The 57,671-nt window shown below is 71.4% G+C and carries 41 protein-coding genes and 2 tRNA genes (1 of these 43 only partly in view); 34 read left to right on the forward strand and 9 right to left on the reverse strand.

Annotation, left to right across the window (positions count from 1 at the left end):
* The 3 genes from ACLB9X_RS18680 to ACLB9X_RS18690 form a co-directional block, all read left to right on the forward strand.
* Positions 1–582 carry the 3' end of a TIGR03960 family B12-binding radical SAM protein gene (locus ACLB9X_RS18680; protein ID WP_410361515.1) on the forward strand. The gene continues 1,344 nt to the left of window position 1, outside the view, so 582 of the gene's 1,926 nt are visible here — the last part of the coding sequence; the start codon falls outside the window, past its left edge; its stop codon occupies positions 580–582.
* Between the two features lie 355 nt (positions 583–937).
* On the forward strand, positions 938–1,717 hold the full coding sequence (locus ACLB9X_RS18685) for a TIGR03936 family radical SAM-associated protein (protein WP_410361516.1): 780 nt from the start codon (positions 938–940) through the stop codon (positions 1,715–1,717).
* Positions 1,718–1,950: 233 nt separating this feature from the next.
* A complete protein-coding gene (locus tag ACLB9X_RS18690) occupies positions 1,951–6,156 on the forward strand; it encodes a ribonuclease E/G (RefSeq protein ID WP_410361517.1) in 4,206 nt (1,401 codons plus the stop codon).
* Between the two features lie 152 nt (positions 6,157–6,308).
* Here ACLB9X_RS18690 and ACLB9X_RS18695 read toward each other — a convergent pair whose 3' ends face one another.
* The gene (locus ACLB9X_RS18695; protein ID WP_410361518.1) at positions 6,309–8,339 is read right to left on the reverse strand and encodes a glycosyltransferase; all 2,031 of its coding nucleotides are present in this window, start codon (positions 8,337–8,339) and stop codon (positions 6,309–6,311) included.
* 325 nt (positions 8,340–8,664) lie between these two features.
* On the opposite strand from ACLB9X_RS18695, the gene rplU reads away from it, so the two are divergent.
* The 4 genes from rplU to ACLB9X_RS18715 all read left to right on the forward strand — a co-directional run bounded on the left by rplU (position 8,665) and on the right by ACLB9X_RS18715 (position 12,691).
* Entirely contained in the window at positions 8,665–8,985 is a 321-nt protein-coding gene (gene rplU / locus ACLB9X_RS18700) for a 50S ribosomal protein L21 (protein ID WP_114036861.1), read from the forward strand.
* 14 nt (positions 8,986–8,999) lie between these two features.
* Entirely contained in the window at positions 9,000–9,254 is a 255-nt protein-coding gene (gene rpmA, locus ACLB9X_RS18705) for a 50S ribosomal protein L27 (RefSeq protein ID WP_030779398.1), read from the forward strand.
* A 144-nt stretch (positions 9,255–9,398) separates the two neighbouring features.
* Positions 9,399–10,835, forward strand: coding sequence for a GTPase ObgE (gene obgE / locus ACLB9X_RS18710; protein WP_410361519.1), 1,437 nt, complete (start codon positions 9,399–9,401; stop codon positions 10,833–10,835).
* Positions 10,836–10,951: 116 nt separating this feature from the next.
* The gene (locus ACLB9X_RS18715) at positions 10,952–12,691 is read left to right on the forward strand and encodes a stealth family protein (RefSeq protein WP_410361520.1); all 1,740 of its coding nucleotides are present in this window, start codon (positions 10,952–10,954) and stop codon (positions 12,689–12,691) included.
* A 78-nt stretch (positions 12,692–12,769) separates the two neighbouring features.
* On the opposite strand, the gene ACLB9X_RS18720 is transcribed toward ACLB9X_RS18715, so the two are convergent.
* Both ACLB9X_RS18720 and ACLB9X_RS18725 read right to left on the reverse strand, forming a co-directional pair.
* The gene (locus ACLB9X_RS18720; protein ID WP_410361521.1) at positions 12,770–15,580 is read right to left on the reverse strand and encodes a stealth conserved region 3 domain-containing protein; all 2,811 of its coding nucleotides are present in this window, start codon (positions 15,578–15,580) and stop codon (positions 12,770–12,772) included.
* On the reverse strand, positions 15,577–16,497 hold the full coding sequence (locus ACLB9X_RS18725) for a hypothetical protein (protein ID WP_410361522.1): 921 nt from the start codon (positions 16,495–16,497) through the stop codon (positions 15,577–15,579). Before ACLB9X_RS18725 ends, ACLB9X_RS18720 begins: the two co-directional genes overlap by 4 nt.
* Positions 16,498–16,997: 500 nt before the next feature.
* Between ACLB9X_RS18725 and ACLB9X_RS18730 the strand changes: the two genes are divergently transcribed.
* From ACLB9X_RS18730 to ACLB9X_RS18775, 10 genes are all read left to right on the forward strand, one after another.
* Entirely contained in the window at positions 16,998–18,938 is a 1,941-nt protein-coding gene (locus ACLB9X_RS18730) for a PIG-L family deacetylase (protein WP_410361523.1), read from the forward strand.
* Between the two features lie 45 nt (positions 18,939–18,983).
* Positions 18,984–19,964, forward strand: a complete 981-nt coding sequence (gene galE / locus ACLB9X_RS18735) for a UDP-glucose 4-epimerase GalE (protein WP_410361524.1) — start codon at positions 18,984–18,986, stop codon at positions 19,962–19,964.
* A 135-nt stretch (positions 19,965–20,099) separates the two neighbouring features.
* Positions 20,100–22,121, forward strand: coding sequence for a glycosyltransferase family 4 protein (locus ACLB9X_RS18740; protein ID WP_410361525.1), 2,022 nt, complete (start codon positions 20,100–20,102; stop codon positions 22,119–22,121).
* 230 nt (positions 22,122–22,351) lie between these two features.
* Positions 22,352–23,836: a D-ribitol-5-phosphate cytidylyltransferase gene (locus tag ACLB9X_RS18745; protein WP_410361526.1), complete on the forward strand. Its 1,485-nt coding sequence runs from the start codon at positions 22,352–22,354 to the stop codon at positions 23,834–23,836.
* Positions 23,837–23,993: 157 nt separating this feature from the next.
* Positions 23,994–26,045, forward strand: a complete 2,052-nt coding sequence (locus tag ACLB9X_RS18750; protein WP_410361527.1) for a hypothetical protein — start codon at positions 23,994–23,996, stop codon at positions 26,043–26,045.
* 147 nt (positions 26,046–26,192) lie between these two features.
* Positions 26,193–27,434: a glycosyltransferase family 2 protein gene (locus ACLB9X_RS18755; RefSeq protein ID WP_410361528.1), complete on the forward strand. Its 1,242-nt coding sequence runs from the start codon at positions 26,193–26,195 to the stop codon at positions 27,432–27,434.
* A gap of 62 nt (positions 27,435–27,496) precedes the next feature.
* The gene (locus tag ACLB9X_RS18760) at positions 27,497–28,564 is read left to right on the forward strand and encodes a glucose-1-phosphate thymidylyltransferase (protein WP_410361529.1); all 1,068 of its coding nucleotides are present in this window, start codon (positions 27,497–27,499) and stop codon (positions 28,562–28,564) included.
* Complete coding sequence (gene rfbB, locus ACLB9X_RS18765) at positions 28,561–29,547, forward strand: dTDP-glucose 4,6-dehydratase (RefSeq protein WP_410361530.1); 987 nt, start codon at positions 28,561–28,563, stop codon at positions 29,545–29,547. Before ACLB9X_RS18760 ends, rfbB begins: the two co-directional genes overlap by 4 nt.
* Before the next feature lie 29 nt (positions 29,548–29,576).
* On the forward strand, positions 29,577–30,443 hold the full coding sequence (gene rfbD, locus ACLB9X_RS18770; RefSeq protein WP_410361721.1) for a dTDP-4-dehydrorhamnose reductase: 867 nt from the start codon (positions 29,577–29,579) through the stop codon (positions 30,441–30,443).
* A gap of 77 nt (positions 30,444–30,520) precedes the next feature.
* Entirely contained in the window at positions 30,521–31,315 is a 795-nt protein-coding gene (locus ACLB9X_RS18775; protein ID WP_410361531.1) for a class I SAM-dependent methyltransferase, read from the forward strand.
* Positions 31,316–31,378: 63 nt separating this feature from the next.
* Here the strand turns inward: ACLB9X_RS18775 and rfbC are convergent, their stop codons facing one another.
* On the reverse strand, positions 31,379–31,990 hold the full coding sequence (rfbC, locus tag ACLB9X_RS18780; RefSeq protein ID WP_410361532.1) for a dTDP-4-dehydrorhamnose 3,5-epimerase: 612 nt from the start codon (positions 31,988–31,990) through the stop codon (positions 31,379–31,381).
* 115 nt (positions 31,991–32,105) lie between these two features.
* Entirely contained in the window at positions 32,106–34,163 is a 2,058-nt protein-coding gene (locus ACLB9X_RS18785) for a glycosyltransferase family 2 protein (RefSeq protein WP_410361533.1), read from the reverse strand.
* Between the two features lie 301 nt (positions 34,164–34,464).
* Between ACLB9X_RS18785 and proB the strand changes: the two genes are divergently transcribed.
* The 5 genes from proB to ACLB9X_RS18810 all read left to right on the forward strand — a co-directional run bounded on the left by proB (position 34,465) and on the right by ACLB9X_RS18810 (position 39,979).
* A complete protein-coding gene (gene proB, locus ACLB9X_RS18790) occupies positions 34,465–35,592 on the forward strand; it encodes a glutamate 5-kinase (protein ID WP_410361534.1) in 1,128 nt (375 codons plus the stop codon).
* 140 nt (positions 35,593–35,732) lie between these two features.
* A complete protein-coding gene (locus ACLB9X_RS18795; protein ID WP_410361535.1) occupies positions 35,733–36,356 on the forward strand; it encodes a hypothetical protein in 624 nt (207 codons plus the stop codon).
* Between the two features lie 64 nt (positions 36,357–36,420).
* Positions 36,421–37,713 (forward strand): glutamate-5-semialdehyde dehydrogenase, encoded by a 1,293-nt coding sequence (locus ACLB9X_RS18800; RefSeq protein ID WP_410361536.1) that lies wholly within the window; start codon positions 36,421–36,423, stop codon positions 37,711–37,713.
* A 90-nt stretch (positions 37,714–37,803) separates the two neighbouring features.
* On the forward strand, positions 37,804–38,409 hold the full coding sequence (locus ACLB9X_RS18805; RefSeq protein WP_410361537.1) for a hypothetical protein: 606 nt from the start codon (positions 37,804–37,806) through the stop codon (positions 38,407–38,409).
* 499 nt (positions 38,410–38,908) lie between these two features.
* Entirely contained in the window at positions 38,909–39,979 is a 1,071-nt protein-coding gene (locus ACLB9X_RS18810) for a hypothetical protein (RefSeq protein ID WP_410361538.1), read from the forward strand.
* A gap of 155 nt (positions 39,980–40,134) precedes the next feature.
* Here ACLB9X_RS18810 and ACLB9X_RS18815 read toward each other — a convergent pair whose 3' ends face one another.
* Positions 40,135–41,202 carry a M48 family metallopeptidase gene (locus tag ACLB9X_RS18815; RefSeq protein WP_410361539.1) on the reverse strand — a complete coding sequence of 356 codons (1,068 nt, stop codon included), beginning with the start codon at positions 41,200–41,202 and terminating at the stop codon, positions 40,135–40,137.
* Positions 41,203–41,417: 215 nt separating this feature from the next.
* Between ACLB9X_RS18815 and ACLB9X_RS18820 the strand changes: the two genes are divergently transcribed.
* The 6 genes from ACLB9X_RS18820 (at position 41,418) to ACLB9X_RS18845 (ending at position 45,484) form a co-directional block, all read left to right on the forward strand.
* On the forward strand, positions 41,418–41,582 hold the full coding sequence (locus ACLB9X_RS18820) for a hypothetical protein (protein ID WP_177153505.1): 165 nt from the start codon (positions 41,418–41,420) through the stop codon (positions 41,580–41,582).
* A 38-nt stretch (positions 41,583–41,620) separates the two neighbouring features.
* Positions 41,621–42,244, forward strand: a complete 624-nt coding sequence (gene nadD / locus ACLB9X_RS18825; RefSeq protein WP_410361540.1) for a nicotinate-nucleotide adenylyltransferase — start codon at positions 41,621–41,623, stop codon at positions 42,242–42,244.
* 19 nt (positions 42,245–42,263) lie between these two features.
* Entirely contained in the window at positions 42,264–44,003 is a 1,740-nt protein-coding gene (locus tag ACLB9X_RS18830; RefSeq protein WP_410361541.1) for a LytR C-terminal domain-containing protein, read from the forward strand.
* Between the two features lie 119 nt (positions 44,004–44,122).
* The gene (gene rsfS, locus ACLB9X_RS18835) at positions 44,123–44,557 is read left to right on the forward strand and encodes a ribosome silencing factor (RefSeq protein WP_215184459.1); all 435 of its coding nucleotides are present in this window, start codon (positions 44,123–44,125) and stop codon (positions 44,555–44,557) included.
* Positions 44,554–45,240, forward strand: coding sequence for a histidine phosphatase family protein (locus tag ACLB9X_RS18840; protein WP_410361722.1), 687 nt, complete (start codon positions 44,554–44,556; stop codon positions 45,238–45,240). Before rsfS ends, ACLB9X_RS18840 begins: the two co-directional genes overlap by 4 nt.
* Positions 45,241–45,411: 171 nt before the next feature.
* Positions 45,412–45,484, forward strand: a tRNA-Ala gene (locus ACLB9X_RS18845).
* Between the two features lie 104 nt (positions 45,485–45,588).
* Here ACLB9X_RS18845 and ACLB9X_RS18850 read toward each other — a convergent pair.
* Entirely contained in the window at positions 45,589–46,452 is an 864-nt protein-coding gene (locus ACLB9X_RS18850) for a helix-turn-helix transcriptional regulator (protein ID WP_410361542.1), read from the reverse strand.
* Between the two features lie 94 nt (positions 46,453–46,546).
* Here ACLB9X_RS18850 and ACLB9X_RS18855 point away from each other — a divergent pair, with 94 nt between their 5' ends.
* The 3 genes from ACLB9X_RS18855 to ACLB9X_RS18865 all read left to right on the forward strand — a co-directional run bounded on the left by ACLB9X_RS18855 (position 46,547) and on the right by ACLB9X_RS18865 (position 48,691).
* On the forward strand, positions 46,547–47,998 hold the full coding sequence (locus tag ACLB9X_RS18855) for an MFS transporter (protein ID WP_410361543.1): 1,452 nt from the start codon (positions 46,547–46,549) through the stop codon (positions 47,996–47,998).
* A 305-nt stretch (positions 47,999–48,303) separates the two neighbouring features.
* Positions 48,304–48,477: a hypothetical protein gene (locus tag ACLB9X_RS18860; RefSeq protein WP_018846673.1), complete on the forward strand. Its 174-nt coding sequence runs from the start codon at positions 48,304–48,306 to the stop codon at positions 48,475–48,477.
* A gap of 141 nt (positions 48,478–48,618) precedes the next feature.
* Positions 48,619–48,691: transfer RNA gene (locus ACLB9X_RS18865), tRNA-Ala, on the forward strand.
* 61 nt (positions 48,692–48,752) lie between these two features.
* On the opposite strand, the gene ACLB9X_RS18870 is transcribed toward ACLB9X_RS18865, so the two are convergent.
* Both ACLB9X_RS18870 and ACLB9X_RS18875 read right to left on the reverse strand, forming a co-directional pair.
* Positions 48,753–50,342, reverse strand: coding sequence for a ferredoxin (locus ACLB9X_RS18870; RefSeq protein ID WP_410361544.1), 1,590 nt, complete (start codon positions 50,340–50,342; stop codon positions 48,753–48,755).
* Positions 50,339–51,865 (reverse strand): hypothetical protein, encoded by a 1,527-nt coding sequence (locus ACLB9X_RS18875; protein ID WP_410361545.1) that lies wholly within the window; start codon positions 51,863–51,865, stop codon positions 50,339–50,341. The genes ACLB9X_RS18870 and ACLB9X_RS18875 overlap by 4 nt, the downstream gene beginning before the upstream one ends.
* Positions 51,866–52,282: 417 nt before the next feature.
* On the opposite strand from ACLB9X_RS18875, the gene leuS reads away from it, so the two are divergent.
* The 3 genes from leuS to ACLB9X_RS18890 all read left to right on the forward strand — a co-directional run bounded on the left by leuS (position 52,283) and on the right by ACLB9X_RS18890 (position 56,969).
* Positions 52,283–55,144 (forward strand): leucine--tRNA ligase, encoded by a 2,862-nt coding sequence (leuS, locus tag ACLB9X_RS18880; RefSeq protein ID WP_410361546.1) that lies wholly within the window; start codon positions 52,283–52,285, stop codon positions 55,142–55,144.
* A gap of 109 nt (positions 55,145–55,253) precedes the next feature.
* Positions 55,254–56,012, forward strand: coding sequence for a hypothetical protein (locus ACLB9X_RS18885; protein WP_410361547.1), 759 nt, complete (start codon positions 55,254–55,256; stop codon positions 56,010–56,012).
* A 111-nt stretch (positions 56,013–56,123) separates the two neighbouring features.
* Complete coding sequence (locus ACLB9X_RS18890) at positions 56,124–56,969, forward strand: DegV family protein (RefSeq protein WP_410361548.1); 846 nt, start codon at positions 56,124–56,126, stop codon at positions 56,967–56,969.
* The last annotated feature ends 702 nt before the right edge of the window (positions 56,970–57,671 follow it).

Genomic DNA, 57,671 nt, shown 5'->3' on the forward strand with positions numbered 1-57,671 from the left:
GACATCCGCTGCACGGTGTCGATCGGCGGCTTCGTGCCCAAGCCGCACACCCCCTTCCAGTGGGCGCCGCAGCTGTCCGCCGAGGAGACCGACGCGCGGCTGGAGAAGCTGCGCGACAAGATCCGCGGGGACAAGAAGTACGGCCGCTCGATCGGCTTCCGCTACCACGACGGCAAGCCGGGCATCGTCGAGGGCCTGCTCTCCCGCGGTGACCGCCGCGTCGGCGCCGTCATCCGCGCCGTCTACGAGGACGGCGGCCGCTTCGACGGCTGGCGCGAGCACTTCAGTTACGACCGCTGGATGGCCTGCGCCGACAAGACGCTGCCGGACTTCGGCGTCGACGTCGACTGGTACACGACGCGTGAGCGCACGTACGAGGAGGTCCTGCCCTGGGACCACCTGGACTCCGGTCTCGACAAGGACTGGCTCTGGGAGGACTGGCAGGACGCGCTCGACGAGACCGAGGTCGAGGACTGCCGCTGGACGCCGTGCTTCGACTGCGGTGTGTGCCCGCAGATGGACACGCACATCCAGATCGGTCCGACGGGCAAGAAGCTGCTGCCGTTGACCGTCGTCAAGTAGTGCTCGATCCCCCGGCTCGGGGGAGGGCCCGGCCACAGGGGGAGACCCCTGGCCGGGCCCTCGTCCGTTCCGGGGCCACGTGGTCGCCGGTGGAACGGATCCGGACGGGGCCGCTACGCCCGTACGGGCGCGCCGCGAGGGGCGCGTAACCTGGGGGATACGCAACAACCACAGACCGTCCCCGGCGTGGCGGCCCGGACCGAGATCTCCCTGCGCAGGCAGGGCTGAGGCGAGTCGGCCGGCCCCCAGGGACCCCCGCACGTCCGAGGGCGGCGCGCCACCCGCGCCCGCCCCGCACCGAGGAGAAGAACCACTGGGCAAGCGACAGCCCGAAGGCCCGCCGCCCGCACCTGCGGTGCAGCGCATCCGACTGCGCTACACCAAGCGCGGCCGCCTCCGGTTCACCAGCCACCGTGACTTCCAGCGCGCCTTCGAGCGCGCGCTGCGGCGCGCCGAGGTGCCCATGGCGTACTCGGCGGGCTTCACCCCGCACCCGAAGGTGTCGTACGCCAATGCCGCACCCACCGGCACGGGCAGCGAGGCCGAGTACCTGGAGATCGCCCTCACCGAGCGCCGCGACCCCGACAAGCTGCGCGAGCTGCTCGACGAGTCGCTGCCGGGCGGGCTCGACATCACCGACGCCGTCGAGGCCCGCACCTCTGGGCTCGCCGACCGGCTCACCGCCTCCGTGTGGGAGCTGCGGCTGGACGGCGTCGAGCCGGAGGTCGCAGAGCGTGCCGTGACCGCGTTCCTCGCCGCCGAGACGGTCGACGTCCAGCGGAGGACGAAGAACGGCATGCGGACCTTCGACGCGCGGGGTGCCGTCGCCGACCTGCAGGCGGGTCGTCCCCAGCCTGATAGGCCGGAAGAGGGCCCTTGTGCGATACTGCGGCTGGTTGTTCGGCACGTGACACCTGCCGTACGACCCGACGACGTCCTGTCCGGTCTCCGAGCTGTGGCCGACCTGGCGCCGCCGGTCCCCGCAGCGGTGACCAGGCTGGCGCAGGGGCTCTTCGACGAGGAGTCCGGCACGGTGACCGACCCGCTCGCGCCCGACCGCGCGGCAGCCCCGGCCGCTCCACCCACGGCCGCCGGGACAGCCCCTGCGACGGCGCCGGAAGGTCCCGCCGCGTAAGGACGGTCGTCGTAGCGCGGCTCTGGACACTCGGGAGCCACCTGAGCCGGGCCGCGCATTGACACAGGAGACTTTCGCCAGGCCGTACGCACATCGCGTAGGGAACCGGCGAGCCAGACATCAGCTCCCGTGCGGCGCCCGCGCCCCGGACGGCGGCACCGCGCACATCACGCGGGCCGCGGCCGGACCGGACCAGGCACGGCGCCCGGGAGCGCGACGGGAGAAACGCCCGCATGCTCGAGCCGATCGAATCCGGCACTGCCGGAGACAACCAAGAACACGCCACCCCCAGCGACACTCTGCCGCCGCGCCGCAGGCGCCGCGCAGCGTCGCGTCCCGCGGGTCCGCCGAGCGCGGCGGACACCGCCGCACTGAGCGAGGCCGCCGCGCCGGAAGCCGTTGCCACGACGGAGAGCGCCGAGGCCGTCGCCGCTGACCCCACCGCTGAGATCCCCGCCCCCGCCGCGGAGGCCGTCGAGGCGCCCGCGCCGCGTACGCGTCGCCGCGCGACGCGCAAGGCGACCGCTCCGGCGGGCGCGCCCGAGGCGGCGGAGCCGGCCGCGGACGAGTCCGAGGAGACGCCCGCGCCGCGTACGCGCCGCCGCGCCACCCGTAAGGCCACCGCGCCTGCCGGTGCCCCGGCGGAGGCCGCCTCGGCGGACGCCGTTACGGCCGAGGCCGAGGAGACCGCCGAGGCCGCCGCCATCCTTGAGGCCGCGGAGACCGCCGAGACGGTCGTCGCCGCCGAGACCGCCGCTCCCCGCCGTACGCGGCGCCGGGCGTCCGCTCCGGCCGGCGCGCCCAAGGCCGCCGAAGCGGAGGCCACGCAGGCGGAGGCCGCTGAGGCCGTCGTGCCCGCGGTGGCGGGAGTCTCCGCCGTGGTCGGCGAGAGCGCCGAGGCCGAGGCACCCGCTCCGCGCACCCGTCGTCGCGCGACGCGCAAGGCGACGGCCCCGGCCGGCGCGCCGCAGGGCACGGAGGCCGAGACGGAGACCGCGGAGGTCCCGCAGGCGGCCGCCGTGTCCGCGTCCGCCGACACCGAGGCGGAGGCGCCCGCGCCGCGTACGCGCCGTCGTGCGACGCGCAAGGCGACCGCTCCGGCCGGTGCACCGGCCGTCGCCGAGGCCGCCGACACCGCTGCCGCCGCCGCGTCGGAGGAGGCAGCCGTCGCGTCGGAGGAGGCCGTCGAGCCCCAGGCCGCTGAGGTCGAGGCCGCCGAGGTCGCCGCGCCGCGCCGCCGCCGTCGTGCGTCCGCCCCGGCCGGTGCGCCGAAGGCTGCGGCCGCCGAAGAGGCCCCGGCCGTGACGGAGGAGCCCGCCCCGCGTACGGGCCGCGCCGCCCGTCGGGCCACCGCGCCCGCCGGTGCCCCGGCCGTCGCCGAGGCCGACGAGCAGGCCGTCGAGACGGGCGAGAGCCTGCCCGAGAGCGCCGTCGAGCAGATCGCCGCCGACGAGGCGCAGGTCGCCGCTGCCGAGAAGGCCGCCGGCCGTGGCCGCACCCGTCGGCGTGCCGTGTCGCCCGAGTTCACCACCCCGCAGCCCCGGGCCGCCGCGCCGGCCGAGGAGGCCGAGGCGCCCGCGCGCGGCCGCCGGGCGCGCCCCGCGGTGCCCACCTTCCAGGCCCCGGTCTTCGCCGAGCCGATGTTCCAGACCCCGGAGACCGCCGCGGCCGCCGCTGCCGCTGCCGCGACCGCCGAGGAGGAAGACGAGTTCGCCGAGGCGGTCACCGAGACCGCGGCCCCCGAGCAGCCCGCCGGCCGCCGTCGCCGCCGTCGTCGGGGCGAGCCCGCCGAGCCCGTCGAGACCGCCGCCGAGGCCGTCGAGGCCGAGGAGGAGGCCGAGGCCGAGCAGGCGGAGGCCGCGCAGGGCGAGGAGGCCGACGAGTACGAGGACCGGCCGTCGCGCCGGCGCCGTCGCGGGGGCCGTCGTCGCCGCCGTGGCGAGGCCGCCGACGTGGACGAGTCCGCGGAGGAGACCGCCGAGGAGGCCGAGGCCGCCGCCGAGGAAGCGGAGGAGGAGGCCGAGGAGGAGGACGAGGCCGGCACGCCGTCCGCCGCCGGGACCAGCAGCAGCCGCCGTCGCCGTCGCCGTCGCCGTCGCAGCGGTGACGTGGCCGGCGAGCCCGAGGCCACCGACGAGGACGGCGTCCGTACGGTCGTCAAGGTCCGCGAGCCCCGCAAGAAGGAGGAGCCGAGCGACGAGGTCCAGTCCATCAAGGGCTCGACCCGTCTGGAGGCGAAGAAGCAGCGCCGCCGCGAGGGCCGCGAGCAGGGCCGCCGCCGGGTGCCGATCATCACCGAGGCGGAGTTCCTGGCCCGCCGCGAGGCCGTCGAGCGGGTGATGGTCGTCCGTCAGAGCGGCGAGCGCACCCAGATCGGCGTCCTCGAGGACAACGTGCTCGTGGAGCACTACGTCAACAAGGAGCAGGCCACCAGCTACGTCGGCAACGTCTACCTGGGCAAGGTGCAGAACGTCCTGCCGTCCATGGAGGCCGCGTTCGTCGACATCGGCAAGGGCCGCAACGCCGTCCTGTACGCGGGCGAGGTGAACTTCGAGGCGCTCGGCATGGCCAACGGCCCGCGCCGCATCGAGGCCGCCCTCAAGTCCGGCCAGTCGGTGCTGGTCCAGGTCACCAAGGACCCGATCGGCCACAAGGGTGCCCGCCTGACCAGCCAGGTGTCGCTGCCCGGCCGCTACCTGGTCTACGTGCCCGAGGGCTCGATGACCGGCATCAGCCGCAAGCTGCCCGACACCGAGCGGGCCCGGCTGAAGACGATCCTCAAGAAGATCGTTCCCGAGGACGCGGGCGTCATCGTGCGCACCGCCGCCGAGGGGGCGAGCGAGGACGAGCTGCGCCGCGACGTCGAGCGTCTGCAGGCGCAGTGGGAGGAGATCCAGAAGAAGGCGAAGAACGGCAACGCCCCGACGCTGCTCTACGGCGAGCCGGACATGACCGTCCGGGTCGTCCGCGACATCTTCAACGAGGACTTCACGAAGGTCGTCGTCAGCGGTGACGACGCGTGGGAGACCATCCACGGCTACGTGTCGCACGTGGCGCCCGACCTGGTCGACCGCCTGCAGCGGTGGACCAGCGAGGTCGACGTCTTCGCGGTCAACCGGATCGACGAGCAGCTGATGAAGGCGCTGGACCGCAAGGTCTGGCTGCCCAGCGGCGGCTCGCTGGTGATCGACAAGACCGAGGCCATGGTCGTCATCGACGTCAACACCGGCAAGTTCACGGGTCAGGGCGGCAACCTCGAGGAGACCGTCACACGGAACAACCTGGAGGCGGCCGAGGAGATCGTGCGCCAGCTGCGGCTGCGCGACCTGGGCGGCATCGTCGTCGTCGACTTCATCGACATGGTGCTGGAGTCCAACCGGGACCTGGTCATGCGCCGACTCCTGGAGTGCCTGGGCCGCGACCGCACCAAGCACCAGGTGGCCGAGGTGACGTCCCTGGGCCTGGTGCAGATGACCCGTAAGCGGGTCGGCCAGGGACTGCTGGAGTCGTTCTCGGAGACCTGCGTCCACTGCAACGGGCGCGGTGTGATCGTGCACATGGAGCAGCCGTCCGCCGCCGGTGGTGGCGGCAAGCGCGCCAAGAAGCGCGGCCGCGGTGGTGCGGTCGTGGAGCACGAGCACGTCGAGCCGCAGGCCGTGGCGGTTGCGGAGCCGGAGGTCGAGACGGAGGCGGAGCTCGCCGCCGAGGCGGCTGCGCCGGTCGCGCTCGAGGAGCCGGCCTTCGCGCCCGACGAGGAGCTGTACAGCAGCGTCGCCGAGGCGGAGGCCGCCGCGACGCGCGGCCGTGGCCGCCGGCGGGCGACCCGCAAGGTGTCGGCCCCGGCGGGTGCGCCGAAGGCGGCGGAGCCGGCGGTGGTGGCGGTGCCCGAGCCGACGCCGGAGCCCGAGCCCGCGGCTTCGCCCGAGGCGGAGGCTCCTGCCGAGCCGGCCCCCACGGGCCGTACGCGCCGCCGCGTCACGCGTCAGGTGTCGGCCCCGGCCGGGGCACCGGCTCCGGCCGAGGTGACGGTGGCCCCGGCGGTGAAGCCGGAGCCGGAGCCCGAGCCGGAGGCCCTGGCCGTGGTCACGGAGGAGGCGCCGGTCGCGGCTCCGCCGCGGGCCCGCCGCCGGGTGACGCGCAAGGTCACCGCCCCGGCCGGTTCGCCGTCGGGTGCCGAGGAGGCCGCGATCGTCGTGGTCGCCACGGAGCCGAAGGCTGCCGAGCCCGAGCCCGAGGCGGCGGAGCCGGAGGCTGCTCCGGTGGCCAAGAAGACGGCCCGCAAGACGGCCAAGAAGGCGACGGCGAAGAAGGCCGCGGCCAAGAAGACGGCCGCGAAGAAGACGACGGCCAAGAAGGCCACGGCGAAGAAGGCCACGAAGAAGGCGGTGGCGGCCGAACAGACGCCCCCGTCGGTCTCCGCGACGACGTCCGAGGACTAGCCCCCTCCCACCGCGGCCCGCCCCCGTTTCCACGGGGACGGGCCGCGTCGGCGTTTACGCACGCCGCCCGCCCGCCGAGGGACACCGGTCCGCAGGCGAGGCGAGGCCTCGGGCGTCACGGCCTCCGCGCGATGGGCGTCCCACGCGGCGAGTCAGCGCTTGCCGGGCGTCAGCGCCCTCACGCGCTTCAGGAGCGCCTTCACGATCGCCACCCGGCCCACCCGCAGCACCAGCTTGTTGCGCTTCTTCGCCACGGCCGCGCAGCGCGGGACGCCGCGGCTGGTCCAGCGCGTGTTCGTGAGGTCCGACTGCGGCGCCACCGGCTTGGACCAGCCCTTGCCGCGCTGCGACGGCAGCCACAGCGACACCGTCCAGGAGCCGGTGGCGAGTCCCTCCAACGGGACGTTGGCCGTGAAGGCGCTGTCACCCGTCGGGATGACCGGCACCGTCACGGACCTGCCGCCGTCGCCCTCGAGCCGTACGCCCAGCGCGCCCGCCGGCAGCCCCGCGAGCTTCCAGCTGCCGGTGACCTCCAGCTGCGAGGGGATCGTGGTCGACCAGCGGGTGCCCTCGATGCGGAACTTGTCCGCGACCTTGTGCTTGTTCTCGCCGACGTCGAGCGTCAGATTGCTGTACGGCTGCGTGTAGTACAGCGCGGCCGCGAAGTTCTCCTCGCCGTCCGCGACGACGTACGTCCGCGGCGCGGCGTCCACCGCGGGCAGGCGCCTGTGGCCGAAACGGATCTCCTTGACGACGTCGTGGACCCGGACGGCGACGAACACGTCCCACAGGCCCTTGGGGAGGCGACCGCCGTCGACCGCCGTCGTCAGCTCGATCTCGGCGGCGAAGCCGGCCTCCGGGTAGCGGTACCTCCCGGCGTCCTCCTTGCCCGCGCCGAGCTCCGGCGTGGCCACGACCGTCGTCGGGAAGCGGTGCTCGGCCTTGGTGTCGCGCTCGCGCAGCACCAGCTCCGTGCCGGTGGGCACGTCCTGCGCGACCCGCCGCAGATAGGCGTGACCCGTGATCCTCAGTACGCCGTCCTCGATGCCGACCGAGTCCAGCCGGTGGCGGTCCTGCAGCGCCGTCGTGACGTCGTAGATCTCGTCCGGGATGCCGCGCTCGGCGTCGCGGAAGAACGGCAGCAGGGTGTAGGCCCGGTCGCCCTCGACGAGAACCCCGGGCTGCTCGCCGCTCGAGCGGTGCCGCCGGTCGGCCTTCTCCAGCTCGATGGACTCCTGGAGCATCCCGCGCCGGATGAGCTCGCACCGCAGGCGCGTGATCGCGTTCACCCTGGCCTTGAGCGAATCCGGGTAGGACCGCTCCAGCAGGGCGCGCAGCTGCTCGTAGTTCTTCTTCTGCAGCTCCGGGTCCGACTCCCTGGCCAGGTGGATCAGGGCGTGGAACATGTCGATCGACAGGTGCCGGTTCATCAGGCCGTCACGGTCGGGACCGGCCGGGACGTGCTTCTCGACGAGATCGACCATCAGCTCCAGCACCTTGATGCGGCTGTCGGCGCCGCGCGTGGAGGTCGTGATGTTGCCGCCGTCGTCGCGCTTGACGATGTACAGGCAGTCGTAGTCGGCGACGACCGAGATGCCGTCGGCCTTGAAATAGAGCATGCCGGTGAAGAGCTGGTCCTCACAGGTCTTGTACCCGAGGGGGAAGCGCAGCCCGTGCTTCTCGATCAGCTCGCGCCGGATCAGCTTCAGCGGGTTGAGCGCCCAGTAGACGCGGGAGCTGAAGACGTCCGTACGGGGCTGGTTGCGTACGAACATCGACGCCGGCGCGCCTCGCCCGTTGACGCCCTTCATCTTGCCGAGCACCACGTCGGTCTTGTTCTTCTCGGCCATCGCGAGCATGCGCTCGAGGGCCTCCTCGCCGAGGTAGTCGTCGGCGTCGAGGAAGAAGACGAACCGGCCCCGCGCGTGGTCCAGGCCCTTGTTCCGGGGGGCCGAGGGGCCGCCGGAGTTCTCCTGGTGGAACACCCGGAACAGGCCGGGGTACTCCTCGGCGAAGCGTTCGAGCTCCTTGCCGGTACCGTCGGTGGAGCCGTCGTCGACGGTGATGATCTCCAGACGGTCGCGCCCGATCGACTGCTCGACCACGGAGGTCAGGGTCTTCGTGAGGTACGGCATGGCGTTGTAGGCGCCGATGATCACCGAGATGTCAGGCGAGGTGGTCAAAGCTCGTCGTCCGTTCCGCGTGCAGCCCGAGCGCTGGTCGCTGCAGCCGCAGCCCCTCCCGGTCGACTCGATGCCGTTATTGAGGTGTTCACAGGAAAGTCGGCACCGATTCTACAAAGCCCGCATGCCGGTGGAGGCCGAGTTTGACCCGCCGCGGGCGGGTCCGTAACCTTGTCCTTCGGCGTGTTTCCTTATGCGCCCACCCCTGAGCACCTTCCTCCCGGTCCGCCGGGAGAGGCCGCTCGTCCATTCCGGATCGTCTCGGGCCCGCGCCCGTGTGAGCGGCTGGCATCAGGGGTCCGTTCCGAGCGAGAGAGAGATCCGCGTGTACGCCATCGTGCGCAGCGGTGGTCGCCAGCACAAGGTTGCTGTCGGCGACATCGTTGAGGTTGACAAGATTTCCACCGCCAAGGTTGGCGACACGGTCGAGCTCTCGACCCTGCTCGTTGTCGACGGCGACGCCGTGACCAGCGACCCGTGGGTGCTGGCCGGTATCAAGGTCACGGCCGAGGTCGTGGACCACCACAAGGGCGCGAAGATCGACATCCTTCGCTACAAGAACAAGACCGGCTACCGCCGCCGCCAGGGTCACCGTCAGCAGTACACGGCGATCAAGGTCACCGGCATCCCCACGGCTGCGAAGTAAGGGACTGAGGAGAGATGGCACACAAGAAGGGCGCATCGTCCACCCGGAACGGTCGCGACTCCAACGCTCAGCGGCTCGGCGTGAAGCGCTTCGGCGGTCAGGTCGTGAACGCCGGTGAGATCCTGGTCCGCCAGCGTGGCACCCACTTCCACCCCGGTGCGGGCGTCGGTCGTGGTGGCGACGACACCCTGTTCGCGCTGCTGCCGGGCGCGGTGGAGTTCGGTACCCACCGTGGCCGCAAGGTCGTGAACATCGTTCCGGTCGCCTGACCGGTTCTCGTACGAGGGGCGGACCTCACTTCCCGGGCCGGGAAGCGGGTCCGCCTTTCGTGTGTTGAGAGACAGACATTTCCGTACGTACGTCACCGGCGTCACCGTCGCCGGCGGCATCCCGTCATCACTGGAGGCACTTCCATGACCACCTTCGTGGACCGCGTCGAGCTGCACGTCGCCGCGGGTAACGGAGGCCACGGCTGCGCCTCCGTGCACCGGGAGAAGTTCAAGCCGCTCGGCGGGCCCGACGGCGGCAACGGCGGCCGCGGCGGCGACGTCATCCTGGTCGTCGACCAGTCCGTGACCACGCTGCTCGACTACCACCACAGCCCGCACCGCAAGGCCACCAACGGCAAGCCCGGCGAGGGCGGCAACCGCTCCGGCAAGGACGGCCAGGACCTGGTCCTGCCCGTGCCCGACGGCACGGTCGTGCTCGACAAGAAGGGCAACGTGCTCGCCGACCTGGTCGGCCAGGGCACCACGTACGTCGCCGCCGAGGGCGGCCGCGGCGGTCTCGGCAACGCGGCGCTGGCCTCCGCGCGCCGCAAGGCCCCCGGCTTCGCGCTGCTCGGCGAGCCCGGCCGCTCGGGCGACGTCGTCCTGGAGCTGAAGACGGTCGCCGACGTCGCGCTCGTGGGGTACCCGAGCGCGGGCAAGTCCTCGCTGATCTCGGTGCTCAGCGCCGCCAAGCCGAAGATCGCGGACTACCCCTTCACCACGCTCGTCCCGAACCTGGGCGTCGTGACGGCCGGCTCGACCGTGTACACGATCGCCGACGTCCCCGGCCTGATCCCGGGCGCGAGCCAGGGCCGCGGCCTGGGGCTGGAGTTCCTGCGCCACGTCGAGCGCTGCTCGGTGCTGGTGCACGTGCTGGACACCGCGACGCTGGAGTCCGACCGCGACCCGGCCACCGACCTCGACGTCATCGAGGAGGAGCTGCGGCAGTACGGCGGCCTGGACGACCGGCCGCGCATCGTCGTCCTCAACAAGGTCGACATCCCCGACGGCCAGGACCTGGCCGACATGATCCGCCCGGACCTGGAGGAGCGCGGCTACCGCGTCTTCGAGGTGTCGGCGGTGGCGCACAAGGGCCTCAAGGAGCTGTCGTACGCGCTGGCCGAGATCGTGGCCGCGGCGCGGGCCGCCAAGCCGGTGGAGGAGGCGACGCGGATCGTCATCCGCCCGAAGGCGGTCGACGACGCGGGCTTCACGGTCACGCAGGAGGAGGACGGCCTGTTCCGCGTGCGCGGCGAGAAGCCGGAGCGCTGGGTGCGCCAGACCGACTTCAACAACGACGAGGCCGTGGGCTACCTCGCGGACCGGCTGAACCGCCTCGGTGTCGAGGAAGAGCTGATGAAGGCCGGTGCCCGCGCGGGCGACGGCGTGGCCATCGGCCCCGAGGACGACGCGGTCGTCTTCGACTGGGAGCCGACGGTGATGGCGGGCGCGGAGATGCTCGGCCGCCGCGGTGAGGACCACCGCTTCGAGGCCCCGCGGCCGGCGGCGCAGCGCCGCCGCGACCGCGAGGCGGAGCGCGACGAGGCGCTGAAGGAGTTCGAGGGCTTCGACCCGTTCTGACGGGTGCCGCGAACCCGCCTCGGCAGTGGCCGGATCCCGTCAGGAGGGGGTCCGGTCACACGTCATACTGGGTACGTTCACCATTCGTACCGATCAGGTTCAAGGAGTCGACCCCCGTGCGAAATCCCGAGGCACCCCGGCTGCTTGGGGTCTACCGCCGAGCCGTACCGGAACGCGTGCGGCGGGCCATCGTTTCGCAGGTCGACGCCGACGTGCGCCGTCGGCTGAAGATGCGTATCGCCCATGGCACGGCCATCGCCGAGCGGCTCCGCAGCGGCCGCGTCGCCAAGCGCTACGAGGCGCTCGCCTCCGGTCCGGACCGCGCCGTGGTCAACGTCGGCCGGGAGGCGAAGGTCGCCCTGGTCACGCCGGCGGTGACCCCGCTCCAGGCCCGGCGCGCGAACCTGGACGCCGTTCTGAGCGCACTGGCCGAGGCGCAGATCGACCACTTCTGCGTACGGGGCAAGTCGGACACCGCCGGTGCCGTGGCCGTGCACGAGCGGGATCGCGCCGCCGTCCTCGCGGCGCTCGCCGACGCCTGCCACCGGCTGCCCGGCTACGTCACGGTCGTCAAGGGAAACGCTCCCGCTTCGGCGATCTCTCATCCCGGCTTCGAGGCGTCCACCTGGCAGCGGCTGCGTGACGCCGGCATCCTGCGCGTCACCTGGTACCGCACCGACCCCACGCGCCTGCTGACGCTGGGGAATCCGTACGGCTGCGACATCGAGTTCTGGCACGAGGAGCAGGGCGAGTTGGTCCCGCCGAGGCCCGGCAAGGTCGCCGCGGCTCTGCCGGTCCGGGGCACGAGCGTCACCGCGCCGGAGTCGTATTTCACGAGCCTCGCGCCGCGGGATTCGGCTGATGCCGCACAGGTTCCCACGCGCCCGGAGATGGCCGTCGTCCACACCGACGAGGTCACCTTCCCCATCGATGTCGTCTACACCTGGGTGGACGGCGCCGATCCCGCCTGGCTGCGGCGCCGCGCCGAATTCTCCGGCGAGGGGTACCACGCCGAGGCGGCCAACGCCGCCCGCTACCTCAGCCGCGACGAGCTGCGCTACTCGCTGCGCTCCCTGCACATGTACGCCCCTTGGGTGCGCACCGTCCACCTCGTGACCGACGACCAGACGCCCGACTGGCTGGACACCGAGGTGCCGGGCCTGAAGGTGGTGAGCCACAAGGACATCTTCCGGTCCCCGCACCTGCTGCCCACCTTCAACTCACACGCCATCGAGAGCCAGCTGCACCACATCGACGGGCTGTCCGAGCACTTCCTCTACTTCAACGACGACGTGATGCTCGGCAGCGAGGTGACACCGCAGGACTTCTTCTTCTCCAGCGGCCTCACCAAGTTCTTTCCGTCCTCCGCCCTGGTGCCGCTCGGTGAGCGGACCGTCGACGACCCGCCGGTCGCGGCGGCCGGCAAGAACAACCGGCGCCTGATCGAGGAGCGTTACGGCGCCGTGCTCGTGCAGAAGATGAAGCACATGCCGCATCCGCTGCGCCGCAGTGTGCTGACGGAGATCGAGTCCGAGTTCGACGCCGAATACCGGCACACCGAGGCGAGCAGGTTCCGCAGCATCGACGACATATCGATCGCGTCGTCGCTGCACCACTACTACGCCTTCCACACGCAGCGTGCCGTGCCGTCCCAACTGCCCTACGCCTACCTCGACCTGACGCACCCGTGGACGGAGACCAGGCTCGGGCGGCTGCTCGCCAACCGCGACAAGACGGTCTTCTGCGTCAACGACACGGTCTCGACGGAGCAGGATGTGACGGAGCAGAAGGATCTGATCACGCCGTTCCTCGAGGCGTACTTCCCGGTGCCGAGCCCGTTCGAGAAGAAGCAGTAGGACACCGAGCGCACAAGAGAGAGGCCTTCCTCGTCCGGGCCGGACGAGGAAGGCCTCTCTCTTGTGCGCCGCCTGCCGTCAGTCGCGCTCGAAGCGCGAACGGACCGGGAAGTAGGCGTTCAGGAAGGCCTGCAGCACGCGGTCCTGCTCGTCGACCGGGACCTCGGCGTCGGCAGACTCTCCGATGCAGAAGACGTCGTGGCTGCGCGAGGCCAGAAGCCTGCTGAGCACCGAGTGGTGCTCGTAGTTGCCGACGTTGATGTAGCTGCAGGAGATGGCGGACGGCACCGAACGGCCGGTGAGGTAGCCGTAGTGGTGGTGCAGCGAGGAAGTGATCGACAGGTCCGTGTTCGCCCGGAACGGGTTGCGGGCCGTTGCCGAGACCTCCTCCGGGAACCGCTCGGCGATCTCCGTGAGCACGCTGCGGCGCAGCGGATGCGGGGCGTGCAGGAAGCCGTGTGTGGCGACCCGGCCGAACGCCCCTTCCAGAAGAGCCCGGTTGTTCTTGGCCGCCGCGAAGTAGCCTTCGTCGTCCGGCGACGGCTCGCTCGGCGGGACGGACGTCGGCGAACGGAAGAGCTTGGCGACGCCGTTGCTCAGGAAGAACGAGCCCGGAGAGAGCGGGCGGCCGATGAACACGTCGTCGTTGAAGTAGAGGAAGTGCTCGGACAGCCCGTCGATGCGGTGCAGCTGGCTCTCGATCGCGTGCGAGTTGAACGTGGGCAGCCAGGACTGGTCCGGGAAGATGTCCCGGTGGGCGACCACCTCGATGCCGGGCTGGTCGGTGTCCAGCCACTCCGGCGTCTGGTCGTCCGTCACCAGGTAGATGTTGCGCACCCAGGGCGCGAACATCGCCAGTGACCGTAGCGAGTACCGCAGTTCGTCCCGGTTGCGGAACCGGACGTCGCCGCTGTCGGCGTCGTCGACCGGCATGTCCAGGCTTCGGCGGACGTCGTCACGCCGCTTGCGCCACGCCGGGTCGGTGTCGTCGACCCAGGTGTAGACGACGTCGACGGGGAAGTCGACGTCCCACATCAGCTGCTTGGTGAACTGGGCCAGCGTCGGATAGGCGTGTCCGCCGACCTGGAGCTTGGCGGTGGGCTCCAGCGAGGGCAGGCGGCGGCCGAGGAGGGTGGTCGAACGCGGGCTGTTGCGCCAACCGTCCTCGTCCTCCTCCCAGAACTCGACGGTGCATCCGTACGCCGGTCCGTAGCGCAGCGTCCGGCTCGCGCTCGTCACCGGCTTGAAGACCCGCACGCCGGCGATCTCCCCGACACCGTCGAGCCGCTCGGCCAGTACGGCGCCGGGAGCGGCGCCCCGCGGAGTGATCAGCTCGCCGTACACGGGCTTGCCCTGCAACTCGGTCGCCAGCGCCTGGAGGGCGCGGGCACGCTGCTCGACCGGTACGGCCAGCAGGTGCGCGATTCCGTCGTTGCGGACAAGCACGAAGGGAACGCCGGAGTCCTCGAACGCCTTGGTGGTGATCTCCAGGTTGAGGTTGGCCATCGTGGGGCCGTCGATGTCGTCCCGCTCCTCGGCGAGGCGGCCGGCGGAGCGGATCAGGGACCGGTTCTGTGCCTGGATCAGTACCTCGCGCGCCTTCTGCTCGTCCGAGGAGTTCGCCAGGAGGGACACGGGCGCCGCGACGCTGAAACTCTTGGTGCCGCCCTGTGCGATGCGCAGGGCGGTGCGGTCGGCGCGGGCGGCCAGGCGCTCGGGAGTGTCACGACGGGCGACGAGGCGCTCGAACAGCTCCTCCCACTGTGCGGTGATCTTCTCGCCGGAGAAGCGCTCGTTGACGCCGGACCGCGCCGCCTTGCCGAAGGCGTGCCGCGTGTCGTCGTCCTTCATCAGACGGGACATGGCGTCGGCGAGGGAGTCGATGTCGCGCGGCGGGACCAGCAGTCCGTCCACGTCGTGCCGGATGATCTCGGCGGGCCCGGTGACGATGTCGTACGCGATGACCGGCACACCGGCTGCGAACACCTCGAGCAGCACCAGAGGGAACGCCTCGTTGCGTGAGGGCAGGAGGCACAGCGAGGCCTTGGCCCACTCCTGCTCCATCTGGTCGGAGCGGCCCATGAGTTCGACCTGCGAGTGCAGGCCGAGTCCCTCGACCAGGTGACGCAGGCGCACCTGCTGCGGGCCGTCGCCGAAGATGCGCAGCGTCCAGTCGGGGAAGTCGGCCGAGACTCGGTGGAAGGCGTGGATGGCGTGGTCCAGCTGCTTCTCCGGGGTCATCCGGGCGGCCAGGACGATGGTCCTGCTCTCCAGGTCGGCCCGCGGGCGGTAGCCGTCGGGGACCGCGTTCGGGATGGCGACCAGCTCGGGTGCGGCGTCCTGGAGCGAGTCCGCGAACCAGTCGTTCGTGCGCTCGGTGAGGGAGACGAGGGCGTCGATCCGAGGTGCGTACACGAGGAGCGGCTCACCGGAGACGCCGCGCAGCTGAGAGGCGCGGTGCTCCTGGTGCACGGTGATGACGCGGGCCGGGGCGAGCTCCGCGACGGCGGCCATGAGTGCCGGCGTCGTGGTGACGAGGACATCGGTGTCCAAGGAGCCCAGTGCCTGGGTCATCTCGATGTCGGAGAGCCGGTTGAAGGTGCTCTCCCAGGCCGGCTTGATGATCTCGCTGGGCAGGGACGCCAGCGTGCGGCACGCCTCGGCGTTCAGGGAGGATTCCCGCACGGGCCGCTCGTACGCACCGGTCCGGTCGACCAGGTAGCGCCGCCGGACCTTCCGTGCGGCGGCGAAGAACGGCTCCTGCCGCGTCTTGAAGACGCTGAGGACTTCGACGTCGTGGCGGGGTGCGAGATGAATGGCCTGCGTGTAGGCGGCCATCTCGGTGCCGCCCATCTCGTCGCCCCAGGTGAGCAGAAACGTGATCTTCATGCGATTTCCTCTGTGCTCTGGGGCGGGGCTATGACTTCTGCGCAGTTGACGGCGAGCGCTCCGGCCGCGGTGACATGGGCGTGCACCCGCATGAGGGTGCCGTTGTCGAGGACGACGATACGGAAGGGAGTGCGGTAGACCTGCCGGGGGTGACGGACGTCGGTCAGCTGCCGGGCGATCTTGAGCCGGGCGCCGCCGAGCCGCAGGTACAGGTCCCAGGTGCGAGCCGTTCCGCGATAGCCGCCCATCTTGTCGAGCGGCACGTCGAAGCTGAAACGGTCGCCCTGCCACGCGGGCTTCGCCGTGACGGTCTTGTGATTGCCGCGGCGCACCACGGCCTCGGCTGTTCCGGACGCCTCCGCGCGGGCGCAGCCGATGAGCCGGCCGTGCACAGTGATCCGGTCCCAGCGCAGGTCGAACGCGGTGAGTTCGGCGTGGGGGCGGGGGGCCCGGACCTTCAGCAGCGCGAACCCGTCGACAGAGCGGACGGGACGGAAGACCGCGCCGCTTGTCGGCGACGGCGAGGACGGCAGGGTCGGCCCGTCCGAGACCTCCCGGGCGGCGGCAGCGGTGACCTTCGTACGGTGCGTCTGCCCGGCGAGGTCCGTGATCAGCACGGCGAGTCGCCAGATGCCGCTGCTCAGGGCCGGCCCGCGGCCGGCGGGCTCCGGCTGGTCCCGGTGGCGCAGGGGCACGGTCGCGGTGAGCAGCAGGGTTCCGTCGGCCTGTGGTTCGAGCTCCAGGGGCACCCGCTCGCGGGCCGTGCCGTGGGAGAGCATCAGAACGGCGGAGGCGACGTCCCGGCGCGGAACGGCGACCGCGAAGTTGAGGGTCCGGCCGCCCGACACCGAGTAGTGGACGGGCCGGAGTTGTGGGCGCGGCCGGATGCCGCCGCCGATCGTCGGTACCGTGTGCAACTGCTCGACGCGACGGCGCATTCGTACAGCGGCCCGGCGAGCACGCTTCGCAGCGCCCACCGCATAGGGCAGCAGTGAGTCACTCACGGCGATCCCGGCTTCCACTCAAGGCTGATGGTCAGCGTCGCATGGTGCCAACAATGAGAGGCATCGGCAAGTTGACTCACAAATCGACCCTTATGTGATGACGATCACGTGATCCTGTGAAACCTGATTTCACGGTTTCCCTCTTTACGTGTGGCGATCTTGCTCGGTCGTCGCAGACGTCAAGGGGGGACATGGGTCGCCGGTTCGAAGCTCATTATCCTGCGCCGCCCCGGCGCGCCGTACTGATGTCCCTGGCCGGCGTCGCCGCGGTGGGCCTGGCGGGCAACCGCGCCCTGAGCCGCCCCTCTGCCGGTTCCGACGCAGCGGGCGGCGCGGCCGGTTCCGGTGTGCCGGTGCGACGACTGGGCGCAGAGCCGCGGAACGGATTCACGCAACCCGGTGCTGCGCGGGTCATGCAGATCGTGGCTCATCCGGACGACGACCTGTTCTTCATGAATCCCGACGTGGCCCACACGCTGGCCGGCGGAGTGCCGTTGATCTCCGTCTATGTCACGGACGGGGGCTCCTTCGGGATGAACGCGGTCCCGGGCCGGCCGAAGCCGGCGGCGGACGTTCCGGCGTATGTCTCCGCGCGCCAGCAGGGACTGCGGCAGGCGTACGCGCAGATGCTCGGTGCACCGCTGTTCACGGCCTGGGAGCGCACGGCTGTCCGGCTGCCGGGAGGGCGCGAGGCCGAACTCAACCGGCTCGAGCACGACGGAAGGCGGGTGGAGCTGATCTTCCTCAGCCTCCGGATGCACGCGAGGGACCGGGGCAGAGCCGTCAACCTGACGCACCTGTGGAGCAGTCCGGGTGTCCGTCTCCCGACCCAGCCCGCACCCGAGTCCTCGGTCCGGCGGACGTTCTCGTACACCCGTGAGGACCTGATCGACACCCTCGTCTTCCTGCTCCGGCGTCACCGGCCCACCCTGATACGGACGCTCGACCCGGACCCGGACGCCCAGGTGCACGATCAGCGGCATCCGCGCGGCAGCGATCAGCGCGGCTACTCGGATCACCCCGACCACACCGCTGCGGCACTCTTCGCCTGGCGCGCACTCGCCGAGTGGGCCGACGGAACCGGAGGCAACGCCAAGGCCCCCGCTTTCCAGACCGAGTCCTACCGTGGCTACTACAACCAGCGCTGGCCGCACAATCTGCCCTCGGAGACGGTCGCCCTCAAGGCCCGTTACCTCAACGCCTACGGCGGTGACCCGTCCTGGGAGTGCGGCAACGCGTCCGGCTGCGGCGACTACGCGATCGGTGGCGACCGGGTCCTGCTCTCGAAGCGTGGCTGGGTCCGCAGCACGCATCGGCGGTATCCGACCGCCGGCCCCAAGGCCGTGACCGGCGCCAACGGCGCCCTGTCGGTGTACGGAGTGCTCGGGACCCGGCTCGCGCGCTGGACCGGTACACTTGAGGGCGGCTTCGGCGCGCCCGAGGACCTCGGCGGCGGACCGCTGGCGCCGGCGATAGCCGTGACAACGGATGCGGACGGACGCCTCCTGATCTTCGCCCTGCGCTTCTCACGGATGGACGCGAGCGCCTCGCGCAACGTCCGCGAGATCGTCATGCTCCGGCAGGGCAGGCCAGGAGGCGATTTCGAGGCCGGCTGGCGCAGTCTCGGCAACCCCGAGACCGAGCCCCGGCGCAGCCGGCTGACCGGTCCACCGACGGCTGTGACCGGGGCCGACGGCCGTGTCCATGTCTTCGTGCGCAACGGAGGCAAGGGGGTGAGCACCCGCGTGCTCGACCGCCAGGGCAACTGGTCGCCCTGGCGGCGGCTGCCCGGCGGGTACATACAGGACGGCCTGGCCGCCACGGTGGACGGCGACGGGCGCATCCATCTGTTCGCCGCCTCCTCGGGATGGGTGGAGCACTGGACCCAGCGCACGCCGACCGCCGGACTGCGCAAGGGGCCACGGAGTTTCGTGGCGGAGCCGGGGGATGCCCCCGACGCCGTCACTGCCGCGGACGGTTCCGTGCTCGTCGGCTACCGGCGGGTCGCCAGCGACCGCGTGATGGTCGAGCGCCTGGCCGTGGGGCGGACACGCCGCTGGTCGACGGTGGCGGACGTGCCGGTGCCCGGGTACGGGCGCGTCAGTCTGGTCGGCGGCCGGAGGCCGGGGGCGGACGACCTGCGCATGGCCGTCGGCACCGGTACCGCTGAGGGGCTGGTGTACGACGGCGGCGACGGCACGGTGGCCAGGGCGAGAGTCCAGGGGCTCGGCTTCTCGGTGGGAACCCCGGCAGTCATGGGCGCCGCGGGCGGCGGCCCGGCGGCGGTGGTCACCCTCTCGATGGACGGCAGGCCCGTGGTCGCACCGCTGCGGGACATTCCGGGCCGGGCCTGAGGGGTCTCGGTGAAGCGCCGCTCGGCAGCCTTCTAGACTGACCGGATGACGTGGATGATCACAGGCGGTGCCGGCTACATCGGGTCTCATGTGGTGAAGGCCCTCACCGAAGGCGGTGAGCGGGTGGTCGTCCTCGACGACCTCAGCACCGGCGACCCGGCCAGGCTGCCGGCCGGCGTACCGCTGGAGCGCGGATCGGTACTGGACCGGGATCTGGTCGACCGGGTGCTGCGCGACCACGCGGTCGAGGGCATTGTCCACGTGGCGGCGAAGAAGCAGGTCGGCGAATCCGTCGAGCGTCCGCTCCACTACTACCGCGAGAACGTCACGGGACTCCAGACCCTGTTGGAGGCCGCCGCCGACGCGGGTGTCCGCCGTTTCCTGTTCTCCTCTTCGGCCGCGGTCTACGGGATGCCCGACGTCGACCTGGTCACGGAGCAGACCGAGTGCGCACCGATGAGTCCGTACGGGGAGACCAAGCTCGCGGGCGAGTGGCTGGTGCGGGCGGCCGGCCGCGCGCACGGCATGGCCACCGCCTCGCTCCGGTACTTCAACGTGGCCGGCGCCGCGTCCGCCGAACTCGGTGACCCCGGCATCTTCAACCTGGTGCCCATGGTGTTCGAGCGTCTCGACCAGGGCCTGCCGCCTCGGATCTTCGGCAACGACTACGCGACGCCGGACGGCACGTGCGTACGGGACTACATCCACGTCGAGGACATCGCGTCCGCGCATGTGGCGGCCGCGCGCCGGCTCGTCGAGGACTCCTCCGCCGAACTCGTCCTGAACATCGGCCGGGGTGAGGGCGTGTCCGTCGCCGAAATGGTGCGCCTCATCTGCGAGGTCAGCGGTTACTCGGACATCGAGGCCGAGATCGCGCCCCGCCGCGCCGGGGACCCGGCCAGGGTGGTGGCCGCGGCCGATCTGATCCACAAGGAGCTGGGCTGGAGCGCCCGCTACGACGTCCGGGAGATGGTCGCCTCGGCATGGCAGGGCTGGCGCCTGCGGCACCCCGTTCCGCACCGCTGAGACAGGCAGGCCAGTAGCCCCCACGCGGGCAACGGCCCGTTCCGGATGACTGTCACACATTCACCCGGAACGGGCCGAACCATGGCTGGCAGGGAGACACCGGGCATACCGTGAGCAGAAGCGAACGGAGTGCCGATGAAGATCTCCTTTCTCATCCACACCATTTACGGAATCGGCGGGACCATCCGCACGACGCTGAATCTGGCGGAGGAGCTGGCCGATCGCCACGAGGTCGAGATCGTCTCGGTCTTCCGGCACCGCGACGACTCCGCGTTCGCCCTGGATCCGCGCATCACCGTCGTGCCCCTTGTCGACACCCGTCAGGGCAGCGCCGACCGCCAGGAGTCCCTGTTCGCCGAGCCCGCCGTCGCCTTCCCGCGCGCCGAGGCCCGCTACAAGGAGTACAACCGCCTCGTCGACGAGCGCGTGCGCGCCCACTACGCCGCGTCCGACGCGGATGTCGTCGTCGGCACCCGCCCCGGCCTCGTCGCCTACGTCGCCCAGTTCGCCCCGGCCACCGCCGTCCGCGTCGGCCAGGAGCACATGACGCACAACCACCACAGGGCCGCGCTGCGCGAGGAGATGTACGAACACCTCGCCACCGTCGACGCGTTCGTCACCGTCTCCGAAGGCGACGCCACGGTGTGGCGCGAGAAGATGCCGCTGCCCACCACCCGCGTGCTGTCGATTCCCAACAGCGTCCCCGAGCCGTCCGTCCCGCCTTCCGACGGCACCGGCAGGACCGTCGTCGCGGCCGGGCGGCTCGCCGCCGAGAAGCAGTACCACGTCCTCGTCGACGCCTTCGCCGAGGTCGTCAGGCAGCGGCCCGACTGGTCCCTGCGCATCTACGGCTCCGGCGACCAGCGCGACCGGCTGCGCGCCCGTATCGATGAGCTCGGCCTGTACAACGCGATCCATCTGATGGGCCCTCACTCGCCCATCGAGCCCGAGTGGGCCAAAGGGGCTATCGCCGCGTCGACGTCCCGTCACGAGTCGTTCGGCATGACCCTCGTGGAGGCGATGCGCTGCGGCGTGCCGATGGTGAGCACCGACTGTGACTACGGGCCGCGCGAGATCATCGAGGACGGCGTCGACGGTCTGCTCGTGCCCGTCGGCGACGCGCACGCCGTCGCCCGGGCGCTGCTGCGGCTGATCGACGACGAGGACCTGCGCCGCCGCATGGGCGCCGCCGCCGTGCGCAACGCGCGCCGTTTCGACCCGGGCGTGGTCGCCAAGCAGTACGAGACCCTCTTCGACGAGCTCGCCGCCGAGGCGGCGCAGCGCACGCACATCCCCGGGACGACCCCGGTCGCCGACTGCGCGGTCGCCGTCGACGGCTCGGTGACAGTGCGTCTGGTCGCGCCGCTGCCGGAGGATATCGAGAACGGCGCGCGGCTGGTGTGCACCCGCACCGGGGACCGTACCGAGGTGCGGACCTTCGACTTCGACGCACGCGGTTCCGCGACCGTCCCGACCGGCGAGGTCTTCCCGGAGGGCGTGTGGAACGTGTTCGTGGAGCCGGCCGGGGCCGGCGCCCGCGGCCGGGTCACGGCCCGCGTGGTCGACCAGCGCGGCGCCCTGCACGCGGCCGAGCGGCTGAGCCCGGGCGGGCCGGTGCACAATCTCGTCCCGTACGAGGACAAGGCCAAGGGCGGTGCGCTGATGCTGCGCGCCTGGCACCGGCCGATCCACGCCGAGGCCGCGGACGTCCGGGTCGACGGCTCCCGGTTCACCCTGGCGGGCAGCATGCTCGGCACGGCGACGGTGGCCGGCCGTCCGACGCTGGTGCTGCGCCGCCGCGGCAGGCCCACGGACGAGCTGCTGTTCCGCGGCGAGCGCGTCGGCGAGGACGGCTTCCGCTTCTCCTTCTCCGCCACGGTGCCCGCCGCCTCGCAGACCACCTCCCACGACGTGTGGGACGCCTTCATCCGCTGTGCGTCGGACGCCGGACCGGTCAGGATCGGGCGGATTCTCGATGATGTGGTGACGAAGCATCGGATCTTTGTTTTTCCCCACACCGTGATGTGCAAGAAACGTGCAGGAAGCGCTGCGCGCGTCATTGCCGATCGAGTACGAGGAAGACCGCGAAAGAAGATCCGCGTGCGTGTTTTCTACACGCTCTCCAACGACCTCGCACTCAATGTGGTGGATCTGTAACCGCTCGTTTGTGCTTATTTGACCCGATTCATTCCGCCCGCATGTGTGGCGTCGATCACTCGTTCGTGTTGTGCCGCGTGGGGGTGAGGGCTCCGATCGCCCGTACGCCAGGGGGTTTACCTACTTGTGTGCGCGGCGTCACCTGTCTTGCGAGAAGGTAAATGAGAATGCAAGCATCGGTTTACCGCCCCAAGCCCTCGCACGATAGGTTCTCTTTTCCTGTGCAGCCCATGGCCAAATCTCGAACCACTGCTGTCCTGCTTGCCGGTGGGACCGGCCAGCGCGTGGGTCTGTCGATTCCCAAGCAGCTGCTGAAGATCGCCGGCAAGGCCGTCATCGAGCACACACTCACAATCTTCGAACAGGTGGACGTCATTGACGACGTCATCGTGCTGATGGCCCCCGGCTATGTGCCGGATGTCGAAAAAATCATTGCAAAGGCCGGGCTGACCAAGGTCGTCAAGGTCATCGAGGGCGGCGCCACGCGCAACGAGACCACCGAGCGCGCCATCGCGGCCCTCGGGGAGGACCTGGCCGAGAGCGAGGACCGCAACGTCCTGTTCCACGACGCCGTCCGCCCCCTGCTCTCCGAGCGCGTCATCAAGGACTGCGTCGACGCCCTGGACCGTTACCAGGCCGTCGACGTCGCCATCCCGTCCGCGGACACGATCATCGTGACCCGCACGCACGGCGAGGACGGCGAGTTCATCACCGACGTCCCGGACCGCTCCCGGCTGCGCCGCGGCCAGACCCCGCAGGCCTTCAAGCTGTCGACGATCCGCAGGGCGTACGAGATCGCGGCCGGCGACCCGAACTTCCAGGCGACCGACGACTGTTCGGTCGTGCTCAAGTACCTGCCGGACGTGCCGATCCACGTCGTCGCGGGCGACGAGTACAACATGAAGGTCACGCAGCCGGTCGACGTCTTCATCGCCGACAAGCTCTTCCAGCTCGCCTCCACGACCGCCCCGGCGCAGACCGACGAGGACGCCTACCGCGAGCTGCTGGCGGGCCGGACCATGGTCGTCTTCGGCGGCTCCTACGGCATCGGCGCGGACATCGCCAAGCTGGCGGAGTCCTACGGCGCCAAGGTTTACGCGCTGGGCCGCTCGACCACCGGCACGCACGTCGAGAACCCGGAGCACGTCGACGACGCGCTGTCCACGGCGTACGCCGAGACGGGTCGCATCGACTACGTCATCAACACCGCGGGCGTGCTGCGCATCGGCAAGCTGGCCGAGACGGACAACACGACCATTCAGGAGGCGCTGAACGTCAACTACCTGGCCCCCGTGCAGATCGCGCGCGCCTCGCACAAGTACCTGGCGGAGACCAAGGGCCAGTTGCTGCTGTACACCTCCAGCAGCTACACCCGCGGCCGCGCCGAGTACAGCCTCTACTCCTCCACCAAGGCCGCGATGGTGAATCTCACTCAGGCCCTGGCCGACGAGTGGGCCGCCGACGGCATCCGCGTCAACTGCGTGAACCCGGAGCGCACCGCCACCCCGATGCGCACCAAGGCGTTCGGCACCGAGCCGGCCGGTTCGCTGCTGTCGTCCGAGGCCGTGGCCCGTACCTCGCTCGACGTGCTGCTGTCCGCGCTGACCGGTCATGTGATCGACGTACGGCAGCAGGACCCGACCCATGGCGCCTGTGAGGCGTCGGGTTTCGAGCAGGCGCTCGCGGCTCTCCTGGACCGTCACGGAGACGCGTGATGCCGGGCGGCAGGGCCTCGGCAGCCGCCGCAAGGCGCGCCGCGGGGGCCCGTGTCCGTGAAGCCGGGCCTTCACATTTCCTTCGCGCCACGGTTTCAGAACGCAAACAGTCGGCACCATCTGGAGCAGGTTCTTCGTGATTTCGAAAGCCATTCGCATGGCTCGTGTGGGCAGCGGATCGGAGCTGGCCGCCGCAATTCTCCTGATGCTCGGATTCCCGAGCGTCATACTCGCGGCGATAATCCCCAGTCTCTGGTTCTTCACGGCTGCCGTCGCCGTGACCTACCTCGCCGACCAGTACCTGCACCAGCGGTCCAGCTACCTGGTCAACCGGCTGGCCAAGGTCCGTGCGGGCCTGTCGATCCGCTTCCTCGTGCGCCAGCTGCTGCTGGTGCTGCTGCTGGCCCGTATGGGGTACGCGGAGGAGGCCGTCTTCTACGTGACGGTCGCCTGCCTCCTCGGCTTCTACGGTCTCCAGGCGCCGCACGGCGCGATCGTCACGCTGATCAGGCTGCGCCGGAAGCTGCCGGTGGTCACCCGCAACATCGCCCTGGAGCACCTGCGCATTCCCGACGCCCCGAGGCCCGGTCTGATCAACCGTTCCGCCGAGAAGATGCTGCATCTCGACGTCTTCTCCTTCGTGGGCGTGCTCGTCGCGGTCGAGACCGGCGCGAGCGTGTTCGCGTACGCGGGTCTCGGTCTGACGCTGCTGCTCGCCGTCGGCTATCTCGCCGTACTGCTGCCCTATGTCCGCGGCGCGCGACTGCCCGCCTCGCCGGATGAGGTGCTCGCGGGCGTCGACGCCTGGCTGCGCGCGTACAAGCCGACCGTGATGCTGTACTTCTCCGGCTCCAAGGACTCCGCGTACCAGGTCAACATGTGGCTGGAGACGATGGCGCAGGTCGGCGGCCGGCCGCTGATCTTCCTGCGCGAGCGCAACATCGTGCCGCAGCTCGGCAACACCTCGGTCCCGGTGCTCTGCGTGCCGGGCGGTGTGCACCTGATGAACCTGGACCTGTCGTCCGTGCGCGTCGCGCTGTACGTGGCCAACGTCGGCAAGAACATCCACATGCTGCGCGTGCCGACCATGAAGCACGTCTTCATCGGTCACGGCGACAGCGACAAGCTCGCCAGCGTCAACCCGTTCAGCAAGGCGTACGACGAGGTGTGGACGGCGGGCCGCGCGGGCCGCGACCGGTACGCGCTGGCCGACGTCGGTGTGCTCAGCGAGGACATCGTCGAGGTCGGCCGTCCGCAGCTCGCCCCCATCGAGCCCTGGACGGGCAAGCCCCGCAACCCGATCCCGACCGTGCTCTACGCACCCACCTGGGAGGGCTGGGACGACAACCCCGGCAACACCTCCCTGCTGCTGGCCGGCGAGAACATCGTCAGGCGGTTGCTGAACTCCGAGCAGCCGGTCCGCCTGATCTACAAGCCGCACCCGTTCACCGGCACCCGCGACCCCAGGGCCAAGGCCGTGCACGAGCGGATCACCGCCATGGTCGAGAAGGCCGCGGCGGCCCGCGCGAGCGAACCGGGGTGGGCGGAGCAGGCCGCGGCGCACGCCGCGGACCAGGCCGCCGCGCGTGCGGAGCTCCAGCGCGTCGAGGCACGGCTCGCCGAGCTGTCGGGCTCGGCCCGCGTCGGCCGCGACGAGGCCGAGGAGTCGCGCGACTCCGTGGCGGACCCGGCGCGTGAGGCGGAGACCGCGAAGCTGGGTGACGAGTGGAACGCCGCGTACTGGCGCTCCTTCGGCTGGTGGGAGCACAAGGTCGTCACCGGCCCGCAGCCGCGCCTGTACGACTGCTTCAACCAGTCGGACGGCATGGTCTCGGACATCTCCAGCGTGGTCTCGGACTTCATCGCGAGCGGCAAGCCGTACGCGGTCACGGACTCCGCCGGGCTGGGCGAGGCCGAGTTCAAGCGGCAGAACACCGCGGTGCGCGCCGCGGTCGTCCTCTCCAACAGTGCGGTCGAGCTCGACGAGCTGCTCACCGCCGTCGCCGACCGGGACGCCGACCCGCGTGCCGCGGCACGGCACGAGCTCAAGGAGTACCTGCTCGGCCCGGACGAGCCGGCCTCCATCGAGCAGTTCGACGCGGCGGTGCAGGCCCTCGCGGCCAAGGCGGAGGCCCGCAACGCCGGTGTGCTGCAGCGTCTGGCGGAGCCGGAGCAGTCGCCCGGCATGGACGACACGCCGGTCGGCTGACACGCCGGCGTGAACGGCCCGGTGGCATCCCGCGAGGGACCACCGGGCCGTTCCGCGTGACGGCTCGCGCCCCTGGAACGAGGTACACCTTTTTGCCCGGTGGGTCACAAAAGGCAACCTATGGGTGTTTCCGGTTGTCTTGTGTGCGTGAAGGACAATCTCGTGCCCGACGTCACGGTTGTCGTCGGCGCCTACGAAGCCATGCCCTACCTCGTCCGCTGCCTGGACTCGGTGGAGTCCCAGACGCTGGGGGCCGACCGCATCGAGCTCGTCGCGGTCGACGACGGGTCGACCGACGGCACGGGGGAGTACCTGGAGGAGTTCGCCGCCCGGTCCAAGGTCCGCACCACGGTGATCAGGCAGCCCAACTCCGGCGGCCCGAGCGGTCCGCGGAACCTCGGCCTCTCCCTCGCCCGCGGCCGCTACGTCTTCTTCCTCGACGCCGACGACTTCTTCGGGGACGAGGCGCTGGAGCGCATGGTCGCCATGGCCGACCGGGCCGGGACGGACGTCGTGCTCGGCCGGATGGCGGGGTGCGGGCGGGGCGTGCCGCGCTCGATGTTCGAGCGGACGGAAGAGCGCGTGGACGTCCGCACGTCGCGCGTCATCTACGCGCTCAGCGCGCAGAAGCTGTTCCGCCGCGAGCTGCTGTGCCGGCTCGGCCTCCGCTTCGACGAGACCCTCCTGACCGGCGAGGACTCGCTGTTCACCATGGAGGCGTACCTCAGCGGCAACGGTGTCTCCGTCGTCGCCGACTACGACTGCTACTACCTGGTCGGCCGGGAGGACGGCAAGCACGCGACGAGGCGCGGCACTTACCAGCACCGCTTCGAGGCGCTGACCGCCCTGGCCCGGCTGATCGCCCGGCTCGAACGGCCGGGCCGCGGGCGGGACCTGCTGATGCTGCGGCCCTTCACCGTCGGGCTGCTGCAGCAGTTCGGGCCGGCCCTGCTGCGCGCGCCGGAGTCCGAGCAGCTGGACCGGCTGCGGCTGGCGGCGGCGATGACGGATCCGTACTGGACCAAGGGCGTCGCCCGGCGTGTCAAGGTGGGGGAGCGGCTGGTGCTGGAGTGCGTGGCCCGGAAGCGACTCGATCTGCTGAAGGACGTCCTCGAGTTCACCGCCGCCAAGAAGGTGCCGGAGGTGGTCCGCCGCGGCCGCGCGGGCCGGATCTACCTCGCGTACCCGCACTTCGAGGACCGCCGCAGCGGCCTGCCCCGGTCCGTGTACGAGGTGACCGTGCCCGACTGGTCGGGCAGCCGGCGCGTTCACCCGCCGAAAGTCCGGAGCCTTCCGCGCCGGATTCTCGGCAGGATTCGCAGGAGTGCGGCGCGCGTTCGTCGGGCAGGCGTATTGCGCTACGGGAAAGGGAGGGTGAGAGATAGGTAACATGCGAAGTGCCCGAGCGGATCCCCTGGGGGACGCTCTTCCGACTTCTTAGGGCAGGGACAGTGAAGGCACTCGTACTCGCAGGAGGAGCCGGGACACGACTCCGGCCCATTACGCACACGTCCGCCAAACAATTGGTGCCGGTCGCCAACAAACCGGTGCTCTTCTACGGCCTGGAGGCGATTGCGGAGGCCGGGATCACCGAGGTCGGCGTCATTGTCGGGGAAACGGCCGCGGAGATCGAGGAAGCGGTCGGCGACGGATCCCGGTTCGGCGTCAAGGTCACCTACATTCCGCAGGAGCGGCCGCTCGGGCTCGCGCATGCGGTGGTCATTTCCCGGGAGTTTCTGGGAGAAGACGATTTTGTCATGTATCTCGGTGACAACTTCATCGTCGGCGGCATCAGCGGACTCGTCGACGAATTCCGCGCCGAGCGACCCGACGCGCAGATCCTGCTCACCAGAGTCGAGGACCCGACCTCCTTCGGCGTCGCCGAACTCGACGGACAGGGCCGGGTCGTGGGCCTGGAGGAGAAGCCGCAGCAGCCCAAGAGCGACCTCGCGCTCGTCGGCGTCTATCTCTTCACCCCTGCCGTGCACGAGGCCGTGCGGGCCATCGAGCCCTCCTGGCGCGGCGAGTTGGAGATCACGCACGCCATCCAGTGGCTGATCGACAAGCACCGGGACGTGCGGTCCACGACGATCGCCGGCTACTGGAAGGACACCGGCAACGTCACCGACATGCTGGAGGTCAACCGCTCGGTGCTGGAGACCGTTGAGCCCCTGGTGGAGGGCGTGGTCGACGACGACTGCGAGCTGATCGGCCGGGTCCGCGTCGAGGCGGGCGCCCGGATCACCAACAGCCGCATCGTCGGCCCCGCTGTGATCGGCGGTGACACGGTGATCAGCGGCTCGTACGTCGGCCCCTTCACCTCCGTCGCCGAAGGCTGCCGGATCGAGGACAGCGAGATCGAGTACTCCATCGTCCTGCGCGGCGCCACCATCACCGGCGTCCGGCGCGTGGAGGCGTCCCTGATCGGCCGGGACGTCGAGGTCACCCCCGCGCCCCGCACCCCCTCCTCCCACCGACTCGTGCTCGGCGACCACAGCAAGGTGCAGATCTCCTCATGACCACCAAGATCCTGGTGACCGGCGGCGCCGGATTCATCGGCTCCCACTACGTGCGCACGCTGCTCGGCCCCGACGGGCCCGGCGGCGTGGCCGTCACCGTCCTCGACAAGCTCACCTACGCGGGCAACTCCGCGAACCTCGACGCGGTGCGGGACCGCCCCGGCTTCGACTTCGTGCACGGCGACATCTGCGACGCCGGACTCGTCGCCAAGCTGATGGCCGAGCACGACCAGGTCGTGCACTTCGCCGCCGAGTCGCACGTGGACCGCTCCATCGACGGCGGCGCCGAGTTCGTCCGTACGAACGTCGTCGGCACGCACACGCTCGTGGACGCCGCCCACCGGGCCGGCGTCGGGACGTTCGTGCACATCTCCACCGACGAGGTCTACGGCTCCATCGACGAGGGCTCCTGGCCCGAGACGCACCCCCTGCAGCCCAACTCGCCCTACTCGTCGGCCAAGGCGGCCGGCGACCTGATCGCCCTGTCGTACCACCGCACCCACGGCCTGGACGTACGGGTGACCCGCTGTTCCAACAACTACGGGCACCACCACTTCCCCGAGAAGGTCATCCCGCTGTTCATCACGAACCTGCTGGACGGCCGCAAGGTCCCGCTCTACGGCGACGGCGGCAACGTCCGCGACTGGCTCCACATCGACGACCACGTCCAGGGCATCGAACTGGTCCGCACCAAGGGCCGCCCCGGCGAGGTGTACAACATCGGCGGCGGGACCGAGCTGTCCAACAAGGAGCTCACCCGCCTGCTGCTCGACGCCTGCGGCGCCGACTGGGACACCAGCGTCGAGTACGTCACCGACCGCAAGGGCCACGACCGCCGCTACTCGGTCGACTGCACCAAGATCCGCGAGGAGCTCGGCTACGAGCCGCGCAAGGACTTCGCCACCGGACTCGCCGAGACCGTGCGGTGGTACCGCGACAACCGCGCCTGGTGGGAGCCGCTGAAGGAGCGTGCGGCGCTGTGAGCACCTGGCTCGTCACCGGCGCCGGCGGCATGCTGGGCCGCGACGTCCTCGGCCGGCTGGCGGCGGCCGGCGTCCCCGCGGCCGGGCTCGCCCGCCGCGACCTGGACATCACCGGCCCCGACGCGGTGCGCGCCGCCCTGGACACGCACCGGCCGGAGGTGGTGGTCAACTGCGCCGCATGGACGGACGTCGACGGCGCCGAGGAGCACGAGGAGGCCGCCCTCGCCGTCAACGGCACCGGCCCCCGGCTGCTCGCCGAGGCGTGCAAGGAGAGCGGCGCCGTCCTGCTGCACGTCTCCACCGACTACGTCTTCGCCGGTGACGCCCACGAGCCGTACGCCGAGGACGCCCCCGCGGGCCCGCGCAGCGCGTACGGGCGCACCAAGCTGGCCGGGGAGCGCGCCGTGCTGGACCTGCTGCCGGAGACCGGCCACGTCGTGCGCACGGCGTGGCTGTACGGCGCGGGCGGCCCGAACTTCGTGCGCACCATGATCCGGCTGGAGGCCGCCCGGGACACCGTGGATGTCGTGGACGACCAGCGCGGCCAGCCGACCTGGAGCGCCGACCTCGCGGACCTGCTGGTCCGGCTCGGGCGCGGCGCACGGGCCGGCACCGTGCCCGCCGGGATCCACCACGGCACCAGCGCGGGGGAGACGAGCTGGTACGGACTCACCCGCGAGATCTTCCGGCTGCTGGGCGCCGACCCGGAGCGCGTACGCCCCACGACCAGCGCCGCGTTCGTACGGCCCGCGCCTCGCCCCGCGTACAGCGTGCTGGGACATCAGGCGCTGCGGCGCAGCGGTGTCGAACCGATTCGCGACTGGCGAGAAGCGCTCGCAGAAGCGTTCCCGGAAGTCGTCGCGGCAGAGCGCGAATCGGGTGCTACCGGCGCGTAGACGTTTACGTCCGGTCCGCGTCCACGCTAACTTCACTGGGAATCAATCCATTTGATTCCCAGCGAAGGGCTCCGTCAGTGGACCGCCATGGCTTCCTGCGCCAGCTGCACCGCATCTGCAAACCGCGGAACTATCTGGAGATCGGGGTAAACGACGGACGCAGTCTGGCGCTTTCCCGGGTTCCCTCCGTGGCGATCGACCCGGCATTCCGGGTCGTGACGAGCATCAGCTGCGATGTGCACCTGGTCAGAGCCACGAGCGACGATTTCTTCGCCCGCGAGGACCCTTTGATCCATCTGCGCACCGGCCGCAATCCCTTTCGCGCGCTCGCCCGCAAGGACCCGATGAACGTCCTCGGCGGCGAACCGCGCATCGAGCTGTCGTTCATCGACGGTATGCACCTGTTCGAGTACGCGCTGCGCGATTTCATGAACGTCGAACGGCACTCCCGTTGGTCCAGCGTGATCGTTCTCGACGACATGCTCCCGAGGAACGTGGACGAGGCCGCCCGCGACCGGCACACGAAGTTCTGGGCGGGCGACGTCTACAAGGTCGTCCAGGTGCTGCGGAAGTACCGCCCGGACCTGGTCGTCGTCGAGGTGGACACCGCGCCCACCGGTGTCGTCGCCGTCTTCGGCGCCGATCCGCAGAGCACCGTCCTCAAGGACGCGTACGACAAGATCATCGAGGAGTACGTCGTCCCCGACCCCCAGGACGTCCCGGAAGAGGTGCTGGTCCGGAAGAACGCCGTGCAGCCCGAGGCCCTGCTCGGTGCCGACTTCTGGCCGGGGCTGATCCGGGCCCGCACGCTGCGCAGGTCGCGCGCCTCGTTCGCGCCCGTGCGCCGCGGCATCGAGAAGATCACCGGCTGAGCTCTGCCGGCCGCGCGGAAAGGCCCCGGGTCCGCCGACCCGGGGCCTTGTCCGTCCGTGGGCTCAGCCGACGGGCGCGTCCGCTGCGCTCAGCCGCAGGTAGTACGCCTCGCACTCCTCGTACGACGGCAGCAGCCCCTGCCGCTCGGCCTCGGCCAGCGTCGGCGCGGCGGCGTCCTTCTCGGACAGCAGCGGAGTGACACCCTCGGGCCACTCGATGCCGAGGTCCGGGTCGAGCGGGTGGATGCCGTGCTCGCGCTCGGGGGCGTATCCCTCGGAGCACAGGTAGACGACCGTCGCGTCGTCGGTGAGGGCCATGAAGGCGTGGCCGAGGCCCTCGGCGAGGTAGACGGCGTGGTGGTCGGCGTCGTCGAGGCGTACGGCCTCCCAGCGGCGGTACGTCGGCGAGCCGACGCGGATGTCCACGATCACGTCGACGACCGCGCCGCGTACGCACGTCACGTACTTGGCCTGGCTCGGCGGGACATCGGCGAAGTGGATGCCGCGCAGCGTGCCACGGGCCGAGACCGAACAGTTGGCCTGCTCCAGGCGGAGCCGGTGCCCCGCCGCCTCGGCGAGGTCCGGTGCTCTGAACCACTCGTGGAAGCTCCCGCGGCTGTCGGGGAAGACCTTCGGCTCGTGCACCCATGCTCCGCCGATCGAGAGCTGCCGCATCTGTTCCGCTCCTCGCTGTGTGATCGTCGCTGTCGTGCTCGGGGCTGTCCTCATCGCTTCCGAAAGCCGCGTGCCCGCCGGGCACGTCCGGCCGCGTACCCGCCGGGCGCTTCCGTCAGCCCAGCAGACGGGCCGCCAGCCGCCGCGCCTTCTTGCGGCCCGCCGGCGGCAGTTTGCGCACCACCGGACCGGCCACGGCCCGGGCCGCACGCCGCAGCGCCGCGCGTCGGCGGCGGGCGGCCAGCTTCCGCAGCAGCGCGGGGTCGACCACAGGGAGGCCGTCGTCGATCTGGAGCCGTCCGGCGCGGTCCACACCCACATCGCAGAGCGGCAGCAGCGGTCCCTTCGCCCCGTCCAGCCGGACCGACAGCTGCCAGTCCCCCTCCGGAGCACCGGGGACGCGCCGCGGAACGCTCAGGTGCGCCCGTCCCACCTCGGGCCGCAGCGTCCCGGGGAACGTGTGCACGGGGTCCGGCGTCTCCTCGGACTGCGAGGGCTTGGTGAGCACGAGCTCCGGCTCACCCGTGCCCACGCCCGTCCCGGGGCCCGTGCCGTCGGTCGTGAACAGGTCGAGCCGCAGCTGAATCCCGGCCCCCGGCATGCGCAGCACCGGGCGCCCCGCGAGGTGGGGGGCCACCTTCTTGCCGCGGCGCGCCACGTCGAGCGTGAGGTTGCTGTGCGGGTTGGTGAAGTACGGGATCACCGAGCGCGGCGGGGACGACAGCAGCCCGGGCAGGCAGTGGTCGTCGACCTCCGGGTCGCGGTCGGCGCCCAGGCGCGCCTTGCGGACCAGCCCCAGGCCGCGCACGCTCACCCAGGCGTCCCAGAAGCCACGGGGGAGGCCGCCCCGGCCCTTCTTCCCGTCCTCGGGGGCCAGCCGGCCCTTGCCGCGCAGCACGACCTCGCAGCTGCCGTCGTCGCGGTCCTCGACGTGCGCCGTGAACGTGGCGGGGCACAGCCACTCGACGGCCGTCTCGCGGTCGCGCAGCGAGAGCTCGGCCGAGAAGCCGTCCAGGTCGCCGGTGATGTCGACGAATTCGCCTGCGGGCAGGAAGCGGCCGGTGACGTCCGGGTGCAGATACAGGCGGCCGTCACGGCGCAGCAGGGGCAGCGGCTCGCGGTCGTCGCCGTGCACCAGACGTGCGGTGATGCCGATCGCGATGCGGCCGTCGTCCTCCCAGGCGAGGTCCTCCAGCCGCACCGCGCCCTTGACGGTGGACGCGAACCGGGCCAGCCGTACGAGGCCCTCCGCGTCGTCGTTGCGCAGCAGGGCCGAGCGCAGCCGCAGCAGCGGGCCGAGGCCGTTGTGCACGGCGTCGGTCATGAAGTCGAGCGCGAGGGGGCGCACCGCCTCGGTCATCTCGCGCAGGTACGTCTCGTCGTACTTCAGGACGGCGGGTTCGCTGAGCCTGCCGAGCATCTCGACCCGGTAGAAGCGGCGCAGCACCCGCTCCCGCAGCGGCCCGGGCTCGGTGCCCGCCACGACCACGTCCAGGACCTCGCGGAGATTGCCGTAGTAGCCGGCCGGCACGAGCTTCGCGGATCCGGCGTTCTTGCCGTCGTCGCGCTTCGAGTAGTGGTAGCAGGTGTAGGTGCCGAGGATCGAGACGACTTTGGCGGGGATGTACGCCCTCATCATGTACAGCTGGTCCTCGAGGCGGCGCTTGCCCTCCGGGTAGGCGATGCCGTGCTCGCGCAGGAACTGCGTACGGAACATCTTGTGCGGTGTGAGGCTGTCGTAGAGCGGGGCGTTGCGCAGGGAGCACTTCTCGCGGTTCCTGCGGAACACGCCGTGCGGGACACCCCGGAAGTTGCTGGCGACCTTGCCCATCACGATGTCGGAGCCGTTGCGGTGGCCCATGTCGTACAGCCGGCGCAGGGCGTCGGTGCCGAGGTGGTCGTCCTGGTCGAGGAACTGGACGTACTCGCCCTTCGCCTCCGTGACACCAATGTTGCGCGGCTTGCCGGGCCAGCCCGAGTTCGGGATGTGGATCGCGCGGAAGTGCGGGTGCTGGGCCGCCAGCTCGTCCAGCCGGGCGGGGGTGTCGTCGGTCGACCCGTCGTCGACGAACAGGACCTCGAACTCCTCGGCCGGCAGCGTCTGCCCGAGCAGCGACTCGATGCAGGGGTCGATGTACTTGCCGGGGTTGTACACCGGGATGACGACACTCACTTTGACCGACACTTTGTGCCCCGTCTCTTGAGGGAACCCGAGTCGAAGGTGGGGCCGGAGGCAGGGTGATGCGGGCGCGCGCCACCGCCCACCAGCACCTTAGCGGTTGTCCGAATTCTGTATCGGTAACCGGATCAAACTCGTGCTATGGGAAAGCGTTTACAGGCGTCCTACGGCGTGGCGCACGGCACCACACGCCCGTCCGGGAGGCCGAAATCGGTCGGCGCGGCCTGCCGTGCCGGCTGTCCAGCGGGCGGAATGCGCGCGCACCCGGCAGCCGCCCTGGCATAGATTCGGGCGTGTGACAGTGGCAAGACAGCAGGTGACCCAGGCCCGCAGGATCGTCGTCAAGGTCGGTTCGTCGTCGTTGACGACCGCCGCGGGAGGCCTCGACGCCGACCGCGTGGACGCCCTCGTCGACGTCCTCGCCAAGAGCCGCAGCGGCGGCGAGAAGGAGATAGTCCTCGTCTCCTCCGGAGCCATCGCCGCGGGGCTCGCCCCGCTCGGCCTGACCCGGCGCCCCAAGGACCTGGCCCGCCAGCAGGCCGCCGCCAGCGTCGGCCAGGGACTGCTCGTCGCCCGCTACACCGCCTCCTTCGCCCGGTACGGCGTCCGTGTCGGCCAGGTGCTCCTGACCAGCGACGACACCAGCCGACGCGCCCACTACCGCAACGCCTACCGCACCCTGGACCAGCTGCTCGCCATGGGCGCCGTCCCGGTCGTCAACGAGAACGACACGGTCGCCACCGACGAGATCCGCTTCGGCGACAACGACCGGCTCGCCGCCCTCGTCGCCCACCTCGTCCGCGCCGACCTGCTGGTGCTGCTCTCCGACGTCGACGGCCTCTACGACGGGGACCCCGCGCGCCCGGACACCTCGCGCATCGACGAGGTCCGCGGGCCCGAGGACATCGCCCACGTGCAGATCGGCAGCGCCGGCAAGGCGGGCGTCGGCACCGGCGGCATGGTCACCAAGGTCGAGGCCGCCCGCATCGCGGCCGCCGCCGGTGTGCCCGTTGTCCTCACCTCTGCCACCCGCGCGGCCGACGCCCTCGCGGGCCGCGCCACCGGCACCTTCTTCCACGCCACCGGACGCCGCTCGGCCGACCGCCTGCTGTGGCTGGCGCACGCCTCCACCCCGCAGGGCTCGCTCACCCTCGACGACGGCGCGGTGCGGGCCGTCGTCAAGGGCCGCAAGTCGCTGCTGCCGGCCGGGATCGCCGCGGTGGACGGCGAGTTCAGCGCAGGTGACCCGGTCGAGCTGCGCGACACCGGCGGCCGCGCCGTCGCCCGCGGCCTCGTGAACTTCGACGCCAAGGAGATCCCGCAGCTGCTCGGCCGCTCCACCCGCGAGCTGGCCAGGGAGCTGGGCCCCGCGTACGAACGGGAGGTCGTACACAGGGACGATCTCGTCGTTCTGGAGCCCTGACCGGACCCTGAAAGGGCGGAAAGTCCCGCCATCTGGCAGAGACCTTTGACAAAACGGCCCCACACCCCGCCGCGGGCTGGTCCACTTTGTTGCGGGGGTTGGCGGGGTTACGGCAACGACGCAGCAACAGGAGGCCGCCGGTGAATCGAGCGCGCCCTGGGGACATGCCCCGAGGCAAGGGAAGGGCGGCCGCCTCTGCCCGCCGGCCGATGGGCGAGGAGCGCACCCTGACCAGCGTCGGCGGGGCCGCCGATCTCGACGACGGGTTCGACGGGGCATTCGGCGACGGGCTCGGGGACGGGCGCGGCGGGGCCGGTGGTCCCGCGCGAGCCGGGGCTCCGGCGCACCCGGCGGCCGGTACGGTCTTCCCGCCCGGTGTGCGGGGCGTCGCCGAGGTGCCGGGCCGGCCGGACGAGCAGGCACTGTCGAAGCTGTGGCACATCACCCTCAGCGTCTCGGGACCCGAGGCCCCGCTGAAGGAGGTCCGCCGCGGCCTGGAGCAGCTCGCCCACGACCACCCCTTCCTGCTGACCAGCCGCTACGCCAACGACCACGCGGAGATCCGCTACTGGGAAGAGGCCCGCGACCTGCACGACGCGGCGGCCGTGGCCCTGCGGCTGTGGGGCGAGCACCGCTCGACCGCCAAACTGCCGCCGTGGGAGATCGTCGGCCTGGAGGTCATCGACCGCCAGACCTACCACCAGCGGATCGCCGAGGGCTACGGCCCGCCGCCCGCCTCCCCGGTGGGTGTCCACCCCTTCTGAGGCTTGTGTCTCGCACTGCGGGATACGTTCCGGACTGCCGCGGCGGGCGCACTACCCTGCGGGTATGACGTCGCTCTCTTCGGTCTCGCCGTACGACAACATGTCCCCGGTCGCCCAGGTCGCCTACCGGGCCCGGGCCGCTGCCGCCGACCTCGCGCCGCTGCCGCGGTCGGCGAAGGACGACGCGCTGCTGGCGATCGCCGACGCGCTGGAGGTCCGCACCAGTGAGATCGTCGAGGCCAACGCCGAGGACATCGCGCGGGCCCGCGAGGCGGGCACCAGCGAGGCGATCATCGACCGGCTCACGCTCAACCCCGAGCGGGTACGCGCCATCGCCGCAGACGTGCGGCACGTCGCGGCGCTGCCCGACCCGGTGGGTGAGGTGGTGCGCGGCTCGACCCTGCCCAACGGCATCGACCTGCGCCAGGTGCGCGTCCCGCTCGGCGTCGTCGGCATCATCTACGAGGCCCGGCCCAATGTGACCGTGGACGCCGCGGCGCTCTGCCTGAAGTCCGGCAACGCGGTGCTGCTGCGCGGCTCCTCCTCCGCGTACTCCTCCAACACCGCGCTGGTGAGGGTCATCCGCGACGCGGTCGGCGGCTCCGGGCTGCCCGCCGACGCGGTGCAGCTGGTGCCCGGCGAGAGCCGCGACTCCGTACGGGAGCTGATGCGCGCCCGCGGCATGGTGGACGTGCTCATCCCGCGCGGCGGCGCCTCGCTGATCCGTACGGTCGTCGAGGAGTCCACGGTCCCCGTCATCGAGACCGGCACGGGCAACTGCCACGTCTACGTCGACGCCGAGACCGACATCGACACGGCGATCGAGATTCTGATCAACTCCAAGGCGCAGCGCCCCAGCGTCTGCAACGCCGCGGAGACCCTCCTGGTCCACAAGGACGTCGCCGCCGCCTTCCTGCCTCGCGCGCTGGACGCGCTCGCCGACGCGGGCGTGACCGTGCACGGCGACGAGCGCGTCGTGGAGTACGCGGACGCCACCAAGGCCACGATCGTGCCGGCGACCGCCGAGGACTGGGAGACCGAGTACCTCTCCTACGACATCGCGGCGGCGGTCGTGGAGTCCCTGGAGGCGGCCGTCGCCCACATCCGGCTCTGGTCCTCCGGCCACACCGAGGCGATCGTCACCACCTCGCAGGCCGCTGCCCGCAAGTTCACCCAGTTGGTCGACTCGACGACGGTCGCCGTGAATGCGTCCACGCGTTTCACCGACGGTGGTCAGTTCGGATTCGGCGCGGAGATCGGCATCTCGACGCAGAAGCTGCACGCGCGCGGGCCGATGGGCCTGCCCGAGCTGACCTCCACGAAGTACATCGTCACCGGCGACGGTCACATCCGGTGACCGTCAGGGGCGTCCTCCGGGACGTCACCCGGGCGGGGAGAGTTCGTCCTCTCCCTGCCCAAACCTCCCGGCCCGGTCTACTCTGAGAACGTGCCGGACGACATGGGGGGCAGGCCGTTTCACGACGGCGGGGACCCTGAGGACGTCGACCGCGGGGGCGCGGACGAGGACTTCGCCTCCGTGGTGTTCGACGAGGATTTCGTCCGGGCCGCCGAGATCCACGAACCGACCGCGGTCGAGCGTCTGCTCGCCGCCGCGGAGGCGCGCGCGGAGGCCGAATCCGCGCGCTCCGGCCCGCGCGGCGGGCCCTCGGACGACGACCTCTACGACGAGCGTCACGGCCCCGGCGGCCCCGGCCCCGGCCGGGCGTACGGGGACGAGGACGACGGCCTCGACGCCGTGAGCCCGTACGGCCGTCACGGGGGTGCCCTGCGTCCCTACCGCGGCACGGCGCGCTGGCACCGGCCCGTGGCCTGGATCCTGGCCCTGGTAATGGGCATCGGCATGGTCGCCCTCGCCTTCACCGCGGTCTACCGGGGAGCCGCCGGCAACCGCGAGGACCAGGTGCCGCAGCCCGCGCGGACGGGCGTGGACGCGCCTCCGACGGGCGCGACGGTCGGCGGCCGCGGTGGCGGCCCGACGTCGGCCGCCGACCACCCGGCACCCCAGGTCCCGGCGGGCCCCCGGACGCCGTAGGCGGACGCCGCGCAGCCCCGGCGGGGGCGTGGACGCGCCGAGCGGGCCCGGGTGCCGCGAGGCCGCCCGCCTGGACCCGGCTCGCGCAGGTCCTGCACGACCGCCTGCGGACGCGCAGAGGGCAGGCCCGGGCATGCACCGGCCGCCGCAGTTCCGCGTATGCCCGCCATACGGGAGAGGGCCGAGTCGTCGGCCGTGACGCGTCCTTGTCCAGGGGCCCTCGGACACCTGGGTGCCGCTGGGCGCGTGCCGCGGACGGTGTCACGCTGTCCTGCAGACGGCGGCCGGGAGCCGAGTCGCCGGCCGCGACGGGTCCTGCCCAGGCCGCCACCCGGCGCCTGAGCGCCGCTCCGCGCATGCCCCCGCAGCCCCGGACGTCCCCTCCCGCGCACCTGCTGGGCAGGGGCAGGCTGCCCTGTGGACAGGTGCGTCAGAACTCGTCAGAACTTGTCGTGTACCAGCGCGTTTATCGTGACCGCGTCAGACCTACCCTGAAAGTATGGCTCGGCGCGGAGACCCGCCTGAGGGGACACCCGAGGGGCTCCCAGGCGGTGAGGACGAGTACCGATCCGTCGTGTTCGACGAATCGTTCGTGCGGGCTGCCCGGGTCCAGGAGTTCTCCGCCCAGGAGCGGATGGGCGAGCACGCGCCCGCCGTGCGGAGCGTCCCTGGCGGTGGGCGCCGCGCGTCGAAACAGATCCTGCTGATCGTCCTCGTCCTCGTCGTCGCCTTCGGCACCGCCGTCTATCTCGGCATCCGCCAGCCCCACCAGCCCGCCGCGGCCGGACCGGCGGAGCAGCTCCGCATCACGCTCGTCCCCCTCGCACCGCGCGGCCCGGTGCCCGGCGGCCCGCCCGCCGAGCTCTTCGCGCGCAGCCCCGCCGCCCAGTACCGCAGTGGCGCCGCGGGAATCACCATGCCCGCGTACAGCCGCACCGCCCACTTCACCGAAGGTCAGGTGGTGATCGCACTGACGATGGTCAAGGACTACCTGGTGGAGTCGTCCCTCAACCCCGGCGTGCTCACCGCAGGCGCGGTGCGCTCGGTGCGCGCACTGCTCCACCCCGACCAACTCGCCCAGTTCGACCGGAGCATGGTCGCGCCGACGGCCGACGGCCGGCACATCGCCACGGGCTGGCTGGTGCGCTTCGACCCGGCGAAGGTGGCCCTCGCGGACACCACCGCGCGGGTGCAGGGCACGCTGCTCGTCACGGAGACGGGGTCCGACGCGCTGGAGGTCACGTCCGACCACACCTTCGTCTACGCGCTGCGGCCCGCCGCCACGGCGGGGCCGGTGGACGACGAGGCGTCGCTCTTCACCGTACGGCGCGAGATGCGCTTCCGCGTCGACCGCGACGATCTGCGCCACCACCGGCTGGAGGTCGAGGCAAGCGCGGTCCAGGCCGGGCCCCAGGACTGCGCGTCCGACGCGACGAGCACGCTGCAACCGCTGCTCGCCGGCCGGCGGGCCGGCACGGACGGTCCGGCGGTCACCGACCCGTACGCACCGGGCCCCGCGGTCGCCGCCCTGTGCGGGGCCCTGTCCCCCGAGGCCCAGCCGTCACCGTGACACCGCGGGCACGGCTGCCGGCCGTACGGTCTCGCGCCCGTGCCGTCAGGCACCCACGCATCAGGCACTCGTGACGTCAGGCACTCGTGACGTCAGCGCCCGTGCGTTCAGGCACCCACGCCGTCACGCGCCCGTGCGCTCAGGCACCCGTGACGTCACGCGCCCGGCGAACCGTCGTCGCCCGTCCTGCCGCCGCCTCCCGCACTGCCGCCCGTGAACTTGTCGCGCAGCTTGCTGCCCAGGTCGCCCGCGCCGCCGGCCAGGTCGCCGACCAGCTTCATCAGCGGATCCTTGCTCGTCCGCACCGACTCCGCGTAGTGCGACGCCGACTCACGGAACGAGTCGCTCACCGAGGTGTCCTTGTCCTCCGTGCGCCGCGGGTAGTGGCCATCCATGATCCGCTGGTAGTCGCGGCTCTCGGCCCACTTCTTCAGCTCGGCCGCCCGGACGGTGGTGAACGGGTGCGAGCGCGGCAGCACATTGAGGATCTTCAGCACCGAGTCGCGGAGGTCGCCCCCGGCCTCGTACTCCTCGGCCTGCGCCAGGAACGCGTCCACGTTCATCTCGTGCAGGTGGTTGCCCCCGGCGATCTTCATCAGGCCGCGCATCGACGCCTGAAGGTCCTGGCCGACCAGCAGGCCCGCGCGGTCCGCCGAGAGCTCCGACTTGCGGAACCACTCCCGCAGCGCGGTGACGATCGCCATGATCGCCATGTTCCCCAGGGGGATCCAGGCGACCTTCAGGGCCAGGCTGGTGAGGAAGAGCAGTATCGTGCGGTACACCGAATGGCCGGAGAGGGCATGGCCCACCTCGTGGCCGACGACCGCGCGCATCTCCTCCTCGTCGAGCAGCTCCACCAGCCCGGTGGTGACGACGATGATCGGCTCGTCCAGGCCGATGCACATCGCATCGGGACGCGGGTCCTGCGTCACGTACATCGCGGGGACCTTCTCCAGGTCCAGGATGTAGCAGGCGTCCCGCAACATGCTGTGCAGGTGCGCGAACTGGGCGTCGCCGACCCGCACCGAGTCCGAGAGGAACAGCAGCCGCAGGCTGCGCTCGGGCAGCAGGCCGCTGAGCGCCTTGAACACGGTGTCGAACCCGGAGAGCTTGCGCAGCGCCACCAGCGCCGAGCGGTCCGCCGGATGCTCGTAGGCCCGCGAGGAGATTTCCGGGAACCGCTCACGCCGCCTGCTCGGCGCGTTCCCCTGGCTTTCGGTCATGGTGCCCCCTGTTGGTGATGCGTGTCGTGCTCGTCCCCCTTCAGGACCCCCAGACTAGGTGCTGGGGTTGCGACGCGGTGGGGGCTGTGGACAACCACAAGTGCCGAGCTGTGGACAGCACAACGACCGAGTCGGCGTGAGCGTGCCCGAACGGCCCGCATACGATGTGCGCGAAGTCCCTCCGCTCCGACTCCGATCGATAGGTCCTGCTGAAGATGAGCCTCACCAGCGCTGCCGCCGCCAACCTGGTCACTCTCGCCGAGGGCGCCGAGCACGGTGGCAACCACGCAAGCCTCAACCCGTACATCACCGGCGGCGGTGCGCTGCTCGTGCTGCTCCTGCTGCTGTGGGTGACCACCCGCTTCAACCGCGACCGCTGAGTCCGGGCCGGCCGCCCGTGCCAGTAGGCTCTGCACGCATGGGAGAGCAGAACGTGGCCACGGGTTCCGGTACCGGCAAGCGCCGGCTCGGTGTGATGGGCGGGACATTCGACCCGATCCACCACGGGCACCTGGTGGCCGCCAGCGAGGTGGCCGCCCTGTTCCACCTCGACGAGGTGGTGTTCGTGCCGACGGGGCAGCCGTGGCAGAAGACCCACAAGAACGTGTCACCGGCCGAGGACCGCTATCTGATGACGGTCATCGCCACGGCGTCCAACCCGCAGTTCTCGGTCAGCCGCATCGACATCGACCGGGCCGGGCCGACGTACACGATAGACACGCTGCGTGAGTTGCGTGCCCTCAACGACGACGCGGATCTCTTCTTCATCACGGGCGCCGACGCGCTCTCCCAGATCCTCAGCTGGCGCAACGCCGAAGAACTGTTCTCGCTCGCCCATTTCATCGGTGTCACCCGGCCGGGCCACGACCTGACCGACGACGGGCTGCCCGAGGGCGGCGTCTCCCTGGTGGAGGTCCCCGCGCTCGCGATCTCGTCCACCGACTGCCGTGAGAGGGTCGCCCAGGGCGATCCGGTCTGGTACCTGGTGCCGGACGGCGTGGTCCGCTACATCGACAAGCGCCAGCTGTACCGCGGCGAGTGAGCCACGGAGAGGGGCACCGGTGAACGACCAGCAGAATCCTTACGACCCGTACCACCAGCAGCCGCAGATCATCGGCTACGACGAGTACGGACAGCCGGTCTACCAGCAGCCCCAGCCGTACGACCCTTACGCACAGCAGCAGTCCCAGCACCCTCGGTCCACAGATCAGCAGGCCGGCGGGCAGGGCTACGGCTACGACCCGTACGCCCAGCAGACCCCGGACGCGGCTGGCCGTCCGGACCAGTACGGGCAGTACGACCCGTACGGCACCCAGCAGTACGCCGCACCGCCCGGTCAGCAGGGCTACGGCTACGACGGGTACGGCTACGACACGGGCACGCAGCCCGCGGCCGTCGACACCACTCAGCAGTGGAACATCCCCCACCAGCAGCCCGCCCCCGCGGAGCAAGCCGGCCGGGGCGGCCGGCCGGCCCAGGGCGCGCCCGAGCCGGCGGCGGTGCCGGAACAGCGGCGCGTCGCGGACGGCGACGACCGCGAGTACCGCACCGAGCAGTTCGCCTTCATCGAGGAACCGGACGAGGACTCCGAGGACGTCATCGACTGGCTCAAGTTCACCGAGAGCCGTACCGAGCGCCGCGAGGAGGCCAAGCGGCGCGGCCGCAACCGCGTCGTCGCGCTCGTCGTCACCCTCGCGCTCGTCCTCGTCGGCGGGGTCGGCTACCTCTGGTACGCGGGCAAGCTGCCGGGCCTGTCCGGCGCCGAGAGCGCCGGCGGCACCGCGGCCGGCCCGCAGAAGCGCGACGTCATCGTCGTGCACCTGCACAACACGAAGAGCGAGCGGACCTCGACGGCGCTCCTGGTCGACAACGTCACCACGAAGCAGGGCACGACCGTCCTTCTTCCCAACACGCTCTCCGTCGCCAACGACGACGGCACCGCCACCACGCTCGGCAAGTCGGTCGAGGACGACGGGTCCACCGGGACGCGCGAGGCGATCGGGACCCTGCTCGGCGCGAAGATCTCCGGCACCTGGCGGCTGGACACCCCGTACCTGGAGAACCTCGTCGAGCTGGTCGGCACGATCGACCTGACCACCGACACGACCGTGCCCGGTGCGAAGAAGGGCGACGAGCCCCTGGTGAAGCAGGGCGAGAACCAGACCCTCGACGGGCGCGCCGCCGTCGCCTACGCGACGTACGTCGGCCCCGGCGAGGCCGAGGAGAAGCAGCTCCAGCGCTTCGGCCAGGTCATGCAGGGCGTGCTGAAGAAACTCCCGGACGACGCCGAGTCGGCGACCGTCGTTGTCGAGACCCTCGGCCAGATCCTCGACCCCTCCCTGAACGAGAAGGATCTCGGCAGTTCGCTCGCCCAGCTCGCCGAGCACGCCAAGGGCGGCGACCACAAGACCGCGGTGCTGCCCGTGCAGCAGGACGGCACGCTCACCGAGCAGGCGGCGGACAGCGTGGTCAAGGACGTGCTCGGCGGCTCGGTCAGCGCACCGGAGCAGGGCGCGGCCGTGCGGGTCGGCATCAAGAACGGCACCGGCGACGACAAGGCCACCGAAGCGGCCCGGATCTCGCTCGTCAACGGCGGCTACACCGTCATCGACGGCGGCAAGGCCGACACGACCGCCGCCTCGCAGGTCACCTACGGTGACGAGGCGCAGAAGGCGAAGGCCCAGGAGGTCGCGAAGACGCTCGGCCTGCCCGCGGACGCGGTGACGAAGGGCAAGGCCGCCGCGAACGCCGACGTCTCCGTGGTCCTCGGCTCCGACTTCGAGGGCGACCCGGCGGACTGAGTCGGGGCCCGGCGCCCGCGCCGGGCCCCCGCGCTGACGCGTCCCGAACAATCACGGCGAGGTCCGTCGGCGGTCCGTGAGACCCTTGAAGAGTCCTGACCGCCGACGAAAGCCTGCCTGTGACCGCCACGGACCGTTCCATCGAGCTCGTCAACACCGCCGCACAGGCGGCCGCCGACCGGCTCGCGCACGACATCATCGCGTACGACGTCAGCGACGTGCTGTCCATCACGGACGCCTTCCTGCTCGCCTCAGCTCCCAGCGACCGCCAGGTCAAGTCGATCGTCGACGAGATCGAGGAGCGGCTGAACAAGCAGCTCGGCGCCAAGCCGGTGCGCCGCGAGGGCGACCGTGACGCCCGCTGGATCCTCCTCGACTACGTCGACATCGTCGTCCACGTCCAGCACAGCGAGGAGCGCGTCTTCTACGCCCTGGAGCGCCTGTGGAAGGACTGCCCGGAGCTCCCGCTGCCCGAGGACGCCAAGAAGACCCGCGGCAAGGCCGAGGAGCACGCCCGCCTCGCCGGCAAGGAAGCGGAAGGGGAGCTGAGCTGAACGGCACGAGCGGCGGGGGTGCGGCCGGCGACGGCCGTACGAGCAGGAAGCGGGGCCGCCGTGTGGTCCTGTGGCGCCATGGACAGACCGCGTGGAACCTGGAGCGCCGTTTCCAGGGTTCCACGGACATCGCACTGACGGAGACCGGTGTCGCACAGGCGCGCCGCGCCGCCCGGCTGCTCGCGTCGCTGAAGCCCGACGCGATCGTGGCCTCCGACCTCAAGCGGGCCGCGGCGACCGCGGGCGAGCTGGCCGCCGTCACCGGCGTCGACATCTCCTACGACGCGGCGCTCCGCGAGACGTACGCCGGCGTGTGGCAGGGCCTGACCCACGACGAGATCGTCACGCAGTACGGCGAGCAGTACGCCGCCTGGAAGCGCGGCGAGCCCGTGCGCCGCGGCGGCGGCGAGCTGGAGACCGAGGTCGCGGACCGGGCCGCGCCCGTGGTCCTGCACCACGCGGACAAGCTGCCCGACGACGGCACGCTCGTCGTCGTCAGCCACGGCGGCACCATCCGTACGACCATCGGCCGGCTGCTGGGCCTGGAGGCCCGCCACTGGGAGAGCCTCGGCGGTCTGTCGAACTGCTGCTGGTCGGTGCTGGGCGAGGGCGCGCGCGGCTGGCGGCTCCTGGAGCACAACGCCGGGACCCTGCCCGAGCCGGTGCTGGGCGACGACACCTGAGACCCACGGCCCTCCCGGCAGGTCCGCCCTGCCGCGCGGAGGCCGCCGGTCCGGGCACCGGCCATGCCCCGGCGACCACCGCCGGGGCGGCCCCCGGACCCGGATTTCACTTTCCGGCAGGTCGCAGGCTAAAGTTCTTCTTGTTCGCAGCGCGGAGCGCGAAGAACACGCGGGGCTATAGCTCAGTTGGTAGAGCGCCTGCATGGCATGCAGGAGGTCAGGAGTTCAATTCTCCTTAGCTCCACAATCAGGATCCCGTCCCCGGCAGGGGGCGGGATCTTCGCGTCGGCGCCGCTGGTCCGCGGTCCGCGCGGGGGCACGAACCGGCGGACAGCCCCCTCGCGCGCGTCAGCCCCGCAGCGCCCGTATCCGCGCGTCGCTCTCCTCGTCGTCCGGCGTGTACGCCACGATCCGGCACTCCGGCATCCCGTTGATCGACAGCGACACCGACGTCATCCGCACCTCGCCGACCGTCCGGTGACGGAACGTCTTGACCCGCGGGCCCGGCGGCACGACGTCGCCGCTCTCCCACAGCCGTGCGAAGAACGGGCTCGCTGCCGACAGGCGCTCGACGAACGACTCCCAGGCCGGCTCGCCCACATGGCGCCCGTACGCGCCGCGCAGCTGGGCCACCATCAACGGCAGCTCGGAGTCCCGGAAGACGACCGGGCAGGACGCCTCGGACACCGTGAACAGCGCCCACAGCACATTGCCCACGCCGTGCGCCTCCGGGCTGTCCAGCTCGAAGAGCTCACGGTAGGCCGGGTTGGTGGCCAGGATGTCGTAGCGGGCGTTGTAGACCACCGCCGGGCGGGGGTCCAGCGCGTCGATCAGGCCCTGGATCTCGGGTCCGACGCTCTGCTCCTCGGCCGCGGGGTCCGGCGCGTACGGGACCTCCGCGAGGTGGTAGAGGTGCTCGCGCTCGGGCTGGTCGAGCCGCAGGGTGCGGGCCACGGCGTCCAGCACCTGCGCCGAGGCGTTGATGGGGCGGCCCTGCTCCAGCCACGTGTACCAGGTGACGCCGACGCCCGAGAGCTGTGCGACCTCCTCGCGGCGCAGGCCCGGCGTACGCCGCCGCAGCCCCGGCGGCATGCCGACGTCGGCCGGTGTCAGCCGGGCCCGGCGGCTGCGCAGGAACGCGGCGAGCTCGGACCGGCGCCGCGGACGCGCCCCGCTCCTGGTCCCTGTCGTCATCGTGGTCACACCCCCCATCGTCGAAGCAGCGGTCCGCCGTTGCCAGGTGCTGTCAGTACCAGCATCGACGGGCTCTCGTTACCCGTATCCGGGGCACGGCAGTCTCGCCGCCATGACGACGACCGCTCCCCGCACCCCGCGAAGTACCCCGCGGACAAGTAAAGACCCCACCACTGACAGTGGCGGCCCCCGGCTGCTGCTGGCCGCCGTGCTCGCCGCTCAGTTCATGGCGCTCCTCGACACCTTCATCGTGAACGCGGCGGCACCCACGATCCGCGCCGAACTCCGCACGTCCGGCGCCGACCTGCAGCTCGTCGTCGCCGGATACACCATTTCCTACGCCGTCCTGCTGATCGCCGGCGCGCGTCTCGGTGCGACGTCCGGCCACCGCCGTGTGTTCCTCGGCGGCCTGGCGGCCTTCACCGCCTTCTCCCTCGCCTGCGGACTCGCCGCGGACACGGGACAGTTGATCGCCTTCCGCTTCCTCCAGGGAGCCGGGGCGGCCCTGATGATCCCTCAGGTGCTGAGCCTCATCCAGCGCAACTTCACCGCGGAGGGCCGCATCCGGGCACTCGGGGCCTACTCCGCCGTCCTCGCGAGCGGCGCCGCCGCCGGCCAGGTCGTGGGCGGCGTCCTGGTCAGCGCCGACCTGTTCGGCACGGGCTGGCGGCCGGTCTTCCTCGTCAACGTGCCCATCGGTCTCGTACTCCTGCTCCTGGGTGCCAAGGTGCTGCCGCGTGACCGGCAGGCGGCCCGGGTGCGCGCCGGCGGTCTCGACCCGGCCGGGCTGGTGCTGCTCGCCGCGGCGGTGTCACTCTTCACCGTCCCGCTGGTCCTCGGGCAGGAGCAGGACTGGCCTCTGTGGTCCTGGCTGTCGCTGGCCGCGTCGGCGGTGGTCCTGGCCGGCCTTCTGTGGCACGAGGCGCGGCTCGCGCGCCGGCGAGGTGCGCCCCTGATCTCCCCGAGGGTGCTGCGCAGCCCCGGAATCGGCCTCGCGGTGCTGAGGATCGCGGCCGTCATGGCGGTGAACGCAGCCTTCCTCTTCACCGTCACGCTCCACTTCCAGGGCGCCCTGGGACACAGCGCGCTGCGTGCCGGGCTGATGTTCGCGCCGTCGGCCGTCGTGTTCGGCGTCGTGGCGACGACCTGGCGGCGCTGGCCGACCGCATGGCAACGGGCCCTGGTGTCGGCCGGTTTCGTGCTGACCGGGGTCGCGAGCGCCGCCGTGGGACTGCTGTTGCGCGACGGCGGCGACGGCGGTCCGCTGCTGTACGCGGCCTTCGTGGCCAGCGGCGTAGGCATGGCTGCCGCCTACAGCCCCACCCTGACCGGCGCGCTGGCGAAGGTGCGGCAGGAGGACGCCGCCGACGCGAGCGGGCTGCTGGTGACCGTCACCCAGCTGGGACAGATCGTCGGCGTCGCCCTGTTCGGCACCCTCTTCCTCGGCCGGCTGACGGAACCGGGCCCCCAGGCGTCCGCCGACGCCCTGTGGGTGACCGCCCTCGCGCTGTCCGGTGCCTGTGTGCTGGGTGCCGTGGCCGGTCTCGTTCGCAAACGCCGCTGACCTCCTTGCGTGGCCATGGCAGAATCGGACGGCCGGAGGGGACACCGGCGGTGAGGGAGGGAGCGCGGATGTCCGCCAGCGGCGAGGAAGCCCGGGAGGCTGCCGATGACCTGCTTGCCACGGCGGAGGCACGTGCTCGCCTCAGCTGTCCTTCCTGCGGTTCTGCCCATGTCGCCCAGGTCCTCGGAGACAACGGAGGCGTTTCCTACGTGTGCACGGCCTGCGGCCACAGCTGGAGCTGAATGATGGGTTCCCACAGGCGGAAGTGCGACTGGTGCGGCAGCGGTACGCCGATCGTCAGAGACATGGATCCGGTCAATCCGGAGTACCAGTACTGGTGCGAGGAGTGCGCGCGGGCGCTGATCATAAAGGGCGACCCCATCGAGACCTACCGGGAGCTCGAGGGGGAGCCGATCTACGGCCGGCTGCTCGACGAACACTGCACCCTCAAGCGTTTCTACTCGTTCGCGACCGCCTGACCCGCCCCTCCGCCACCAGCCGCGAAGCGGAGAATCCGGTATGTGTCGGTCACCGGGGGAAACGATTTGGAGATGCGCCGACGAGGGCGTTAATGTTCTCTACGTCGCCGCGGGGGAACCCGGACAGGGCGGCCACGGCAAGGGGCTATAGCTCAGTTGGTAGAGCGCCTGCATGGCATGCAGGAGGTCAGGAGTTCAATTCTCCTTAGCTCCACAGAAGCAGGAAGCGGGCCACCCGGATCGGGTGGCCCGCTTCGTCGTGTCGGTGCGTGCCGTCAACCCCGGCCGCTGCCCAGGGCCTTGCGGTTACTGCTGGGCAGCGCGGGGCGCGACGGCTCCGGGGCGGGAGCGGCCACCTGCTCGATCCGCATCGCGAGTGCCGGGCAGCGGCGCACGGCACGCTGTGCGCGCCCGCGCATGTGCACCGGGACCACCGCGTCGGCCACCGACGGGTAGCCGTCGGGGTTGAGCCGGATCAGCTCCGGGATGATGTCGGCGCACAGCCCGTGCCCCTGGCAGAGCGTCCAGTCGATGAAGACCTTCTCGCCGCTGGGAATGGACTCCTCCGCCTCCTCGTAGCCGGGCAGCGGAAGGGGCAGCACACCGGTCACCGGCCGTCCGCAGCCGCCGTCCAGCACGTGGGCCGCGAGGTCGTCGGTGAACGCGGACAGCGTCGAGGCGAAGAACCGGGCCGAACCGTCGGGGTGCTTGCACGCACCGCGGCCCTTCACCGCCCCGGTCACCTCGCGCAGTGCCTCCAGCGCCGCCGGGCCGCCGCCGTTGATCACGTCGGCGAGCCCGCCGGCTGCGGCCGGCAGGCCGAGCTTGCACGGCCCGCACTGGCCTGCGGTCTCCGCGGCGAGCCAGTTGGCCACCCGCAGCGACTCGCCCAGCGGGCAGGTCTCCGGGCCGATCGGCAGGATCGCCCCGGCCCCCAGGGCGCCCCCCACCGACGCCAGGGACGCCTTGGAGACGACCGCCTCGTGCACGGCGACCGAGTCGATCCAGTTGCCGTGGTAGCCGCCCGTGAGCACGCCCTGCGGCAGCGGCGGCGCACCGGCCAGCTGGAGCACGTACCGCAGCGGGACGCCCGTGGGCACCTCGACGACCATGGGACGCGAGACGGCGCCGGAGATCGTCAGCATCACCGTGCCGGGCTCGGCGTCCAGGCCCGTGTGCGCGTAGCGGCGCGAGCCGATGCGCGCCGCTACGGCGAGCTGCGCGAACGTCTCGGCGTTCGACAACAGCGTCGGCGCGCCGCCGACGCCGGAGTCCGCGGCGCGCATTCGGCGGCCGGGCGGCAGCGCGGGGCCGCCGTTGACCGCGCGGATGACGGAGGACGCCTCTCCGGAGACCATCCGCTCGGGCGTGCGGACGACTCTGGCGCGCAGCTGCTGACCGCGCCGGTCGCTCAGGCCGCGTTCGGCGAGGGCGGCGCGCATCGAGATTTCCGTGGAGTTGCGGGTGACCGCGACGACCAGGGTGCGTGCGCCGAGCGCCTCGGCGGCCAGCAGCGCACCGTCGAGGATGAGGTGCGGCGCACGGTTGAGCAGCACCGTGTCCTTGCGGCAGGCCGGTTCGCCCTCGCTGCCGTTGACCACGACGACGGGCCGCACGCCACGCCGGATCGCCGACTTGGCGACGGCGCGCAGCTTCTTGCCGAACGGGAACCCCGCGCCGCCGCGGCCGGTCAGCGATATCTCCTCGGCCAGCTGGGCGAGCCGCTCGCCGCTGACCGGCTCCAACGGCCCGTGGACCTTCAGGTGCATCTGCAGGTCGAGGCGTTCGACCAGGTCGAATCCCTGCGTCAGCTGGGGGAGCCCGACGACGCGGACCTCGGGGACGTCGGGGAGCGGGGCGTTCACGGTCGTTCTCCTGCAGGTGCGTTCCAGGGCTCTCCGGCCGGCGGCTGGAAGAGCGGCCCGGGCATCGTCGCGGTGTCGTCGTATGCGGCGGGGCCGCCGTTCCCGTACGGGGAGCGGTCGTCGTACGGGGAGGGCGACGCGGCCTCGTTCGCACCGGCGGCGCCGTAGGAGGCGGGGGTGGAGCCGTAGTCCCCGCTGGTGTCGTAGGCCGCCGTGGAGCCGTACGAGGGGCCGGCGGGGTCGTAGGACGGCGTGGTGGCGCCGTACACGGGCGGGGTGTCGTAGGAGGGGGCCGGGTCGAACAGCGGCGGGGGCGGGGTGTCGTAGAGCGGGGGCGCCTGCTCGGGGCGCACGGCCTGGGCCGGCGGAGGCGGCGAGGGGGTGGGCCAGGTGCCCGGACGGGGTCCCGTCTCGGACACCACGGGTATCTCGTCGGTCATCGGCACGCGCTCGGCGAGCGGAGCGGCGGTGTCGGCCGCCAGGGACACGGCCCGATAGGCCGCGGCCATGCCGGGCCCGCGGCCGGGGCCGGAACCGCTGGGAACGACCGTCGGCTCGGCGTCCGGCGGCGGAGGGGCCTCGTACAGCTGCGGCGAGGGTGCGGCCAGCCGGGGCGGCTGCGCGCGCGCCTGCCCGAGCGGTGGCGGGAAATCCTGCTCGTACGGGCGTTGCGACGGAATGCCGTTCGCCGTGTTCATGCGGTCCATGCGGTCCATGCCGGCGGATACGGGCGAGCGGCCCGTCCCGTTCAGTCCGCCCGCGCCGGGCAGCGGCGACATGACCGGATCACGTTGTGCCTGCTCGTCGGCGGCGGGCGGTCCGTCGCCGGTGCCGGTCAGGGACATGATCCTTGCGGCGACGCGCCGCTGCACCGGCCGCGGCAGCAGCCGGACCGACACCGCGGCCGCCACTCCGAGCAGGGCCAGGCAGTACATGGTGACGACCCAGGTCGCCGCGGGGCGACCCGCGTAGAGCCCGTGGACGAGGGCGAAGCACCAGGCCGGGTAGGCCAGCATGTGCAGCGGCCGCCAGCGGCTGGCGACACGGATGTTGCCCGCGAGCACGCTGCGCAGCGCTCCGGTCGTGGCCGCGACCACCATGAGGAAGCCGGCCAGCGAGCCGAAGCCGATGAGGGCGGAGGTGCCCGTGACACCGAGACCGAACGGGATCAGCGCGCCGATCAGCGCCACGTGCCCGAGTGAGACCTTCACGGTGGCGTGCAACAGCAGGAAGCCGAGCGAGGCGACCGCGGTCGTCCGGTGGATGCCCTGGGCGAGCAGACGGTGGCGCGGGGAGAGGAGGACCCGGTCGGTGGCGATCAGACCCCACGCGACGGATGCCGTCAGCGACACCAGGGAAAGGACCCCGGTGGTGAAGTCGAGCGCTGCGCGAAAGCTGTCGCTGCCCCCGATGGCGAGCACGGGGATGAGGATCAACGCGGCCGCGTAGAGGCCGCCTTGCACCGGGCGGCTGAGTCCGGGGCCGGGGCCCGGCGACAAACGCTGTTTGAGACGAGGGTTCATGGGGCGACTCCGAATGGTGCGGGAAAGCTGTCCCGTTGCCGCACTCTAGGTCGGCCCATACTGCTCAGTACGGGGTTTCACTGTTATTCGCGGGGAAGCAGCGGCAACTGACCCGGAGGTTGCCCTGTATAGGGTCGATACGCGGAGTAACGCGGATCCATGATCGCTCGCGAGCCGCCACCGGCCGGTCACAGGGCGCCATGGACGGCGAATGCGACCCCTTCCCCCCGCTGCGGTACCCTGACGCCATGCGTGCCGTACGCCTTCTGCTTAGCGAGCCGCGCTGATCAGTCCCGACGGATGAAAGACCCGTCGGAATCGGCGCGGCGTCCCCTCCTGTGCGAGGGGATTTTTCATTTCGTCACCGGATGAATCAGCGGCAGCTGGCAGAGACGATCGATGGAGCTTTTAAGGATCATGAGCGAGATGACTTCTGCTGCCGAGGCAGCAGCCCCGCATCGTTATACGGCTGCCATGGCGGCCGACATCGAGGCACGCTGGCAGGACTTCTGGGACGCCGAGGGGACCTACGAGGCGCCGAACCCGAGCGGTGACCTGGCCGGCGACCCGGCCATGGCCGCCCGCCCCAAGAAGTTCATCATGGACATGTTCCCGTACCCCTCGGGTGCGGGCCTGCACGTCGGTCACCCCCTGGGCTACATCGCCACCGACGTCTTCGCCCGCCACCAGCGGATGACCGGGCACAACGTCCTGCACACCCTGGGCTTCGACGCCTTCGGCCTGCCCGCCGAGCAGTACGCCGTGCAGACCGGCACGCACCCGCGCGTGTCGACCGAGGCGAACATCGTGAACATGCAGGCGCAGCTGCGCCGACTGGGGCTGGGCCACGACAAGCGCCGCTCGTTCGCCACGATCGACCCGGACTACTACAAGTGGACCCAGTGGATCTTCCTGCAGATCTTCAACTCCTGGTACGACGAGGAGGCGAAGAAGGCCCGCCCGATCGACGAACTGGTCGCCCTGTTCGAGAGCGGTGAGCGGTCCGTACCCGGCACGCGCGCGTGGAGCGAGCTGAGCGCCAAGGAGCGCGCCGACGTCCTCGGCGAGTACCGCCTGGCGTACGCCTCCGACGCGCCCGTCAACTGGTGCCCCGGCCTGGGCACCGTGCTGGCCAACGAGGAGGTGACGGCCGACGGCCGCTCCGAGCGGGGCAACTTCCCCGTCTTCAAGGCCAAGCTGCGCCAGTGGAACATGCGCATCACCGCCTACGCGGACCGGCTGCTGGACGACCTGGACGCGCTGGACTGGCCCGAGGCCATCAAGCTGCAGCAGCGCAACTGGATCGGACGCTCCGAGGGCGCCCGCGTCGACTTCTCGGTCGACGGCCGCCCGGACGCGAAGGTCACCGTCTTCACCACCCGCCCGGACACCCTGTTCGGCGCGACCTACATGGTGCTGGCCCCCGAGCACGGCCTGATCGACTCGATCCTGCCCGCCGAGTGGCCCGAGGGCGTCAAGGAGTCGTGGACCGGTGGCGCGGCCACCCCGGCCGACGCCGTCGCCGCGTACCGCAAGCAGGCCCAGACGAAGAGCGACGTCGAGCGGCAGACCGAGCACAAGGACAAGACCGGCGTCTTCACCGGCGCCTATGCGCAGAACCCGGTCACCGGCGCCCGCATCCCCGTGTTTGTCGCCGACTACGTGCTGATGGGCTACGGCACCGGCGCCATCATGGCCGTGCCCGGCCAGGACGAGCGCGACTGGGAGTTCGCCGAGGCCTTCGAGCTGCCGATCATCCGCACCGTCCAGCCGCCCGAGGGCTGGGAGGGCGAGGCGTTCACCGGCCAGGGCCCGGCGATCAACTCCGCCAACGACGAGATCTCGCTGAACGGCCTGCCGGTCGCCGAGGCCAAGAGCCGGATCATCGAGTGGCTGGTCGCCAAGGGCATCGGCGAGGGCACCATCAACTTCCGCCTGCGTGACTGGCTGTTCAGCCGCCAGCGCTACTGGGGCGAGCCGTTCCCGATCGTGTACGACGAGGACGGCGTCGCGCACGCCCTGCCCGAGTCGATGCTGCCGCTGGAGCTGCCGGAGGTCGACGACTACTCGCCGCGCACCTTCGACCCGGACGACGCCGACACCCAGCCCGAGACGCCGCTGTCCCGCAACGGCGAGTGGGTCAACGTGACGCTGGACCTGGGCGACGGCCCGAAGAAGTACCGCCGCGAGACCAACACCATGCCCAACTGGGCGGGTTCGTGCTGGTACGAGCTGCGCTACCTGGACCCGCACAACAGCGAGAAGCTGGTCGACCCGGCCGTCGAGCAGTACTGGATGGGCCCGCGCGAGGGTCAGCCGCACGGCGGTGTCGACCTGTACGTGGGCGGTGCCGAGCACGCCGTGCTGCACCTGCTGTACGCCCGCTTCTGGTCCAAGGTGCTGTTCGACCTGGGGTACGTCTCGTCCGCCGAGCCGTTCCACAAGCTGTACAACCAGGGCATGATCCAGGCGTACGTCTACCGCGACAGCCGCGGCTTCCCGGTGACGGCGGCCGAGGTCGAGGAGCGGGACGGGAAGTTCTTCTTCGAGGGCGAGCCGGTCAAGCGCGAGCTGGGCAAGATGGGCAAGTCCCTGAAGAACGCGGTGACTCCCGACGAGATCTGCGCCGAGTACGGTGCGGACACCCTGCGCCTGTACGAGATGGCGATGGGTCCCCTGGACGTGTCGCGGCCCTGGGACACCCGCGCGGTCGTCGGCCAGTACCGCCTGCTGCAGCGGCTGTGGCGCAACATCGTCGACGAGGCGACCGGCGAGGTCACCGTCGTCGACACCGAGGACGCCGACATCGACGCGGACACGCTGCGCGCCCTGCACAAGGCGATCGACGGCGCCGGCCAGGACCTGGCGGCCATGCGGTTCAACACGGCGATCGCCAAGATCACCGAGCTGAACAACCACCTGACCAAGACCGCAGGTCCGCTGCCGCGCTCGGTGGCCGAGCGCCTGGTGCTGCTGGTCGCGCCGCTGGCCCCGCACATCGCCGAGGAGCTGTGGCACAGGCTGGGCCACACCGGCTCGGTCGTGCACGCGAGCTTCCCGGTCGCCGACCCGGCGTACGTCGTGGACGAGACCGTGACGTGCGTCGTGCAGATCAAGGGCAAGGTCAAGGCGCGCCTGGAGGTGTCCCCCTCGATCACGGACGCGGATCTGGAGGCGCTGGCGCTGGGCGACGAGACGGTTGTCGCCGCGCTGGGCGGCGCGGGCATCCGCAAGGTCATCGTGCGGGCCCCGAAGCTGGTCAACATCGTTCCCGCGTAGCGGGGCCGGGGGGTCTCCCCTAGGGGCAGGCCGAGGGTTCCGGTGGAACCCTCGGCCTGCCCTTTCCGTTTACCGTGGGAAGAACCACAACCGATGCCGGAGGGCGTTCATGGATGCCGGAGCCGTAATCACGATCCTGGCGCTGCTTTTCTTCGCCTTCGTGGCATTGGGGGTGTATGTCGCCGTCAAGGTGGTGGGCGCCGCCAAGCGCGGCGTCGAGCGCACGGTCACCCAGGCACGCCGCACCGTCGAGGACACCACACTGCGGGCGAAGAGCTACGGACAGGGCGGCGTGAGCGGCGAGCTGGCGCAGCTCCGGCTATCCCTGCGCACGTCGATGCGGGCGACGCAGGAGACGCTGCAGGCGGGCGTGGCGGAGGACGCGTCGCTCTCCGAGTCGCTGGCGCTGTTCCGGCGGCTGAGCGCGCACGGACAGGAGCTCGACGCCGAGCTCAAGCGGCTGGAGCGCGAGCCCGACCGGGCGACGGTCGCCTCGCTCCTGCCGGCCCTGCGCGAGCGCACCGAGCGGATCACGCACTCCGCGGAATCGCTGCGCTGGGCGGCGCGAGACCGGGCCGGCAAGTTCGCCGAGGACGATCTGGACATCCTCAGCGCGCAGATCGACATGGAGGCCGGTGCGCTGCGGCACTGGTCGGCCGATGCCCCGGAGACCGGTGCGGACCACCGGCCGGGCCGCGCCGCGGACGCCGGCGGCGCAGGATCGCGGGCCCCCGGTGCGCCGGGCGAGCGGTCCTGGACGGAGCCGGACCAGGCACCGGAGCAGCCGCAGGCCATCACGGCAGGGGAACCGCGGCAGCAGACCACCTATCCGTGGCAGAAGTCCGCCCGCCCCGAGACCTCCAACTGATCACGGACGGCGGGCCGGGCCGCCCTCCGGGCCGTTCCGCTGCGCGCCTCGCAGAAGTACTGGGCAGGGCCGGGCTGCCGCCCGGCACCCGCGGCGGGTAACCTCCCGCTCATGTCCCGCCATGTCGCTATCGTCACCGATTCAACGGCCTACCTGCCGCCACCGATGATGGAGCGGCACAGCATCACCACGGTGCCCCTGACCGTCGTGCTCGGCGATCAGGCGCTGGAGGAGGGCACCGAGATCTCGGCGCGCTCGCTGGCCCTCGCGCTGCAGAAGCGCCGGCCGGTGACCACGTCCCGGCCCAGCCCCGAAACGTTTGCGCAGACGTACCGGGCCATCGCCGACAACGGCGCGAGCGGAATCGTGTCGCTGCATCTGTCGTCCGAGTTCTCCGGGACCTACGACGCCGCGGTGCTCGCCGCGAAGGACGCCCCCGTGCCGGTGCGGGTCGTCGACACGGGCATGGTGGCCATGGCGCTCGGCTTCTGCGCGCTCGCCGCAGGGGAGGCGGCGGAGGCGGGCGGCTCCCTGGACGAGGCCGTCGCGGCGGCCGAGAAGCGCGCCGAGGGCACGTCCGCCTACTTCTATGTCGACACCCTCGACTACCTGCGCCGCGGCGGCCGCATCGGCGCCGCGCAGGCCCTCCTGGGCTCCGCGCTCGCCGTGAAGCCGCTCCTGCAGCTCGAAGGGGGCCGGATCGAACCGCTGGAGCGGGTGAGGACCGCCTCGCGCGCCATCGCCCGGCTGGAGGAGGTCGTCGCCGAGCGGGCCGGTACGGCTCCGGTGGACATCGCGGTCCATCACCTCGCGGCGCCCGAGCGAGCGGCGGCGCTCGCGGACCGGCTGCGCGACCGGTTGCTCGGACTGGCCGACCTGCACGTGAGCGAGGTGGGTGCGGTGATCGGCGCGCACACCGGGCCGGGCCTGCTGGGAGTTGTGGTCTCGGCGCGCTGAGGGCGCGGGCGCTTGTTGCGTGCGCGCTGACGTAACGGTGGTCACTCGTCGGAGTGGCCGAGATGTCCACAACCTGTGGGCTGTCCACAGGAATTGGGCCTGTTCAGCGGATTCGGGCACATGTGCCTACCGTCCTGTGGCATGACTCTTCGATCACGTTCAGCCACGAGTGGACCCGGCCGTGCTCCGGCCTCCGACGGCCGCCTGCGCCTCGGCCCGAGGGGCCGCCACCGCGCCACGGGGCGCACTGACGCGCGAACCTCCGGAGCCGACGCGGCAGGCCGGGCAGGACCGTTGAGGGAACGGCTTCCGGGCGGGGGTGCGGGGGTGGTGCCGCCTGGAGCGGCGCATCCGGTGATGGGGCATCAGACGGCGGGGGCCGGCCCGCCGCCGGCCGGGAGCACGGGAGTTGCTGCGAGCGTGCCCGGCAGGGCGAGGACTGCGGTGGGCACGGCACTGCCGGCCGGGGCGCGTCCGGTGATGAGGCGTCCCACAGCGGGGGCGGCCGCGGAGGGTGGGAGCAGCACGTGGTCGCCGGTCGAGGTGGCGCGTCCTGGTTCCGGCCCGGGGCCGCGGGCGGCTGGGGGATCGGGCGTTGGGGGTGGGGCCGCATCCAGGGCCGGTGAGCCGACCGCTGCCGCGGACCGCCGTCTTCCGCGGCCCGGGCGGATGCGGGGCGGCCGGGCGTCGTCCGCCGCCGAT

The organism is Streptomyces sp. 5K101 (genome assembly GCF_046506645.1).
Taxonomy (GTDB): Bacteria; Actinomycetota; Actinomycetes; order Streptomycetales; family Streptomycetaceae; genus Streptomyces.

Bases quoted from the DNA above. Each gene is read 5' to 3' on its own strand.
- ACLB9X_RS18720 (WP_410361521.1), bottom strand. From the start codon at position 15,580: ATGAAGATCACGTTTCTGCTCACCTGGGGCGACGAGATGGGCGGCACC.
- ACLB9X_RS18850 (WP_410361542.1), bottom strand. From the start codon at position 46,452: ATGGGGGGTGTGACCACGATGACGACAGGGACCAGGAGCGGGGCGCGT.
- ACLB9X_RS18730 (WP_410361523.1), top strand. From the start codon at position 16,998: ATGCAGATCGTGGCTCATCCGGACGACGACCTGTTCTTCATGAATCCC.
- leuS (WP_410361546.1), top strand. From the start codon at position 52,283: ATGAGCGAGATGACTTCTGCTGCCGAGGCAGCAGCCCCGCATCGTTAT.
- galE (WP_410361524.1), top strand. From the start codon at position 18,984: ATGACGTGGATGATCACAGGCGGTGCCGGCTACATCGGGTCTCATGTG.
- ACLB9X_RS18875 (WP_410361545.1), bottom strand. From the start codon at position 51,865: ATGAACCCTCGTCTCAAACAGCGTTTGTCGCCGGGCCCCGGCCCCGGA.
- ACLB9X_RS18820 (WP_177153505.1), top strand. From the start codon at position 41,418: ATGAGCCTCACCAGCGCTGCCGCCGCCAACCTGGTCACTCTCGCCGAG.
- ACLB9X_RS18815 (WP_410361539.1), bottom strand. From the start codon at position 41,202: ATGACCGAAAGCCAGGGGAACGCGCCGAGCAGGCGGCGTGAGCGGTTC.
- ACLB9X_RS18860 (WP_018846673.1), top strand. From the start codon at position 48,304: ATGGATCCGGTCAATCCGGAGTACCAGTACTGGTGCGAGGAGTGCGCG.
- rpmA (WP_030779398.1), top strand. From the start codon at position 9,000: ATGGCACACAAGAAGGGCGCATCGTCCACCCGGAACGGTCGCGACTCC.
- rfbB (WP_410361530.1), top strand. From the start codon at position 28,561: ATGACCACCAAGATCCTGGTGACCGGCGGCGCCGGATTCATCGGCTCC.
- ACLB9X_RS18810 (WP_410361538.1), top strand. From the start codon at position 38,909: ATGGCTCGGCGCGGAGACCCGCCTGAGGGGACACCCGAGGGGCTCCCA.
- ACLB9X_RS18745 (WP_410361526.1), top strand. From the start codon at position 22,352: ATGGCCAAATCTCGAACCACTGCTGTCCTGCTTGCCGGTGGGACCGGC.
- ACLB9X_RS18855 (WP_410361543.1), top strand. From the start codon at position 46,547: ATGACGACGACCGCTCCCCGCACCCCGCGAAGTACCCCGCGGACAAGT.
- ACLB9X_RS18690 (WP_410361517.1), top strand. From the start codon at position 1,951: ATGCTCGAGCCGATCGAATCCGGCACTGCCGGAGACAACCAAGAACAC.
- ACLB9X_RS18740 (WP_410361525.1), top strand. From the start codon at position 20,100: ATGAAGATCTCCTTTCTCATCCACACCATTTACGGAATCGGCGGGACC.
- ACLB9X_RS18800 (WP_410361536.1), top strand. From the start codon at position 36,421: ATGACGTCGCTCTCTTCGGTCTCGCCGTACGACAACATGTCCCCGGTC.
- ACLB9X_RS18890 (WP_410361548.1), top strand. From the start codon at position 56,124: ATGTCCCGCCATGTCGCTATCGTCACCGATTCAACGGCCTACCTGCCG.
- nadD (WP_410361540.1), top strand. From the start codon at position 41,621: ATGGGAGAGCAGAACGTGGCCACGGGTTCCGGTACCGGCAAGCGCCGG.
- ACLB9X_RS18750 (WP_410361527.1), top strand. From the start codon at position 23,994: ATGGCTCGTGTGGGCAGCGGATCGGAGCTGGCCGCCGCAATTCTCCTG.
- obgE (WP_410361519.1), top strand. From the start codon at position 9,399: ATGACCACCTTCGTGGACCGCGTCGAGCTGCACGTCGCCGCGGGTAAC.
- ACLB9X_RS18885 (WP_410361547.1), top strand. From the start codon at position 55,254: ATGGATGCCGGAGCCGTAATCACGATCCTGGCGCTGCTTTTCTTCGCC.
- rfbD (WP_410361721.1), top strand. From the start codon at position 29,577: ATGCTGGGCCGCGACGTCCTCGGCCGGCTGGCGGCGGCCGGCGTCCCC.
- rfbC (WP_410361532.1), bottom strand. From the start codon at position 31,990: ATGCGGCAGCTCTCGATCGGCGGAGCATGGGTGCACGAGCCGAAGGTC.